The 57,671-nt window shown below is 38.1% G+C and carries 52 protein-coding genes and 1 pseudogene (1 of these 53 cut by a window edge); 23 read left to right on the forward strand and 30 right to left on the reverse strand.

Annotation, left to right across the window (positions count from 1 at the left end; translation table 11 throughout):
* Positions 1-494 carry the final stretch of a glucose-6-phosphate dehydrogenase gene (zwf, locus tag JOC83_RS14635; RefSeq protein ID WP_205188239.1) on the forward strand. Its footprint begins 1,006 nt before the window's first position, so the window shows 494 of its 1,500 coding nt (coding positions 1,007-1,500); its start codon lies beyond the left edge, outside the window; it ends in the stop codon at positions 492-494.
* 142 nt (positions 495-636) lie between these two features.
* On the opposite strand, the gene JOC83_RS14640 is transcribed toward zwf, so the two are convergent.
* Positions 637-1,011 carry a winged helix-turn-helix transcriptional regulator gene (locus JOC83_RS14640; RefSeq protein WP_205188128.1) on the reverse strand — a complete coding sequence of 125 codons (375 nt, stop codon included), beginning with the start codon at positions 1,009-1,011 and terminating at the stop codon, positions 637-639.
* A gap of 149 nt (positions 1,012-1,160) precedes the next feature.
* On the opposite strand from JOC83_RS14640, the gene JOC83_RS14645 reads away from it, so the two are divergent.
* Positions 1,161-1,835: an NAD(P)H-dependent oxidoreductase gene (locus JOC83_RS14645; protein ID WP_205188129.1), complete on the forward strand. Its 675-nt coding sequence runs from the start codon at positions 1,161-1,163 to the stop codon at positions 1,833-1,835.
* Between the two features lie 38 nt (positions 1,836-1,873).
* Here the strand turns inward: JOC83_RS14645 and gndA are convergent, their stop codons facing one another.
* Complete coding sequence (gene gndA, locus JOC83_RS14650; protein ID WP_205188130.1) at positions 1,874-3,286, reverse strand: NADP-dependent phosphogluconate dehydrogenase; 1,413 nt, start codon at positions 3,284-3,286, stop codon at positions 1,874-1,876.
* A 340-nt stretch (positions 3,287-3,626) separates the two neighbouring features.
* On the opposite strand from gndA, the gene JOC83_RS14655 reads away from it, so the two are divergent.
* On the forward strand, positions 3,627-3,953 hold the full coding sequence (locus tag JOC83_RS14655) for a YflT domain-containing protein (RefSeq protein ID WP_205188131.1): 327 nt from the start codon (positions 3,627-3,629) through the stop codon (positions 3,951-3,953).
* Between the two features lie 38 nt (positions 3,954-3,991).
* Here JOC83_RS14655 and JOC83_RS14660 read toward each other — a convergent pair whose 3' ends face one another.
* The gene (locus tag JOC83_RS14660) at positions 3,992-5,401 is read right to left on the reverse strand and encodes an alanine/glycine:cation symporter family protein (RefSeq protein WP_205188132.1); all 1,410 of its coding nucleotides are present in this window, start codon (positions 5,399-5,401) and stop codon (positions 3,992-3,994) included.
* A 236-nt stretch (positions 5,402-5,637) separates the two neighbouring features.
* Between JOC83_RS14660 and JOC83_RS14665 the strand changes: the two genes are divergently transcribed.
* The 4 genes from JOC83_RS14665 to pdxK all read left to right on the forward strand — a co-directional run bounded on the left by JOC83_RS14665 (position 5,638) and on the right by pdxK (position 10,453).
* The gene (locus JOC83_RS14665; protein WP_275580442.1) at positions 5,638-6,867 is read left to right on the forward strand and encodes a PucR family transcriptional regulator; all 1,230 of its coding nucleotides are present in this window, start codon (positions 5,638-5,640) and stop codon (positions 6,865-6,867) included.
* Positions 6,868-7,095: 228 nt separating this feature from the next.
* Positions 7,096-8,229 carry an alanine dehydrogenase gene (gene ald / locus JOC83_RS14670; protein WP_205188134.1) on the forward strand — a complete coding sequence of 378 codons (1,134 nt, stop codon included), beginning with the start codon at positions 7,096-7,098 and terminating at the stop codon, positions 8,227-8,229.
* Between the two features lie 155 nt (positions 8,230-8,384).
* Complete coding sequence (gene alr, locus JOC83_RS14675) at positions 8,385-9,521, forward strand: alanine racemase (protein WP_205188135.1); 1,137 nt, start codon at positions 8,385-8,387, stop codon at positions 9,519-9,521.
* A 107-nt stretch (positions 9,522-9,628) separates the two neighbouring features.
* A complete protein-coding gene (gene pdxK, locus JOC83_RS14680) occupies positions 9,629-10,453 on the forward strand; it encodes a pyridoxine/pyridoxal/pyridoxamine kinase (RefSeq protein ID WP_205188136.1) in 825 nt (274 codons plus the stop codon).
* A 32-nt stretch (positions 10,454-10,485) separates the two neighbouring features.
* On the opposite strand, the gene JOC83_RS14685 is transcribed toward pdxK, so the two are convergent.
* The 3 genes from JOC83_RS14685 to pgmB all read right to left on the reverse strand — a co-directional run bounded on the left by JOC83_RS14685 (position 10,486) and on the right by pgmB (position 12,636).
* Complete coding sequence (locus JOC83_RS14685; protein WP_205188137.1) at positions 10,486-11,352, reverse strand: Cof-type HAD-IIB family hydrolase; 867 nt, start codon at positions 11,350-11,352, stop codon at positions 10,486-10,488.
* A gap of 232 nt (positions 11,353-11,584) precedes the next feature.
* On the reverse strand, positions 11,585-11,974 hold the full coding sequence (locus JOC83_RS14690; protein WP_205188138.1) for a cupredoxin domain-containing protein: 390 nt from the start codon (positions 11,972-11,974) through the stop codon (positions 11,585-11,587).
* Complete coding sequence (gene pgmB / locus JOC83_RS14695) at positions 11,971-12,636, reverse strand: beta-phosphoglucomutase (RefSeq protein ID WP_205188139.1); 666 nt, start codon at positions 12,634-12,636, stop codon at positions 11,971-11,973. Before pgmB ends, JOC83_RS14690 begins: the two co-directional genes overlap by 4 nt.
* Positions 12,637-12,921: 285 nt before the next feature.
* Between pgmB and JOC83_RS14700 the strand changes: the two genes are divergently transcribed.
* Both JOC83_RS14700 and JOC83_RS14705 read left to right on the forward strand, forming a co-directional pair.
* Entirely contained in the window at positions 12,922-14,559 is a 1,638-nt protein-coding gene (locus JOC83_RS14700) for a PTS transporter subunit IIBC (protein ID WP_205188140.1), read from the forward strand.
* 4 nt (positions 14,560-14,563) lie between these two features.
* On the forward strand, positions 14,564-15,355 hold the full coding sequence (locus JOC83_RS14705; RefSeq protein ID WP_205188141.1) for an endonuclease/exonuclease/phosphatase family protein: 792 nt from the start codon (positions 14,564-14,566) through the stop codon (positions 15,353-15,355).
* Between the two features lie 30 nt (positions 15,356-15,385).
* On the opposite strand, the gene JOC83_RS14710 is transcribed toward JOC83_RS14705, so the two are convergent.
* From JOC83_RS14710 to pulA, 9 genes and pseudogenes are all read right to left on the reverse strand, one after another.
* Positions 15,386-16,477, reverse strand: coding sequence for a PRK06851 family protein (locus JOC83_RS14710; protein ID WP_205188142.1), 1,092 nt, complete (start codon positions 16,475-16,477; stop codon positions 15,386-15,388).
* A 143-nt stretch (positions 16,478-16,620) separates the two neighbouring features.
* On the reverse strand, positions 16,621-18,309 hold the full coding sequence (locus JOC83_RS14715; protein WP_205188143.1) for a DUF6583 family protein: 1,689 nt from the start codon (positions 18,307-18,309) through the stop codon (positions 16,621-16,623).
* A 164-nt stretch (positions 18,310-18,473) separates the two neighbouring features.
* Positions 18,474-19,106 (reverse strand): response regulator, encoded by a 633-nt coding sequence (locus tag JOC83_RS14720; RefSeq protein WP_205188144.1) that lies wholly within the window; start codon positions 19,104-19,106, stop codon positions 18,474-18,476.
* Positions 19,099-20,145: a sensor histidine kinase gene (locus tag JOC83_RS14725; RefSeq protein ID WP_205188145.1), complete on the reverse strand. Its 1,047-nt coding sequence runs from the start codon at positions 20,143-20,145 to the stop codon at positions 19,099-19,101. The genes JOC83_RS14720 and JOC83_RS14725 overlap by 8 nt, the downstream gene beginning before the upstream one ends.
* A complete protein-coding gene (liaF, locus tag JOC83_RS14730) occupies positions 20,142-20,867 on the reverse strand; it encodes a cell wall-active antibiotics response protein LiaF (RefSeq protein ID WP_205188146.1) in 726 nt (241 codons plus the stop codon). Before liaF ends, JOC83_RS14725 begins: the two co-directional genes overlap by 4 nt.
* Before the next feature lie 91 nt (positions 20,868-20,958).
* Positions 20,959-21,606 (reverse strand): PspA/IM30 family protein, encoded by a 648-nt coding sequence (locus JOC83_RS14735; protein ID WP_205188147.1) that lies wholly within the window; start codon positions 21,604-21,606, stop codon positions 20,959-20,961.
* A 15-nt stretch (positions 21,607-21,621) separates the two neighbouring features.
* Positions 21,622-21,969, reverse strand: coding sequence for a lmo0954 family membrane protein (locus tag JOC83_RS14740; protein ID WP_205188148.1), 348 nt, complete (start codon positions 21,967-21,969; stop codon positions 21,622-21,624).
* A gap of 179 nt (positions 21,970-22,148) precedes the next feature.
* Entirely contained in the window at positions 22,149-22,730 is a 582-nt protein-coding gene (locus tag JOC83_RS20055; protein ID WP_338038931.1) for an S-layer homology domain-containing protein, read from the reverse strand.
* Positions 22,722-25,562, reverse strand: a pseudogene (gene pulA / locus JOC83_RS14745) (type I pullulanase); the annotation flags it as partial. The pseudogene pulA and the gene JOC83_RS20055, both read right to left, overlap by 9 nt.
* A gap of 249 nt (positions 25,563-25,811) precedes the next feature.
* Between pulA and JOC83_RS14750 the strand changes: the two are divergent.
* On the forward strand, positions 25,812-27,119 hold the full coding sequence (locus tag JOC83_RS14750; RefSeq protein WP_205188150.1) for a purine-cytosine permease family protein: 1,308 nt from the start codon (positions 25,812-25,814) through the stop codon (positions 27,117-27,119).
* A gap of 74 nt (positions 27,120-27,193) precedes the next feature.
* On the opposite strand, the gene desB is transcribed toward JOC83_RS14750, so the two are convergent.
* The 3 genes from desB to JOC83_RS14765 all read right to left on the reverse strand — a co-directional run bounded on the left by desB (position 27,194) and on the right by JOC83_RS14765 (position 31,176).
* Complete coding sequence (gene desB, locus JOC83_RS14755) at positions 27,194-28,285, reverse strand: Delta(10) desaturase DesB (protein WP_205188151.1); 1,092 nt, start codon at positions 28,283-28,285, stop codon at positions 27,194-27,196.
* Between the two features lie 304 nt (positions 28,286-28,589).
* Positions 28,590-29,909: a DEAD/DEAH box helicase gene (locus tag JOC83_RS14760; RefSeq protein WP_378913354.1), complete on the reverse strand. Its 1,320-nt coding sequence runs from the start codon at positions 29,907-29,909 to the stop codon at positions 28,590-28,592.
* A gap of 70 nt (positions 29,910-29,979) precedes the next feature.
* A complete protein-coding gene (locus tag JOC83_RS14765; protein ID WP_205188153.1) occupies positions 29,980-31,176 on the reverse strand; it encodes a class I SAM-dependent rRNA methyltransferase in 1,197 nt (398 codons plus the stop codon).
* Positions 31,177-31,658: 482 nt separating this feature from the next.
* Between JOC83_RS14765 and JOC83_RS14770 the strand changes: the two genes are divergently transcribed.
* Positions 31,659-33,152, forward strand: coding sequence for a peptide MFS transporter (locus JOC83_RS14770; RefSeq protein ID WP_205188154.1), 1,494 nt, complete (start codon positions 31,659-31,661; stop codon positions 33,150-33,152).
* 81 nt (positions 33,153-33,233) lie between these two features.
* Here JOC83_RS14770 and JOC83_RS14775 read toward each other — a convergent pair whose 3' ends face one another.
* Together JOC83_RS14775 and JOC83_RS14780 are read right to left on the reverse strand one after the other, a co-directional pair.
* Positions 33,234-33,386, reverse strand: coding sequence for a hypothetical protein (locus JOC83_RS14775; protein WP_205188155.1), 153 nt, complete (start codon positions 33,384-33,386; stop codon positions 33,234-33,236).
* A 23-nt stretch (positions 33,387-33,409) separates the two neighbouring features.
* Positions 33,410-33,865: a DUF2269 family protein gene (locus tag JOC83_RS14780; RefSeq protein ID WP_205188156.1), complete on the reverse strand. Its 456-nt coding sequence runs from the start codon at positions 33,863-33,865 to the stop codon at positions 33,410-33,412.
* Positions 33,866-34,150: 285 nt separating this feature from the next.
* Between JOC83_RS14780 and JOC83_RS14785 the strand changes: the two genes are divergently transcribed.
* Positions 34,151-34,870, forward strand: coding sequence for a YebC/PmpR family DNA-binding transcriptional regulator (locus JOC83_RS14785; RefSeq protein WP_205188157.1), 720 nt, complete (start codon positions 34,151-34,153; stop codon positions 34,868-34,870).
* A gap of 103 nt (positions 34,871-34,973) precedes the next feature.
* Here JOC83_RS14785 and JOC83_RS14790 read toward each other — a convergent pair whose 3' ends face one another.
* On the reverse strand, positions 34,974-35,285 hold the full coding sequence (locus tag JOC83_RS14790; RefSeq protein ID WP_205188158.1) for a hypothetical protein: 312 nt from the start codon (positions 35,283-35,285) through the stop codon (positions 34,974-34,976).
* A gap of 547 nt (positions 35,286-35,832) precedes the next feature.
* Here JOC83_RS14790 and JOC83_RS14795 point away from each other — a divergent pair.
* The 7 genes from JOC83_RS14795 to gnd all read left to right on the forward strand — a co-directional run bounded on the left by JOC83_RS14795 (position 35,833) and on the right by gnd (position 44,122).
* Positions 35,833-36,756: an iron-hydroxamate ABC transporter substrate-binding protein gene (locus JOC83_RS14795; RefSeq protein WP_205188159.1), complete on the forward strand. Its 924-nt coding sequence runs from the start codon at positions 35,833-35,835 to the stop codon at positions 36,754-36,756.
* 71 nt (positions 36,757-36,827) lie between these two features.
* Complete coding sequence (locus JOC83_RS14800) at positions 36,828-37,838, forward strand: FecCD family ABC transporter permease (RefSeq protein ID WP_205188160.1); 1,011 nt, start codon at positions 36,828-36,830, stop codon at positions 37,836-37,838.
* Positions 37,835-38,854, forward strand: coding sequence for a FecCD family ABC transporter permease (locus JOC83_RS14805; RefSeq protein ID WP_205188161.1), 1,020 nt, complete (start codon positions 37,835-37,837; stop codon positions 38,852-38,854). Before JOC83_RS14800 ends, JOC83_RS14805 begins: the two co-directional genes overlap by 4 nt.
* A 126-nt stretch (positions 38,855-38,980) precedes the next feature.
* Positions 38,981-39,712: a GntR family transcriptional regulator gene (locus JOC83_RS14810; RefSeq protein ID WP_205188162.1), complete on the forward strand. Its 732-nt coding sequence runs from the start codon at positions 38,981-38,983 to the stop codon at positions 39,710-39,712.
* Complete coding sequence (gntK, locus tag JOC83_RS14815; protein ID WP_205188163.1) at positions 39,705-41,249, forward strand: gluconokinase; 1,545 nt, start codon at positions 39,705-39,707, stop codon at positions 41,247-41,249. Before JOC83_RS14810 ends, gntK begins: the two co-directional genes overlap by 8 nt.
* Before the next feature lie 18 nt (positions 41,250-41,267).
* The gene (locus tag JOC83_RS14820) at positions 41,268-42,614 is read left to right on the forward strand and encodes a GntP family permease (protein ID WP_205188164.1); all 1,347 of its coding nucleotides are present in this window, start codon (positions 41,268-41,270) and stop codon (positions 42,612-42,614) included.
* Between the two features lie 101 nt (positions 42,615-42,715).
* Positions 42,716-44,122 (forward strand): decarboxylating NADP(+)-dependent phosphogluconate dehydrogenase, encoded by a 1,407-nt coding sequence (gene gnd, locus JOC83_RS14825; protein ID WP_205188165.1) that lies wholly within the window; start codon positions 42,716-42,718, stop codon positions 44,120-44,122.
* A gap of 100 nt (positions 44,123-44,222) precedes the next feature.
* On the opposite strand, the gene JOC83_RS14830 is transcribed toward gnd, so the two are convergent.
* Positions 44,223-45,725 (reverse strand): malate:quinone oxidoreductase, encoded by a 1,503-nt coding sequence (locus JOC83_RS14830; protein ID WP_205188166.1) that lies wholly within the window; start codon positions 45,723-45,725, stop codon positions 44,223-44,225.
* 322 nt (positions 45,726-46,047) lie between these two features.
* Between JOC83_RS14830 and JOC83_RS14835 the strand changes: the two genes are divergently transcribed.
* On the forward strand, positions 46,048-46,566 hold the full coding sequence (locus JOC83_RS14835) for an undecaprenyl-diphosphatase (protein WP_205188167.1): 519 nt from the start codon (positions 46,048-46,050) through the stop codon (positions 46,564-46,566).
* 331 nt (positions 46,567-46,897) lie between these two features.
* On the opposite strand, the gene JOC83_RS14840 is transcribed toward JOC83_RS14835, so the two are convergent.
* On the reverse strand, positions 46,898-47,953 hold the full coding sequence (locus JOC83_RS14840) for a FecCD family ABC transporter permease (protein WP_205188168.1): 1,056 nt from the start codon (positions 47,951-47,953) through the stop codon (positions 46,898-46,900).
* Complete coding sequence (locus JOC83_RS14845) at positions 47,950-48,954, reverse strand: FecCD family ABC transporter permease (RefSeq protein WP_378913360.1); 1,005 nt, start codon at positions 48,952-48,954, stop codon at positions 47,950-47,952. Before JOC83_RS14845 ends, JOC83_RS14840 begins: the two co-directional genes overlap by 4 nt.
* Positions 48,955-49,141: 187 nt before the next feature.
* Between JOC83_RS14845 and JOC83_RS14850 the strand changes: the two genes are divergently transcribed.
* Positions 49,142-50,122 carry an ABC transporter substrate-binding protein gene (locus JOC83_RS14850; RefSeq protein ID WP_205188169.1) on the forward strand — a complete coding sequence of 327 codons (981 nt, stop codon included), beginning with the start codon at positions 49,142-49,144 and terminating at the stop codon, positions 50,120-50,122.
* A gap of 61 nt (positions 50,123-50,183) precedes the next feature.
* On the opposite strand, the gene yeiL is transcribed toward JOC83_RS14850, so the two are convergent.
* Complete coding sequence (yeiL, locus tag JOC83_RS14855) at positions 50,184-50,855, reverse strand: transcriptional regulator YeiL (protein WP_205188170.1); 672 nt, start codon at positions 50,853-50,855, stop codon at positions 50,184-50,186.
* Between the two features lie 81 nt (positions 50,856-50,936).
* Here yeiL and JOC83_RS14860 point away from each other — a divergent pair, with 81 nt between their 5' ends.
* Positions 50,937-52,109, forward strand: a complete 1,173-nt coding sequence (locus JOC83_RS14860; protein ID WP_205188171.1) for an MFS transporter — start codon at positions 50,937-50,939, stop codon at positions 52,107-52,109.
* A 135-nt stretch (positions 52,110-52,244) separates the two neighbouring features.
* Here the strand turns inward: JOC83_RS14860 and JOC83_RS14865 are convergent, their stop codons facing one another.
* The 3 genes from JOC83_RS14865 to JOC83_RS14875 all read right to left on the reverse strand — a co-directional run bounded on the left by JOC83_RS14865 (position 52,245) and on the right by JOC83_RS14875 (position 54,798).
* On the reverse strand, positions 52,245-52,436 hold the full coding sequence (locus JOC83_RS14865; RefSeq protein WP_205188172.1) for a hypothetical protein: 192 nt from the start codon (positions 52,434-52,436) through the stop codon (positions 52,245-52,247).
* 155 nt (positions 52,437-52,591) lie between these two features.
* Positions 52,592-53,473, reverse strand: coding sequence for an alpha/beta hydrolase (locus tag JOC83_RS14870; protein WP_205188173.1), 882 nt, complete (start codon positions 53,471-53,473; stop codon positions 52,592-52,594).
* Between the two features lie 341 nt (positions 53,474-53,814).
* Complete coding sequence (locus JOC83_RS14875; protein ID WP_239583551.1) at positions 53,815-54,798, reverse strand: tRNA dihydrouridine synthase; 984 nt, start codon at positions 54,796-54,798, stop codon at positions 53,815-53,817.
* A gap of 546 nt (positions 54,799-55,344) precedes the next feature.
* Between JOC83_RS14875 and JOC83_RS14880 the strand changes: the two genes are divergently transcribed.
* A complete protein-coding gene (locus JOC83_RS14880) occupies positions 55,345-55,881 on the forward strand; it encodes a hypothetical protein (protein WP_205188175.1) in 537 nt (178 codons plus the stop codon).
* Positions 55,882-56,295: 414 nt separating this feature from the next.
* Here JOC83_RS14880 and JOC83_RS14885 read toward each other — a convergent pair whose 3' ends face one another.
* Both JOC83_RS14885 and JOC83_RS14890 read right to left on the reverse strand, forming a co-directional pair.
* The gene (locus JOC83_RS14885) at positions 56,296-56,769 is read right to left on the reverse strand and encodes a peptide-methionine (S)-S-oxide reductase (protein ID WP_205188176.1); all 474 of its coding nucleotides are present in this window, start codon (positions 56,767-56,769) and stop codon (positions 56,296-56,298) included.
* A gap of 385 nt (positions 56,770-57,154) precedes the next feature.
* Positions 57,155-57,502 (reverse strand): DUF1761 domain-containing protein, encoded by a 348-nt coding sequence (locus JOC83_RS14890; RefSeq protein WP_205188177.1) that lies wholly within the window; start codon positions 57,500-57,502, stop codon positions 57,155-57,157.
* Positions 57,503-57,671 lie beyond the last annotated feature (169 nt).

The following is a 57,671-nucleotide window of genomic DNA, read 5'->3' on the forward strand; positions in this document are numbered from 1 at the left end:
TTTATATTCGTACAGGTAAGCGAATGAAGGAAAAATCAACTGAGATTGTCGTTCAATTTAAAGATTTACCAATGAATCTTTATTTTAATAAAGGTAAAAACATTCATCCAAACTTACTTGTTATTCATATTCAACCGGATGAAGGTATTACATTACACCTTAACGCTCGAAAAGCAGATAGCGCTGCTACTTCTACACCAATTAAATTAGATTACTGCAATAATTGTGGTGACAAAATGAATACACCTGAAGCATACGAGCGTTTAATTTACGATTGCATGCGCGGTGATGCAACAAACTTTACTCATTGGGATGAAGTATCTCTATCTTGGGAGTTTGTTGATACAATTTCTCAAGCGTGGGCAGACAAAAAAGCCGACAACTTCCCGAACTACGAATCTGGTTCTATGGGACCAAAAGAGTCGGATGCATTACTAGCGAAAGATGGATTCCACTGGTGGAATATTAGCAAGAACCATACGTTAGAAGATTAATAAAGAGGATGTCTCATAAAATGGACCGTCATACCAAGAGTTTTAGGTGACGGTCCATTTTGCATAAACAAAAAAGTAATCACGTTGCGCTTTTGAGACATAATAAACAAAAAAAGAAAGCATTGAAAGCTTTCTTTTTTTACTATTCTGCTTCAGTCTGTTCTCGATGCTGAATAATTTTATCGGTGTTTTCAACTCCCCACTTCAACATGAGTTGGATAATAGGTGTAAGAGTTTGGCCAAAATCTGTTAACCAATATTCTACTTTCGGTGGGACTTCTTTATATATTTCACGATGAATAATTCCGTCTCTTTCTAGTTCACGTAGCTGCAACGTCAGCATGCGCTGAGTAATACCAGGAACAAGTCGTTTGAGCTCATTAAAACGCAATGTTTGATCGATTAAATGATAAAGAATCACACTTTTCCACTTTCCACCAATAATATCAAGAGTTGCTTCAACAGGGCATGAATATCCATGAGTTTCCCAATTAGAAAGATCAATTTTAGCTGCCATCTCAACACTCTCCTTTAGTATAAAAAATGATACTATAACACAAAAATGTGCGTACTTTTATTTTTTATGGTTACTTTTATAATATAACGTGTAGAAACAAAAAAACAATCTTTCATTTTATAGAACACTACATCAAAGGAGAGATAAACATGAATAAAGAAGCAAAAAAGCAAGAAATCTTAGAGGCCTATCAATTTAGACATGCGACAAAGGAATTTGATCCAGAGAAGAAAATTTCTGACGAAGATTTTGAATTTATTTTAGAGACTGCACGACTATCTCCAAGCTCATTTGGGTTTGAGCCTTGGCGCTTTGTCGTTATCCAAAACCCAGAGCTTCGTGAACAATTACAGCCAGTTTCATGGGGAGCGCAAAAGCAGCTACCAACTGCCAGTCACTATGTTGTGATGCTTGCACGTACAGCAGAGGACATGGTATACAATTCTGATTACATTGAGCATATGATGAAAGATGTAAAACAGCTACCAGAAGAAGCATACGACGCCATTAGCGGTTTCTATAAAACATTTTTAGAATCAGACTTCAAGCTTCTTGGAAATGACCGTGCGATGTTTGACTGGGCTGCAAGGCAAGTATACATTGCGCTAGGGAATATGATGACAGCTGCCGCTCAAATTGGCATTGATTCTTGTCCAATTGAAGGGTTTAATCAAGAAAAAGTGCACGATATTTTAGAAAAAGCAGGCGTTCTAGAAGGTGGAAACTTTAAAGTAGCAGTCATGGCTGCATTCGGTTACCGCGTTCACAATCCACGTCCAAAAGTACGTCAAGATATGAATGATGTCGTAAAATGGATTAAGTAAATAAAAAAGAGGAGGGAATCATCCTCCTCTTTTCTTTATTATTTTAACCACTCTGTATGGAATACGCCCTCTTTATCAACACGTTGATAAGTGTGAGCACCAAAATAATCACGTTGCGCTTGTAACAGATTTGCTGGTAGCGTTTCTGTACGATAGCTATCATAATATGCTAATGCACTTGAGAAGCTAGGTACAGGAATTCCGCGTTTTACTGCAAGTGAAATCACTTCACGTAATGCTGATTGGTAGTTTTCAACAATATCTTTAAAGTATTCATCTAATAATAAGTTTGTTAAGTTTGCATCACGATCGTATGCTTCCTTAATTTTTTGTAAGAATTGAGCACGAATGATGCAACCACCACGGAAGATCATCGCGATGTCACCATAACGTAAGTTCCAATCATATTCGTCAGAAGCTGCTTTCATTTGAGCAAATCCTTGTGCATATGAACAAATTTTACTCATATATAGTGCTTTACGAATTGCTTCGATTGCTTCTTTTTTATCTCCATCAAATGAACCTACTTCAGGTCCACTTAGTACTTTACTTGCTTTGACACGTTCTTCCTTCATTGCTGAAATAAAGCGAGCAAATACAGACTCTGTAATGATTGGAAGTGGTACTCCTAAGTCTAATGCACTTTGACTTGTCCACTTACCTGTGCCTTTTTGTCCAGCTGTATCTAAAATGACATCAACAAGTGGTTTCCCTGTTTCTTCGTCTATTTTAGTGAAAATATCAGCCGTAATTTCAATTAAGTAGCTATCTAGCTCACCTTTGTTCCACTCTGAGAAGACTTCATGTAATTCTTGTGCATTTAATCCTAATACGTGCTTCATGATGAAATACGCTTCAGAGATTAATTGCATATCTCCATATTCAATTCCATTATGAACCATTTTCACATAGTGACCAGCGCCATTTGGCCCGATATATGTACAACAAGCATCTCCATCTACTTTTGCAGAAATAGCTTTTAAAATCGGTTCTACAAGCTCATAAGCTTCTTTTTGGCCTCCAGGCATAATAGAAGGTCCTTTTAACGCGCCTTCTTCCCCACCTGATACACCTGTTCCAATAAAGTTCAAACCTGCTTCAGCAAGCTCTTCACTTCTGCGGATTGTATCGTAGAAAAGAGTATTTCCACCGTCGATTAAAATATCACCTTTATCTAAATGAGGCTTTAATGACTCAATCGTTGCATCTGTAGGTGCACCGGCTTTTACCATTAATAAAATTTTACGTGGTGTTTCTAACGATTGAACAAACTCTTCAATGCTATATGTACCAACAAAGTTTTTACCTTCTGCTTCACTCTTTAAAAATTCTTCTGTTTTTTCAGGTGATCGATTGTAAACAGATACTGAGTACCCTCGGCTTTCAATGTTTAAAGCAAGGTTTTTCCCCATTACCGCTAAACCAATTACACCGATTTGTTGTTTTGACATATGCTTTCTTCCCTTCTTTGAGTTATGGGACTTCGCAAACTTGTTCAGTCGCCTACACTTTCTTTTTATACTTTCTTGAAAATAACATAATAAAGGCGGTTTTTTCAAGTTAGATGCAATCTCAAGCAAATCACAAGCTCTCTTTTGTATTATCTAGCAATGATCTCTTAATTATGTTTTTTAGATGGACTACCGCCTTTTCATCTTTTTTTTAAAAATGATGTTTTATCTTTTGGAATAGGGGCTATATAGTAACCAAGATACAAAGTTGTAGCTACAACCTCATAAGAAATTGAATGTACATGTAAAAGTAAATCAAATAATTAGGAGGTTTTAGAAAATGGTAAACGTAAAAGTAGTTGAAAATGGAGTACAAGCAAAAGAAGTAGTGGAGCAATTTGCACGTAGTGGTTTTACAATGAAAGAAATTTACCTATTAGCGCATGACAAAACACGTTCAGAGGATTTAGAAAAGGCAATTAACGTTAACAATATTGGGGTATCTGAACAAGGCTTATTCGATTCAATGTCAAACATTTTCCGTTCACGCGGTGATGAGCTGCGTTCAAAAATGACGTCATTAGGATTGTCACAGCCAGAAGCGGAACAATACGAAGAGCAGCTAGATCGTGGAAAAGTGATTGTTATTGCTTCAAAAGTTGCCTAATAAAAAAGGGTGTCGGTAGGAACCGACACCCTTTCTTATTAACTCGCTTTTTTCATTTCCGTCATTTTGTAGTGATTGTCAAAGTAATCATTTGTTTCACTTACAATCACTTTATAGAGTAAGATGAGTGCAACTAAGTTTGGAATCATCATTAATGCGTTTGCCATGTCTGCAAAAGCCCATACAACCGTTAAGTTTGCGACAGCACCTAGTCCACAAGCAAATACATAGACTGCACGATATAAGCTTGTTACCTTTGTACCAAATAAGTATTCAAAGCACTTCTCACCATATACATACCAGCCAACAATCGTCGAGAATCCAAAGAAAATAACTGAAAATGCGACAATGTATTCACCAACAAATCCTAAAGATGAAGCAAATGCTGCTGATGTTAATGCTCCCCCATCTAAACCTGGGTCATGAGTGACACCTGACAGCAATCCACCTGTTGGATCCCAGAACCCTGTAATTAATAGAACAAGACCTGTCATTGTACAAACAATAATCGTTACGATAAATGTACCTGTCATCGCTACTAACGCTTGCTTCACTGGATGATCAGCACGTGCGTTACCTGCGATTAAAGCTGCTGTACCTAAACCAGCTTCATTTGAGAAAATACCACGCGATACACCACTTCGAATCGCTTCTGTCACTGCTACTCCAATAAATCCACCTGTTGCAGCAATTGGACTAAACGCATATTCAAAGATTAATGAGAATGCTGGTATAACTTGATCGATATTTAGCGCAATAATGACAAGCGCTCCACCAATGTATAAAAACGCCATCATTGGTACGAAGAAACCAGCTACCGTACTAATACGTTGAATACCACCAAAAATAATTAATGTTGTTAAAACAGCTAGTACAATACCCGTTGTTAAGTTACCTATTCCAAAACTTTTGTCCATTACACTCGCAATTGTATTTGATTGAACACTATTTCCAATTCCTAACGCAGCAAAAGCCCCAAATAGTGCAAAGGCTAACGCTAAGAATTTCCACTTTGGTCCAAGTCCTTTTTCAACATAATACATTGGACCACCTGAGTACTCACCTTTATCATTTTTAACACGGAATTTCATTGCTAATAATGCTTCTGCATATTTTGTCGCCATTCCTAAGAGACCTACTATCCACATCCAGAAAATCGCTCCTGGACCCCCTACAGTGATGGCTGTTGCAACCCCTGCAATATTACCGTTTCCAATAGTAGCAGCAAGTGCTGTCATAAGTGCTTTAAAGTTACTTACGTCTCCTTCAGCTTTTGCGTCTTCTTCTTTTTCTCTTGTAAAACCTAACTTAAATGCATAGATTAATTTTCTAAACTGTAAACCTCGTAAAATAACGGTTAAAAATAGCCCTGTTCCAAATAATAAAATGAGGCTAGGTGTTCCCCATAACACCCCGTTAATCTTACCTAAGATGTCTAGTAAATCCATTTGTAGTTCCTCCCCTATTTGTTAACGCTTACACATAATGTAAGCGCTTCAATAGTCCCGTTGGTATAATATTAACATTTTTGTGAACAAGTTTTTTTGTTAAAATATAAAAAAAGAACGTTCCCTTTTTGTTTATTTTCACAAAATGATTTTTTTCAATAGTCAACAGAGTACCAAAAGATTTATGATAAATCAACATGTATTATTTTGATAAAGAGGAGCTAAAAATGAGCGCTATGAACATCGACCCATTTAAAGGAAATTTAGATACATTAGATGAGTATGCAGATCGTATTAGTGAGGTTTTACAATGTCCGATTACAATTGAAGATTCCAATCACCGACTCATTGCATACAGTACACACGACGAGCGTACCGACCAAGCCCGTATTGCTACCATTATCGGTCGTCGAGTTCCTGAAAAAGTAATCAACAACTTATGGAAAGAAGGAACGATTCCAGCTCTATTAGAGACGGATCAACCCGTTCGTGTAAAAAACATCGATGAAATTGGACTGGGAGATCGCGTAGCTATTTCAATTTGGAAAAACGATGAAGTGTTAGGGTTTATTTGGGCTATTGAAATTGATAAAACGTTAAATGAAGAAGAGCTATCTCTATTAAAACAAGCCGCAAACGCCGTAAAGAATAAACTTTTACAGCTTCAAGTAAGAAAATATAAGAAAGAAGAAAGATTCCAAGAGTTTTTCTGGCGACTTTTAACGGGACACATTAAGTCTCATGAAGAGATTGTAGAGAAGTTTCATGATATCCATATTACCCCTCCTTCTTCTTTCTCAATTGCCATTTTTCGCTTTCAAGAAGATATTACACCAGAAGCAGAGCGACAAATTTCATATATTTTAAAGACGATGCAACGATTAAAGCTCGTTTTATACACCATTGATTGTAATGATTTAATCCTGCTCATTTCTCTAGATAGCATCGAGAAACCAACAGAAGAACGGAAGCAGTTCGTTGAATCATTCACAAAGAAAATGAAGGAACGATTTGGGGTTGACCAGATTCAAGCAAGCTTTAGTAGTATTTATTCAACATACAAGCAAATTGAAAAAAGCTACGAAGAATCCTTAACCGTTTTAAAAATAAAAAAGACGTTCCCTGATGAAACAGCCCATATTCTCGGTTATCAAGAGCTTGGTATTTATCAATTACTCGATGTTATTTTAGAGAAGCGGAAACTAGATCAGTTTGAGAACTATTCCTTAAAAAAGCTAGTTGATTATGACGAACGCCACAATAGTAACTTAGTAGAAACGCTAGAGGTCTTCTTAAACAAAGATCATAATATTAACGACGCTGCAAAAGAACTTAATGTTCATACCAATACATTAAGTTATCGATTAAAGCGCATATCTGAAATTGGGGACATTGATTTGCGAGATCCTAATCAAAAAATGACTCTTTACATCGATATAAAATTAATGAAGCTAAAAGCAAATTAATACAGAGCGTGGGTAGAAATGACCCACGCTTTTCTCTTACATTCAAGTCTTTTGTCATTTTACCTGACAAATAAAGATTTTACACAAAAAAGTAAACGCTTTCTTTTGTGGTTTTTCACAAAAACAATTAAAACGATTCTCTTTTCTAAACAATGAAAAACAGAAAAAATTTTTTTATACTTTAGGTACAACAAAACGTTAAACGTTTTCAAAGGGAGGATTTTTACCATGATTATTGGTGTACCTAGAGAAATTAAAAATAATGAAAACCGCGTTGCAATTACTCCAGCTGGAGTTGCTTCATTTATCGGATCGGGCCATCGTGTATTAGTAGAAACAAATGCAGGAATGGGAAGCGGTTTTACAAACGAAGACTACAAATTAGCAGGTGCTGAAATCATTGAACTTGCATCTGATGTATGGGCACAAGCTGACATGGTAATGAAAGTAAAAGAGCCACTACCAAGTGAGTACGATTACTTTCGTCCAGGTCTTATCCTTTTCACATACTTACACTTAGCTGCAGAACCAGCTTTAGCGCAAGCGTTAACTGAAAAAGGTGTAACAGCAATCGCTTACGAAACAGTTGCAGTAAATCGTACATTGCCATTATTAACACCAATGAGCGAAGTAGCAGGTCGTATGGCTGCTCAAATCGGTGCTCAATTTTTACAAAAATCAAATGGTGGTAAAGGAATTCTTCTTGCAGGTGTTCCAGGCGTTAACCGTGGTAAAGTAACCATCATTGGTGGTGGGGTTGTTGGAACAAACGCAGCGAAAATGGCGATTGGGTTAGGCGCAGATGTTACAATCATCGACTTAAGTGCTGATCGTTTACGTCAATTAGACGATATTTTCGGTAACCAAATCAAAACATTAATGTCGAATCCAATGAACATCGCTGAAGCAGTTGCTGAAGCAGATCTTCTAATTGGCGCTGTACTAATTCCTGGTGCAAAGGCTCCTAAATTAGTAACAGATGAAATGGTTCAAGCAATGAAACCAGGCTCTGTTATTGTGGACGTAGCAATTGACCAAGGTGGTATCGTGGAAACAATTGATCACATTACAACTCATGATAACCCAACATATGAAAAACACGGTGTTGTTCACTATGCAGTTGCAAACATGCCTGGTGCAGTTCCAAGAACATCAACAATTGCCTTAACAAACGTAACAGTACCATACGCATTACAAATCGCTAACAAAGGTGCTCATGCGGCGATCGCACAAAACGAAGCACTTAAATTAGGTGTAAACGTAGCAAACGGCGCTGTAACCTATGAAGCAGTTGCACGCGATCTTGGTTATGAGTATGTAACAGTTGAAAAAGCACTTGAAAAAGAATTAGCATCAATCTAATTTATACCTTTGAAGAGGCTGATCCAAAACAGTGGCTAGCACCTCCATACAAATATATTGTGTCTTAGTTGGATATAAGTACAATATAGACATGGAGAAGCTGGGCACTTGTGGATCAGCCTCTTTTTCATACACACACTATAGGGGATGTTGACATGAAAACGACAAGTTATCGCGATACATGGGCAGAAATCGATGTAAACGCCATTCAGTATAATATGGAACAATTTCGAGCATATGTGACTCCTTCTACACAACTAATGGCTGTTGTAAAAGCGGATGGCTATGGACACGGTGCAATTGAAGCAGCAAAAGCGGCGATTGCCGGAGGCGCTACCTATTTAGGAGTCGCTCTTTTAGATGAAGCCATTGAATTAAGAGAAGCTGGCATTGATACACCTATTTTGATTCTTGGTTATACAGCTCCTCATGCGATTGAAAGAGCACTTGAAGCAAATGTAACGCTTACTGTTTTTGATCATGAAGTGGCCGATGCGATTATTGAGGCTTCACAAAAACAAGGAAAAGTGGCTAATGTCCATTTAAAAGTTGATTCAGGCATGTCTCGAGTTGGTGTGAGAACCCCTAACGCAGCCTATGAATTAGCCGCAAAAATTCACGTATCTTCTTCAGTAAAGCTTGAAGGAATTTTCACACACTTTGCACATGCGGATAGTACAGATTTTCATTATACTAAAAAACAATTTTCAGTTTTTTCGTCAATTGTCGACTTTTTAAAGGAGAAGGATATTATTATCCCAGTAAAACATTGTTGCAATACTGCAGGAACAATGAACTTTAAAGAGATGCATTTAGATATGGTTCGAGTTGGCATAGGATTATACGGATTATATCCAGATGAGAGTTTAAAAAACCATTCTATTGTGTTAAAACAGGCGATGAGCTTTAAAACATCCATTGCTTTTGTGAAAGAAGTAGAAGCAGGACAGCCCATTAGCTATGGATGTACGTATGTTCCAGAACACACAAGCATGATTGCTACTCTACCAGTAGGATATGCAGATGGATTATCACGATTGTTATCTAATAAAGGGTATATGATGACCAAAGAGAGCAAAGTGCCAATTGTTGGGCGAGTGTGCATGGATCAAACAATGATTGATGTAACCAATCTTGAACATGCAGAGGTTGGTGAGGAAGTCACCATTTTTGGGTACGATCATCATGCCTTTCAATCGGTTGATGAAGTGGCTTCATTAATGGGAACGATTAATTACGAAGTCGTTTGTTTAATTGGAAAGCGTGTGCCACGCGTTTATAAAAAACGGTAAAAGTGAGACAGTGTCATGTTGACCTTACAAATTGCGAAATTAGCGATATAATAGAGAAAATAAATTGAGCTTCTATATAAAGAATAGAAGGATGAGGGGGATTTTTGATGACAATGCACAAAGCTTTAACAATTGCAGGCTCTGATAGCAGTGGTGGCGCTGGTATTCAAGCTGACTTAAAAACGTTCCAAGAGTTAGGTGTATACGGAATGACCGCATTGACAACGATTGTAACGATGGACCCTGAAAATAACTGGTCGCATGGTGTATTTCCACAAGCTGTTGAAACAGTTGAGCAGCAATTAAAAACGATTGTGCAAGGAGTGGGCGTAACTGCTTTAAAAACAGGGATGCTTGGCTCAGTTGAAATCATTGAATTAGCTGCAAAAACCATCGATGACCATCACTTAACAAATATTGTTGTAGACCCTGTTATGATTTGTAAAGGTGAAGATGAAGTGTTACACCCTGAAACAATGGTGAGCTTACGTGATGTTCTTGTTCCAAAAGCAACGGTTGTCACACCTAACCTGTTTGAAGCTGGTCAACTAAGTGGATTAGGTCCTATTAAAACGATTGAGCAAATGAAAGAAGCGGCAGTCAAAATTTATGAGTCAGGGGCAAAATACGTCCTTATTAAAGGCGGAAACAAATTAGCTCATGAAAAAGCAATTGATTTACTATACGATGGACAAACATTCGAGATTTTAGAATCTGATCGCATTGAAACAACGTATACACACGGTGCAGGCTGCACATATTCGGCTGCTATTACAGCTGAACTAGCAAAAGGAAAAGACGTAAAAGAAGCCATTCAAACGGCTAAAGCCTTCATTACAGAAGCAATTCGCCATTCGTTCCCATTAAATCAATACGTGGGTCCGACAAATCATGGTGCTTACCGTCGTCAAAAAGAAGCAGTACACGCATAAAAAAGAAGCGTCTGAAAAAGGACGCTTCTTTTTTATGCCATTTGCTTTGAAAGAACGGCTAGAATTGCTTGAGCCACACCATCTTCATCATTCGTTCCAGTTACTTCATCACTATAAATTTTCACGCCATCCGGTGCATTCCCCATCGCAATGGCTTTTCCTGCTTTTTTAAACATAGATACATCGTTGTAATTATCACCAATGGCTACGGTATCTTTAAGGTCGATGTTACGCTCCTTTACAAACTCAGCAAGCGCCATTCCTTTTTGTGCACGTAAATCGTTGACTTCAATGTTTTCTTTACCAGAAGAGCTAACTGCAATTCCTTCAAAGGTTGCTAAATCAGACTTTGCTTTCTCTAATTTTTCTTCATCAAAAGAGAAAGCCAGAAGTTTATAAATCGAGATGTTCTGATCGTCATAAAGAACATCATACGTATCAACAAGGGTGACATTTCCTTTTTCGAAACGCTCTTTTGCTCCTTCTAGTAGCTTTTCATAATCATTTTTTAAGCTTGCGCTCATGTAAATATCCATGACAACGGCTAACGCTTTATCGTAATCATTCGAATACGTTCCTTTGTTCGTGTACACTTCAAAATATAAATCATAATGCTGAAAGATTTCTTGCACAGATTTAATATGAGTCGTATCAAGACTGATTGAAGAAAGCCTGTCCCCTTTAGGATTTCGAACTTCAGATCCATTCACACAAATAATATGTGTATCAATCCCTGCTTCTTGAAGGACATACTTTGCTTCTTCATAGGACCGCCCTGTTGCAATGACCACTTCAATTCCTGCTTGTTGTGCCGCTCTAATCGCATCCGCATTTTCTTTACTTACCACTTGTTCACTGTTGACCAATGTTCCATCCATGTCAATGGCAATACACTTCATGTTGCTTGACACCTTCCTTTTATGTGAGTCCTTGTTGTCCATTTTATCGTAACCAATGAAAGTTGACCTTATATGTGCTTTATGTAAAAAGCTTGTTTACTTTCTAACTATAAGAGATTGTTTATTATCTTTATCATCACTGATGCGAAACATACTCTTTTCACTTCATAAAAAAACAGTCGTCTTCAAAGGTATGAACATTCATTCCTCTCTTTGGAGACAACTGCTACATTTATTCAACAATGACCTTAAATGTCATCATGCCATGACCTGTTCCACATAGTACACTACATTGACCTTCATACTCACCTTTTTGTGCTACAACAAATTCTGTCGTTTCATTGTCCTCCGCCTTTACATTAAGCCCTGGAATCCAAAGGCCATGAGGAGCACCCTCTTCACTTTTAAGTGTGAGTTTGACTGTATCTCCTTCATTCACCGTCAGTTCCTCTGGTTCAAATTTGAAGTCCTCAGGCTGACTACCTGTTTTCCCAACCACAGTGACTTCTTTTACTTCACCAGTCGGTGTTGCTGATGATTGATTGTTCTCTTCTTTACTCGCATCATTGCTACAGCCAACAATAAAAATGGCTATTATCAGTCCCATCATCCACTTTTTCATCTACCTATTCTCCTCTCATTAAATCGCTTCCTTATTTCTTCTAAATGGAGCTCTTCTGTACTTTTCACATGCCAATCAGCTGCTTCCATCTCTTCATGAGTACCAACACCGATTGAAAACATGTTCGTTTGTAAAATTGCTCTTAATCCGGCTTCACCGTCTTCAATTGCTACACATTGCGCTGGATCTACACCTAAGTATTGAGCAGCTGCAAGGAAAATTTCTGGATCTGGCTTTCCTCGTCTCACTTTCTGAACATCTACAATATGCGCAAAGAAAGGTGCAAGACCTAGCTTATCCACTACTTGCTTTGCATTTGAACTTGAAGAAGCAATTGCTACTTTTATACCTTCTTGCTTTAACTGTTTTAATAAAGGTAAAATACCAGGAAGAACATCAGCGCTTGTTAGCTGTTGAATAGACGCTTGATAAAATTCATTTTTCTTATCACCAAGCTTCTGTTTGTCTTCATCTGTAAAAAAACGATTGCTTTTACTTACTAAAGCATCAATGGTTTTCCGGCGACTCATACCTTGAAGTTGCTGATTCCATTTTCGTGTAAACGAAACACCTATTTCATCTGCTATCCGTTTATTCGCTAAGTAATAAAAGTCAACCGTATCCGCAATCACTCCATCTAAATCAAAAATAATTGCTTGCATGCGTTTCCCCCACTTTCATCAAGTATAGTGTAGCATACTCATTCTTTAAAAAGCTTTGATGAAGATGCCGAGTATCCAGCTTTTCTCCTACGCTCTAAAAAGAAAAAATAAAAAAATAGTAAAATAGCAAACAATTCTATTGCATTATGTAAGCACTTTTATTACAATAGGTCTATGCAAACGGTTGCACTATGTTGCACAACATTTTGCACCTAAGTGACGCTTAATTAAACGATTCTTTTTAAAAATAATGAAAACCCATACATAGGGGAGGGAGCTAACATCATGAAAAAATTCTTTTCATTTGATTTTTGGCAAAAATTCGGAAAAGCCTTATTAGTAGTAGTAGCAGTTATGCCAGCAGCAGGGATTATGATCTCTCTTGGTAAATTAGTTGCCATGACAGGTGGAGACATCGCATTATTGCAAACGATTGCACGAGTGATGGAAGACATCGGTTGGGGTGTTATTACAAACCTTCATATTTTATTCGCAGTAGCCATTGGGGGCTCTTGGGCGAAAGAACGTGCGGGTGGTGCTTTCGCAGCACTTATCGCATTCATCTTAATTAACCGTATTACAGGTGCTATCTTCGGTGTAAACAGCGGCATGCTTTCTGATTCTGAAGCAACTGTTACATCACTATTTGGTCAAGAGTTAGTCGTAACTGATTACTTTACATCTGTATTAGGTGCACCAGCTTTAAATATGGGTGTATTTGTTGGGATTATCTCTGGTTTCTTAGGTGCTAACTTATTTAACAAGTATTACAACTATGATAAATTACCAGATGCTCTTTCATTCTTCAACGGTAAACGTTTCGTTCCGTTCGTTGTTATTGGTGGCTCGATTGTAACCGCTATTATTATGTCGTTAGTATGGCCGTTCATCCAAGGCTTACTAAATAGCTTTGGTGAGTGGATTGCAACATCTCGTAACACAGCGCCAATCATTGCGCCATTTATTTTCGGTGCATTAGAGCGTTTATTATTACCTTTTGGTTTACATCATATGTTAACGGTTCCGATGAACTATACAGAGCTTGGTGGAACATATCAAATCCTTACAGGTTCTGGTGCAGGCTCAACAGTAGCTGGACAAGATCCATTATGGTTAGCTTGGATTGCAGACTTAAACAGCTTCCTAGCAGCTGGTGACACGGCTAGCTACAACCAATTATTAAACGATGTAACACCTGCTCGTTTTAAAGTAGGTCAAATGATTTTATCTTGTGCTTCATTAATCGGTATCGCGTATGCTATGTACCGTAATGTAGACAAAGAAAAGCGTGCAAAATATAAATCAATGTTCTTCTCAGCTGGATTAGCTGTATTCTTAACAGGTGTAACAGAGCCAATTGAATTCATGTTCATGTTTGCTGCTCCAGTATTATATGTGGTCTATGCAGTAATGACTGGTTTAGCATTCGCAGTGGTTGATTTAGTCGATATTCGCGTTCACGCGTTCGGTGTGATTGAGTTGTTAACTCGTACACCAATGATCGTAAAAGCTGGATTATGGTTAGATTTCGTCAACTTTATTATCGCTTGTCTTGTGTTCTTTGGATTAAACTTTGCTGTTGCAAACTTTATGATTAAAAAGTTCAACTTCCCTACTCCAGGTCGTAACGGTAACTACATTGAAGACGAAGGTGGAGCTGAAGGTTCTAGCTCTGTCAAAGAAGGTTCACTTGCTCCAACTATTGTTGCTTTATTAGGTGGAAGCGAAAATATTCAAGACGTTGATGCGTGTATGACTCGCTTACGTGTAACAGTAAAAGATGCTTCAGCAGTTGCAAGTGAAGCAGATTGGAAGAAAAACGGTGCATTAGGTTTAATTGTAAAAGACCAAGGTGTACAAGCAATCTACGGTCCAAAAGCGGATGTTCTAAAGTCAGATATTCAGGACTTGTTAGGAGCGTAATGAAATGAAACTTTTAACACTCAATTGTCACTCATGGCAAGAAGAGAATCAGCTAGAGAAAATTCAATCTCTAGCTGAGACAATTAAAGAAAAAGCATATGATGTCATTGCTCTTCAAGAAGTTAGTCAGCTAATTGAAAAGCCTGTTGTCTATGACAATGTAAAAGAAGGCAACTATGCGCTTGTGTTGATAGAGGAACTAAAAAAGCTTGGAGTAGACGATTATTCTCTTATTTGGGATTTTGCTCACATCGGATATGATATTTATGAAGAAGGTCTTGCGGTGTTAACGAAGCATCCTCTCATTGAAAGTCATTCCTTCTTCATTTCACAGAGCAAAGATACGGATTTCTGGAAAACACGTCGAATTGTTGGAGCGACGGTTGCTCATAACGACCAGGAAATCTCTTTCTATTCTTGTCATCTTGGCTGGTGGAACGATGATGAAGAACCATTTAAAGAACAAATCGATGCGCTTTTGGCTCACGTTCCAAAAGATAAACCATTTTTCTTAATGGGTGACTTTAATAATAATGCTTTTATCCGAAACGAAGGCTATGATTACCTCATGAGTCAGAACGTCTATGACACATATGAGCTAGCTGAAGAAAAAGATAGAGGAATTACGGTTAAAGGTAAAATTGCTGGGTGGGATCAAAATCAGCAGGATTTACGTATTGACTTGATTTTATCAAGTGAGGAAGTGGCCGTGGCAACGTCGGCCGTCATCTTTAACGGTACAAACAAGCCTATTGTATCTGATCACTTTGGTGTAGAAGTTGAAATTAAGAGATAAAAAAGAACGGCCGTCGATGGCCGTTCTTTTTTATGTCGTCCACTTTGTGATTTCTCTTGCTACTTGCTCTTTAATCTCATCAACTTTAGTAAAGTCCATTGCCTCGATATAGTAATTTTCTAATTGATCATGATGTGCTTTTGCTTGTGCTAAACAAGCGATAGCTTCTTTCATTTTAGTGGAATATCTCGATGCGACATCTTTGAGCTCTGCTTCATACTTCTCATCTGTTCCAAAAGTAATAATGGTTCCGTACATATCAACAATTTCATCAGAATTATGTTCCGGGAAATATTCATGCGGAGCTGTACTATCAAAGATAGCGAAGCCAAGCTCTCTAACAATAACCATATCTAAGCTGTTAGGATCAAAGCCACAATGATACACTTCTACATCAAAGCCTCGTTGCTCCGCGGCCGCCGCGAGCTTTTTAAGCATGGTAGACTTTCCAGAGCCAGGACGACCTTTAATCAGATAGCGTTTCGCTAGTCCTTCTGTTAAATTTGGTACAAAGTCAACGGCCCCTTTTGGCGTGGCTGCACCTAGGAAGCGGTGGCGGACATCGGCCTTTTTGCGTAGCTCTTTTCCTTGAAATAAAGATGAAATCAATCTATCTGTAAGCTCATTTGCTTTTTGAAAGTCCATGTTTTGAATGTAAAAACGCTCCCATTCATCATGAATACGCAAAGCTTCTTCAAAATGACTATACGCCGCTTGAAATGATTGTTCAATCTTAGTTGTTACTTCCACAATCTTTTCTTTTTGACTCGTTAATAAATCCGTATTCCAAGCAACTCCCAAATGAACATATTCCTCGATTGCGCCAGGTGCTTTTGGTTCAATGACATGCGGAGAGGTTCCATCGACGATACCTACTTTTAATGAAGGGATAATGACGCCATCAATAGAGCCGTTATCTGATGCACAGTGAATGAATTCAATATCAAAACCTTTCTCATTCCACTCTTCACCAATCTGTTTCATTAACGTTGATTTCCCTGTACCCGGGCCACCTTTTAAAATAAATAAACGATCTAATCCTTGTAGATTCGATTCAAATAAGCTATAAAACCCTCTAGCCGTGTTACCCGCTGCATAGTAGTTTTTCACTTTACCAGCCATCATAATCCTCCCTTATTTGAAAGAAAGTGTGTCACATGGTCTAACATATGTAAACGCAACCAAATGGGTGATTACCTAAAATGATGACAAACGAAAAAAAGCTGTATCAAATAAAAGTCTTTTGACACAGCTTTTTCTCATTATTAATAGTATTTATTGCTCAATTCTTGCATAAGAGATTGAATACGGTACGCTGCATGCTCTTGTACAGCATACACATCTTCTTCCGTCATCTCTAACACATTGATTGCACTGTTTGCGTTCATAGATGGAATGGTTACTTTCTCTTTTAGTTCCGTCTTAGAGTCTATATTTAAGAAAAGAGTTGCAGATTCGAAACCATCTTCTACGTTCAACTCCACATCAAAGACATGATCCGCACGTTCTTTTTCGAGGTCAATGTCTTGCTTTTGCGTAAGCGTTCCACTCATAGATGGAATGTCCTCATCTGCTTGTAAAGAGAATTCGCGTTCAACCTCACCGGAATTCTTAAATGTTGAATCTACTGTCAGTCCAATATTTGTTGGTGTTTGTCCTTTTTCCTCTAGTAAAAGGTTTAGTTTACGCTTCTCTATCCGGTTTTCTTTTTGTTCTGTCATTGTATTTGTTGATTCAAAAGAGAGGAAAGAATCTGATTGTCCTTTTGAACCTACTTCAAACTTAAATAATTTGTCTGTTTTGTTATCATCAATCGGTACATTTTTTGTTTTAACTGCAAATTCGACTACTTCTTTACTTTCGATACGATCTTTTGGTTGAACAGCTAGTTGAAGAGTACGATCCACTACAACATTATCTTTTGTGACTAGTAGCGTAGAGGTAAAGCCTTTAGGGTATTTCGCTTTCTCCACATCTTGTTTCATCTCTTTTAAGCCTTTTTCAATTTCTTTCTGCGCCACTTTAGGGTTTGTATAATCCTTTTCTATTTGAGCTTGTGTATTCACCGATGAAGCTTTTGCCATACTTACCGCGCGCTTCGTTAAAATATCAATTAGCTTCTCATCTTCGCTCATATGACTCACTAGATTAGTTAGGATTTGCTTTGTTTCTTCTGGAGACATGGCTAACGTTACTTTTGTTAGCTTCATTTCTTCCCCTTCATGTTTATATGCAATTCCTTTTTCTTTTGTAAAATACTCTTCTTTCAACTGCTCCATTAGGAATGTGCTGTAATGTTCTTTTAAATGTTTTTGCTCTGCTTCGGTTAACTTCAAGTCTTTCCACTCAAAGTAATCAATTTCTAACGTTTCAGGTCCTACGTAGTACGGGTCAAACATGCGCATAAATTGTCCGTAATCCTTGGTATTTAAATAAAAATAATCATCATAAATCAACGGAATTTTCACGCCTGCTTGAGTATCGGAATAAAACATGTCAAACCCTACTTTTGTTCCTTGTGCATTTAACATGATACTACCAGCACTAGCTTTCGCTTTTGGATCTTGCTCTGTTTTAATTGTAATGGCCGTTTCTTTTAAGATGCGTTGCAACATCTCTAAATTCGGGTCTCCTTGCGCCATTGACATATCAACATTTCCACTGATTTTCATGTCTGTACTTGATGGCTTTTCAAGTGTTTTTTCTTGAAATTCCATTTGATTTCCATATTTCTTCTCTAGCTCTGTTGACAGCTGTTTATATGCATTATACTCGGAAAGTAAATAGATATCTTTTGCAGACTTGCTAAAGAAAACACCAAAGGTAACAGACGCACCGATTAGCACAAAAATAAGAGCTGCTGCTACAATCCATTTCACCGGAACACGTTTTGGGGTTTGTTCCGCTTCAATCGTAGCACCAGCTTCTGTTCTTGATTTGTATTGATCATTCACTATATATCGCTCCTCTTTCATTTTATGTACCTTGTTCATAATAGGGAAGCGACTTACTTATTTCTACTGTTTCGACAAAAGAAGACATTTATTGGTTATTTGGCACGAGGGGTTTAGACTTATCTGTTGAACGTTATATAGGTATAAGGATTCGATTATTTTCTTTATTTAACCAACTCATGCTTAAACGCATAAATAACCGCTTGCGTGCGATCTTGAACTTCTAACTTACTTAAAATGTTACTTACATGGGTCTTCACGGTTTTTAATGCGATAAACAGCTCATCTGCAATTTCTTGATTGGTTTTACCTTGTGCAATTAATAATAAAATTTCCATCTCGCGTGTCGTGAGCTGATCATGAAGAAATGACACTGGCTTTTGGCGCATTTTCATCATCATTTTTCCCGTCACTTCTGGCTCTAAAACAAATTGTCCTTCGTAAGTAGATCGAATTGCATTGGCAATTTCACTCGCTTTGGATGTTTTCAGCATGTAACTGACAGCTCCAGCTTCTAAGGCCGGATATACTTTTTCATCATCAAGAAAGCTCGTCACAATAATCACTTTTGCTTCTGGCCAGCTTTCAACAATTTTCGTTGTCGCTTCAATACCATCCATTCCGTCCATAACCAAGTCCATTAAGATAATGTCTGGCTTTAATGTTAAAGCTAATTCAATCGCATCTTGACCATTTGACGCTTCCCCTACTACCTCAATGTCTGACTGAGCTGATAAATACGAAGATACACCTATCCTAACCATCTCATGATCATCGACAAATAGTACTTTAATCAATTCCTTCACCCTCTTTGTTCATCACTGGTACTTTTACTTCTAATCTTGTTCCTTTCTCTTTTAAACTAACAATTTTCATGACTCCACCAATTTCAATTGCTCGTTCATACATGTTTTGCAACCCATACGATCCAGCTTTTTGTGTTTCTACATCAAATCCTTTCCCATCATCTACAACTCGTAAGATAATCAGGTCATCTCGTTGAATAAGCAGAACGTCTAAACTGGAAGCTTTAGCATGTCGAAGCGTATTCGAAACGGACTCTTGAAGAATGCGGAATAAATGATCTTCCACACCTTTATCTAATGAGATATGCTCGACTTTCCACGTAATGTCCATCGGCACCTTTTGCGATAATTCAATTAACAGCTCTTTCATGCCTTCTTGCAACGACTTTCCTTTTAATGCAACAGGACGCAAATGCAATAACAAAGCTCTCATCTCTAATTGCGATTGATTAATCATCTCTTCAACCATCTTTAGTTGCTTCGTTTCTGCCGCATTTGTCTCTTCCCTTGTTTCAGTAATAGCTGACATTAACATGGAAGCGGCAAAAAGCTGCTGACTCACAGAATCATGTAACTCCCGTGCTAGTCGATTTCGTTCCTGTGATACAATCTCTTGAATACGCTTTTCTTGATTCTCCACTTTTTCATTCGCCATTTTTTGAGATATTTTGGTCTGTTCGTTCATTTGCTTTCGAATTTTATCGATACGATCGGTAATGGCTGCTATCTCTTGTAGCATGGCTCCATCTTTAATCAAACTGCTCTTTCCTTGTTCAACTTCATAGAGCGTATCCGATACGACTCGTAACTGTTTACGCCAAACAATTCCGGTAATAATCCCCGCTAACAAACCTATTGTTAAGCTCACACTAAGCGCAAAGACACTAAATGGAACATCTAGTACTTCAAGCTCCCATAAGAGACGCCAGTCTGATAATGGAAAGACCGTAAAGAAAATCATCATTAAGGTAAAAAACTGCAACAACGATAAAGAAATTCCCCATAGAAGTTGACGTTGGACGGCACTCATATTCGCTTCACCTCTAAATCACCTGTCATCATCGATGTCACAATTTTTACTTTTTGTGTCGCCTTTTCATAGTGAGGCGTTTGAAACGAAATGTTTTGATTAAAGAATTTTAAGGGCTCTTGTTCAAAGATTTTCACATGGCCAGCAATCGCTGAATGGCTAATCGCTACTTCTACTTCATAAGGCACGAGAATCTGAACATTTCCAATAAAGTGGCGCGTCACAATGACTGCCTCTCCTTTTGGAAGAACCGTATAACTTAAATCAATGACAGTATCACCAACACCGGTCTGGATGTTAATATCATTCCACTCATAGACGTGTTCATCTGTTTTTTGACGTTCAAACAACGTATTTCGAAATAAAGGCTCCTTTTTAAGTAAGGGACCTTCCATTGAAAGAGGCTCTTTGAGAATGGGCTTTATGTGAACAGGCTCACGCTTAGCCTGAATAAACTTCAAAACAAGGTGGATAAGAATGGCTAAGAGAAAAAACTTAAACGTCATCATATTTAAAATATGAAAAATAAAACCAATGATTCCAATCCAAAACAACAGCTTTCCTGATTGCTTCGGAAGGCGTTTACGACCGATATAAATACAACCAGCTGCAACAAGAAGCGAAAAGATGAGGCCTCCATTAAAAAAAGAAAGCTCTAATAAAAGCAACATAATACCCATGATTAAAATCCAATTTAGATAATCTGTCTTTTTCGTATTCATTGATCTTGCCTCCCTTCTTCATTGGTTGCTGGATTAGATGCTGAAAAAGACGCAGAAGTCCACGTCTTTTTTAGCATACCATGTTTTGTATTTATGAAATAGAAGATCCATCTTTGTTTTTTACATCTTTTTCTAAATGAGCGATACGGCTATCAATTGTACTGCGATGGTAATCACGATTCACTTGATGTTCAAGACGATCAATGTAGGTTTCCATTTCTTGAAAGCGTGAATATGATTTCATTGTATATGCACTGTTATCCAATACTTGGTTCATGCGATGATGCGCACGTGCAATATTTTCACGTCCCATTAATTCCATACGCTTAATATGCATATCCTTTAACTTGTGCTTCATTTCTTCATATTTTCTCTCAAGCTCATCTAATTGATGAGAAGCGTTCGTAAGTGCTTCTTGCAGATGTCTTGCGCGCTCTTCGTATTGCAATTGCTCTTGTACCGCGAAATGGTGAAGGTCTTTTTCATCAGCTTTTTCTGCCACACCTGCTTGATACTTGCGCTTTTCTATCATCTCTTTTGCATGATGATACTCACGTGTAAACTCTTCTTTTAACAAATGTTGACGCTCAACGAGTTTGCGTACTTTTTCCGTTTCTTGTTCACATTGACGTAAATAATGATTAAGCGCACTTAATGGATTTTTTTGCTCTTTCTGATCTAGTAATTGATGCAAATCTGACGTAATTGAATCTTTCATACGTGTAAATAAGTTACTCATTTTATTCGCTCCTTTTTATCGCTTTTGATTTAGTTGAGACCATTCTTTTTCAAAGCTCATAAACGGGTCTTTTGTTTCTATCACAACATCTTCTGATTCATTCCATTTTTTATAGATAACATATAGAATATAAGCTGCAATAACCCCGATAACCGCTGGAATATTGGAGATGGAAGCTGTGACAACGAGTAAACCAATTCCACCCCATACGACTTTTTTGAATGTCGTATCTGCTTTGACGAACTCTTTAAAGACAAAGTATAGAATCGCTAAGCTAATCGCTAGTGCAATCATCGGACCTAAATTTGTTAGTAAAACAATCGCTGCTACAGCTCCTAAAATAAACAAACCAAACTTCTTCATGTTCATTTCCTCCTTTCGTTTCTCTATAACTTTATTCTATCTGTAAACGAAAAAGCTCATAACGAGCCTGAGCTTGATTTTCAACTAAGACCTGAGACGTAGCTGATACTACGCACAAAAAAAGCTGTCCCATTTGGCATCTTATCAATGCTAAACAGAACAGCTTTTCATATGGTTATTTACTTAATGTGCTGTAACGATTCAATTAACACTTTTGCCGATTGTGCTCTTGTTAGGTGCTGCCTTGGGGCAAATTCGCCATTTGCTTTACCCGTAATAACTCCTAATTCTTTTAATGTGCCAACGGCCTCTCTTGCATAAGGAGAAATGTTCTCATAATCCTTGAACGATTGATAATTACCCGTTGGAGCCTGTATGTTTAAGTGCTCATAAAGCCTTGTGATGATTAACGCCATTTGTTCACGTGAAATAGGCTGATGAGGTTGAAATGCGCCATGATTTCCTTTTACAAGACCTATTTCTGCCGCTTTTAAAATGTAAGGCGTATAGTATTCTCCTTTTTTTACATCTTTAAATGTTGCTTGATATGTGTGCTCTTCTAAATGTAGCGCACGTCCAATCATTGTAACAAATTGACCTCGTGTAACAGACTTACTTGGATGAAATTTAGTCTGTGTCACACCTGTTGTCATGCCTTTATCTACTAGCTCCTGAATGTACGTTTTTGCCCACTCATAGCCAACAGGTACATCGTTAAAAGGGAACTTCTCCTGAGTTGGATCTACTTTTCCTTCTAGCACAAATGTGCTAAGAGCTGGTACTTTTACACGATTACCCTTTATTTTTTGAATCACTTTTGTACCTGCCACTTTTCCATTTACAAGTAAAGACCAATCTCCCTTGCCAGGAAGCGTCATGTCTATTTCGTTTTGATTTGCATTATGAATCACCACAAGCTGCTTTGTTGGGTTCTTCTTTGCTGGATCTGTTAATGTATAAGCGACAGCATTGTTCGGTGCTTTCACAAATGCTAAGTTTTGTTTGATTTCTTCTGCTGTTGCCATACGGAAGGCAGGATATTGCTTACGTAACTCAATTAAGCCTTTCATGTATTCAACTTCTTGGTCAAATGCACCACGACGCGTCCAGTCTAATTGGTTCACTGCATCCGATGACTTGTAACTGTTATGGTCGCCACCTTTTGTCCGCATAAACTCTTGACCTGCATGAATGAATGACATACCTTGTGATGTTAAAATCATTGAAGAAGCTAATTTATGCATCTGCTTGCGCTCTTGCTCGCTTGCTTTTGGATTTGTTAAGAACAATTTATCCCAAAGTGTGTGGTTGTCATGCGCTTCTACGTACGTTACCACTTGCTCAGGATCTTTATACGTAGCTGTTGAAGCATCGTAATCAATGCCACCTGCTACACTTTTCTTCATGATGTCTTCTAGCCCTTGCTTTCCATTTACGAAGCCACTATCATCATCATAAAACACGCTGCCTTTTAAGCCATCACGAATCGCATCGTTAAAGTGAGCTACTCCTGGCATTTGACCTGCATTTTTTTGATTGGCTTTTTGATCAGCAGGAAGTGGGGTATTAAGGTCCCATCCTTCTCCAAGAACGATAATACTTGGATCAATTTTATTTAATGCGTCACGAACCTCATTCATTGTTTGCACATCATGAATTCCCATTAAGTCAAAGCGGAATCCATCTAGATTGTATTCCTTTGCCCAATATGTCACAGAATCCACAATGAATTTTCTCATCATGTTACGCTCTGAAGCAGTGTCATTTCCAACACCTGTTCCGTTTGCCAGCGTTCCATCTGCGTTATAGCGGAAGTAGTAGCCTGGCACAAGCTGGTTAAAGTTTGATTCGTTTACTGCGTACATATGGTTATACACGACATCCATAATGACACGTAAATCATTTTTATGAAGAGACTGCACCATCTGTTTCATTTCGTTAATACGTACTTTCGGTTCGTAAGGATTCGTTGAATACGAACCTTCTGGTGCATTGTAGTTCTTCGGATCATAGCCCCAGTTATATTGAGGTTGATCTAATTTCGTCTCATCAACCGTTCGATAATCGTAAATAGGGATGAACTGAACGTGTGTAGCACCTACATCCTTCATATGGTCTAAGCCTGTTTTGGCTCCACCTGGACCTCTTGTTCCTTCTTCTGTTACACCTAAAAACTTACCTTTGTTTTTAATTCCACTTTCCGGATGCATGGATAAATCACGAACGTGTAGCTCATAGATAATGGCATCCTCTGGCTTTTGTAAAGCAGGCTTTTTAGACGGCCATTTACTTGGATTTGTTGTGTTTAAATCAACAACTGCTCCTTTGTCACCATTGACTGTGACAGCACGCGCATATGGATCGACGGCTTCGTTCCATTTGTCTCCAATTTTGACCTTGTACGTGTAAATAAGACCGTCTTGATCACCGTTTCGTTCAGCCGTCCACGTACCTTTTTCTGCTTTTTTCATTGCCACTTCTGTTCCTGTGGAATCATCCCATTTTTTATAGGTCACAAGCTTCGCTTCACTCGCTGTTGGAGCCCACAAACGGAATGTGGTTTTTTCTTTCGTATACGTATTTCCTAAGTCGCTTCCTTGATAATAAAACAGCTCGTCAAACTCTTTTGAACGGACAGCTTCTCCTACTTCAACGGTTGCACTGCCAAAAAGCTCTTTGGAAATCGTGTAAGATTTCGTTAAATCTAATGCATCTTCTGTCACAATGCGTACTTTATTCGTTGTCTCGTCTTTTTCATTAAATGAAACCACTTCTTTGATGGTAGCTCCCTCTAATGTAATTCCTGCATTGTTTTCTTCTTTTACTGAAAATGGAACATTCGTCTCAAACGTAATTTCATTCATTTTATCAATCGCTGCACGAACGATTTTTGGGTTGCGGTCGATGTTACTTGGATCATAAAAGACACGTTCCATTCCTTGTGCAATCCAAATTTCAGCGGAACCATCTTTATTAAATTTTGTCACGTATCGATCGTTAAATTCTTTATTTGCCCAGTCATTGCCTTCTACACTTTGACGGACAATAAATCCAACTTTCTTAATGCCTTCTGGATTTGATAATTCGACGGTTGCTACTTTTCCAAACTCATCTTCTCCTGTAAATGTAACAGCTTGTCCATCCTTTCCTTCTGGCCACGCCCACACGTTCCACCCGTCATAACGTTGATCATAACGAGAATAGTGAATCGTTAGCTTCACCTTTTCATAAGAAGGAAATTCACGATATTCGCCATCAGGCGGCTCTGTATAAGTCGCTTCGTCTCCACCTTTTATCCATACTTCCCCTTCACCGTTTTGGATGTCAATCCAACGGTCTTCTCCATCTTTTTCCCATGTATCTGTACGGACAATAAATCCAACGCGCTTTACATCTCCTGGCACTTCAATTTCAGCATACTTGCCAAACGCATCTTCTCCCGTAAACTCATAGGCTTTTCCATCTCCACCTTCAGGCCATACCCATAAGTTCCAATCCTTTTTATTGTCAGGTGTTTCTTGATAATGAATCGTTACTTTTGTTGTATTTGCAAACGTTTGCATTGGAAAGCTCGAAAAAATTGATGCAATCATTGCAAAAATCGTTACTATAGCAAACCACCGCTTTGCTCTCACTTTACTCCATCCCCTTTTTAATCTAGTAAAGAATAAATCTATTATACAAAATATGGAAAAGCTTGCACAACATAATTGTTTGAATATTTTACAATTAAAGTCAAAAGTCCTACATCGGAACGAACAAAAAAAGGACGAAAAATTCTCTATTTATTTCATGACAGCAAGCTATAATTGAACTATGAATGTATAAGAAGGAGAACTTCAATGAATACAACGATTGAAAAGAAACAATTTAAAATTGAGCGTTATGGGCTAGAGGCTGTTCCAAAAGAGCTACGCCAGACAAAATGGTATGAGTATGCTAGTTTACAAGCAGCGTTCGCGGTAAATGCGGGTAACTTTCTTGTTCCTGCTTTCGCCGTTTTACAAGGTGGCCTTTCCATCACTGCAGCCATTATCTCAACAACAATCGGAGCTGCACTTGCTTTTTTACTTGTTTCTTTTTTATCTATTCCAGGTGCACAGCACGGTATCCCCGCTCAATATGCAATGCGATCCATATTAGGAGTTCAAGGGGCTCAGTGGATTTCTTCTCCTATTCGCTCTCTTACATCCTTATATTGGTTTAGTGTACAAGTAATTGGAGGAGCTTACGTTATACAAGAGGTTGTATTAAGCTCGTTTCGTATTCACATTCCTTTCCCAGCAATTACGTTGGTTCTAAGTAGTCTAATGATTGTTCTATCGCTTATAGGATTTGATGCGGTAAAGAGCGTGACAAAGAAGCTTTTTCCTGTTCTCTTTATTGGGCAAACCGTGATGCTTGTGCTATTTATACGTTCCGAACCAATCGTCTCCACTTCTCAAACGACAGACACCTCTTCATCATTTTTTACTATGATTTTTTTTGCTAGTTTAGCATTTATGCAATACGTATCAGGTGTAAGTGCCTCTTCGGATATGACTCGATACGCTAAATCAATCAAACATGGTTTTTATGGTGTTCTCATTGGAAACGTATGGGGCTTTTTTGTGACCGCCATCTTAGGTGCGTTTAGCGCTGGCCTTTTTCAACATGTAAATCCTTATGTAGCCGCGATGTCTTTAACAAATTCTAAATGGGTCATTTTCTTTATTTTACTGTGCACTCTTCTATCTATGATTTCTATTAATTTAAGTAATGCCTACACAGGTGGACTTAGCTTATTGAATAGCTTTCCGGCGCTAGGCAGGGTAAAGGCTTCCCTCCTATTTGGAGCGTTTGCTCTTATGTTAAGCATGCTTCCACAACTTGTGAATGAAGCAAAGACTTATATTGCGTTATTAGGAGCGTTTATTGTCCCTCTTTCAAGCGTGATTGTTGCTGACTTTTTGTTGATTAAAAAAATGCGGTTTCGTGCAGCTTTTTCAAAAGAACAACATCGCTTTCATATACCAGCTCTTGTTCACCTACTCGCTGGTGTGATTGTTTATTTCCTTATTCCTGAAGCATTTTCTCCAGGCTTTATTACGTTTCTTTTTGTATTCATCAGTTACGGTGTCTTCCATCCATTTTTAACAAAAGCGAACTAATCAACAAAACCCCCCTGCGCTTCATTTCAACAGAAGCGTCAGGAGGGTTTATTTGTACAAGTAAGGACGTTGCACTACATCGTTTTTTTCTTTTTCGATAACGAAACTTTTTCTTTTAATTCTCCTACACGGTGCTTAATATGATCTGCGTCTAAACCATTCCCTAAAGAGCCGTACATTTTATTTTGATAGGGATCGACTAATTCACTTCCTTGGTAATACACACGTGGTGTTTTCCAAAGAGCAATCATCGCTTTTACGAACGTCATCTCATGATAGCGATCAGGCCACATACGCTTAATATGCTGCTTCACTAACGGATAATATTTAGGGTTCATTCCAGGGAACAAATGATGTTCTGTATGATAGGAAAAATTAAAGTGTAACACATCTACCCACTTCGGAACCGTAACCGTTAAGCAGTTTGCTAATGGATCATTAACAGGTACTAACGGATTTAGACGGTGATTGGTTGCGATATATGACATGACAATAAAGTTTGCAATTAACAATGGTAATAAAAAGGCGAAAAACCATTTGGCTGGACCCATAATCACTAACAACGTCACCCATGTTGCCCACGGAAGAACAAGTTGAAGCCAAACCTCTGGACGCTTATTCGGCTTAAATTCACTAATATAAAGCTTGAACATTTTTAGTGAATGGAGTGAAAATGAAATCGCTAAAAAGCAAAAGCCTGCAAATGCACGAAATGAATGTGGAATTTGATACACCCAACGCAAGAAACGACTTCTGGCAATTTTATCAACTGTTGGCCAAGCATCTGGATCTTTGTCTTCATCTTGCGTATGAATATGGTGATTCATGTTGTGCCACTTTCTCCAAAGTCTTGGTCCTACACTTAATGGGAAAAAGGAAACTGCTCCTAAAAAGTCACGAAGCCACGCTTTTCTTACAACCGTACCATGTAAAATTTCATGACCTAAAAATCCCATCGCAGCAAAGCTAGAGCCTAAAATCACCGATACACCAAGGCTAATCCATGGATTTAAGTCTAGTAAGCCAATTGTTAAAAAGCCCGCAATCACAATAAGAAGATAAGCGAGACCACCAAAAAGACGAGTAGGGACAGGTTTAAAAGCCTTTTTAGGAAGATGCGGAGACACTCTCGCTGCATACCACCCAAATGTTTTTAATTCTTTCATCGTGTTTGGCTCCTTTCATTTTTCAACTATCCTTATTTTGTCAGTAACTACTACATTCATTCATGTTGCTAAAAATGAAGAAACCACCTACTTCGTCACTTCAGATTCTCCTTATGCGTTGTTTAAACCAAATAGCAACATCATGATTTGTCTTAAAAATCTGTTTTTTACAATTACACTCATCCTATCAGTATATTTTCATACTTGTCAACAAATTTTATTACTTGGTACTAACTATAGGTTATATTTCCTAGTGTAAACTATTTATATTATCACTCACACACCCATAAAAAAAAGGCTTCCATTAAGGATGCCTTTTAGTACGAGATTGTGTCGTTTTTTTTGTATTCGAGCGTTTACGATTGGATTGTGATGCAAAACGACCTTGCTTCTTTGCAGCAGTATGAGAAGTTTGAGCACCACCTGTGCGTTTTTTCTTATTATCATGTCTCTTTTCCTTGCCGCCTTGCTCTTCTTGTCCAGAAGTAGATGAAGCAGGTTCTAGCTCAATCTTCTTTCGTTTAATGGTTTGATTAATTCCTTTTTCAATCATTTGTAAGTAATTTCGATCTTTTGCAGCGACAAACGTAACGGCTACTCCATCTCCACCTGCACGTCCTGTACGGCCAATACGGTGAATATAACTTTCAACATCCTCTGGAATGTCGTAGTTAAACACATGAGTGACACCTTCTACATCTAATCCACGAGCCGCTACATCGGTTGCAACTAAAAATTGAATATCTGCTTTACGGAACCGCTCCATGACTTTTTCACGCTTATTTTGTGATAAATCACCATGTAGTTCATCAGAGTTATAGCCATGTTGCTTTAATGCCTCTTGTAGCTTGCTCACCCTTCTTTTTGTTCGGCAAAAGATAACCGCTAAAAACGGGCGATATGCATCTAACACATGAAACAGCGTGGCTTGCTTCGCACGATCTGTTGTTTCAATGACAGACTGCTTAATATCTGTTAGTGTGATTTGAGCACTTTTTACTTTCACTCTCTCAGGTTTATTCATATAGACCTTCGCTAGGCGCTGCACTTCATCTGGCATGGTTGCAGAAAAGAGCATGGTTTGCCTGTTCACGCTTGTTGCTTTAATGATGTCTTCTACTTCATGTAAAAAGCCGATGTGAAGCATTTGATCAGCTTCATCTAATACAAGTTGAGTGACGGTTGAAAGGTCGAGTGTTCTTCGTCTCATATGATCGAGAATTCTTCCAGGTGTCCCAATCACAAGATGAACACCTCCACTTAACTTATTAATTTGTCGCTCCACGTCCTGTCCACCATACACAGCGAGCACATTCACTTCTGGCTTGTGACGAAGCACCTTTTTAACTTCATTCGTAATTTGTAACGCAAGCTCCCTTGTTGGTGCTACGATTAATCCTTGAACGCCTTTTGTTTCTGGTTCAATAGCTTGAATAAGCGGTAATGCAAAAGCAAATGTTTTCCCTGTGCCTGTTTGTGCCTGGGCAATTACATCTTTTCCTTCAAGTAATAACGGTATAGCCGCTTCTTGTACAGCAGTTGGCTGAGCAATTCCATTTTCTCGTAACGCTGAACTTAACTCTTTTTCAATTCCTAAACTTAAAAAATCTTGCAAGTACGACACCTCTTTTTTTTTAGTAAATCTATTTATACGTATTTTAATGACAAACTCTAATCTAGCCATTTTCTACGGATTAGCCAATTTTCTTAATAAACACTACTTTTAAATAGTCGCCTTCTTTGAACTCTTTAATGGTCTTGAAATCCTCTGGTAATGAGAATTCTTCCATTAGTTGATAGTCCATATTCATTTCCTTAAAGGCATCTTTAATAAACCCCTTAAACTTCTTCATCCCGAATGAACTGCAATTTGTTGAAGCAACAATTGTCCCGTTGTCTTCTGTAATGGCAATGGCTTCTTTTAGTAAGTTTTTATAATCCTTCGATGCACTAAATGTGTGCTTTTTTGATCTTGCAAAGCTTGGTGGATCAAGGATAACGGTATCAAATTTTAGTTCTTTTTTTACCGCATACTTAAAATACTTAAATACATCTTCAACGATAATATCTTGCGCTTCAAAATCAATGTCATTAATACTAAACTGCTCAATCGTTCGATTTAGGCTTCGATTGGCTAAATCAACACTCGTTGTCTTTGTTGCGCCACCTAAAGCAGCAAAGATCGAAAAAGCACCTGTATATGAAAATGTATTTAATACACTTTTTCCGTTTGAGTATTTTTCCATAATCGTTTTACGCACATGTCGTTGATCTAAAAAGACACCCACCATGGCCCCTTCATTCAAATAAATCGCAAAGCGAACACCATTTTCTTTTACGATGATTGGAAACTCTCCTCTTTTTCCCACCACGAACTCATCATCTTCAATGTATTTACCATCTCGATCAAAACGTTTCTTTTCATAAATTGCCTTAAACTCTACAACTTCTTTTAAGGCTTCAATAATAAGAGGTTGAAACGTATAGATTCCTTTGCTGTACCAATTAATCAAATAGTACCCATCAAAATAATCAATCGTAAAACCACCAATTCCGTCTCCTTCACCGTTGAATACACGAAAAGCTGTCGTCTCTTTATCTTCATAAAAAGAACGTCTTTCCTGTATAGCCGCTGTCAATTTACGCTTAAAAAACGCTTGATTCAAGGATTCATGTTCATTTTGACTAATAATCCAACCGTACCCTTTGTTCTGTCTCCCATAGTATCCTTTTCCGATAAAATTCTTTTTCTCATCTACTAGCTTTATGATCGTTCCTTCTACTTTTAAATCTCGGCTATTTGTAATCGCTTCTTGATGGATAAGTGGATATCCACCTTTATACTTGCTGCTAAATTTACTGTTCACTTGTAATACGACTTCTGAACTCATGCATTTCATCCTATCTACTTTTTTTCATCTATATTATATATAGTACCGAACAAACTGTTATCTAAACTTCCTTCATTTCCCCTTAAATGGTTCACATAAGCGAATGACATCTGAGACGGTAGCCGCTTATGTCTAGAAAGGTGGACCTGACAATCTTTACAGAACGTAATTCTCTCCAGATGAATGGATATAGATGTGTCTTCTAACTATAACAGAAATAGCATGTAACTGCTTTAACCGCTTTTTATACAAAATGTATAAACATCTATCACTTTTTTACCCATCTCAATGAAAATGCATGAAGGAAATTCAAGATTATAACCTCACTTCTACCTATTAATTTTACTATTTTAGTAAATCTTCCAAATCGTTAGATGTATATAGAAAATCTATAATTATACTTCTATGTAAATATATTTAAAATTTTTTTGACAATTCTAGTAACCAAAAGTATTATATTAGAAGAATAAGGAGGGTAACTGATGTCAGATTTAAATAAACAGAAAATTGTGTCAAGTGTTCCTCAAAAAGGATTTTTTGGCCATCCTAAAGGACTCTTTACACTTTTCTTCACAGAGTTTTGGGAGCGCTTCTCCTATTATGGAATGAGAGCAATCCTTGTTTTCTATATGTATTACGAAGTATCAGAAGGTGGATTAGGACTTGATGAAAACACTGCTCTTGCTATCATGTCCATTTACGGTTCACTTGTCTATATGTCTGGAATTATCGGTGGTTGGTTAGCGGATCGTATTTTTGGAACATCAAGAGCGATTTTTTACGGTGGAATTTTAATCATGCTTGGTCATATTGCTTTGGCGATACCAGGCAATATAGCTCTATTTTTCGTCTCGATGTTTCTGATCGTTATTGGTACAGGGCTACTAAAACCTAACGTTTCAAGCGTAGTAGGAGATATTTATAGCCCACAAGATAACCGTCGTGATGCAGGATTTAGTATCTTCTATATGGGGATTAACCTTGGAGGATTCCTTTCTCCATTAGTAGTCGGAACAGTTGGAACAAAAGTAAGCTTCCATTTAGGCTTTAGTATCGCTGCTGTTGGTATGCTATTAGGGTTACTTGTCTTTGTTTTTACGAAAAAGAAAAACCTTGGACTTGCAGGCACTTATGTACCTAACCCATTAGCACCTAATGAAAAGAAAAAAGTGTTTACACAAATAGGTGCTGGAGTAGCCGTGCTCGCTATTTTATTAGCGGTTACGATTCCAACAGGCATTTTAACATTAAACGTATTTGTTGGTCTTGTTGGTATTTTAGGTATTTTAATTCCAACGCTTTATTTTACAGTCATGTATCGCAGTCCTAAAACAACAGATGTAGAGCGTTCACGCTTAATTGCATACATTCCGCTCTTTATCGCTTCTGTTATGTTCTGGGCAATTCAAGAGCAAGGTTCTACCATCTTAGCTAGCTATGCAGATAAGCGTACACAGTTAGAATTTGCAGGACTATCCATTTCACCTGCTTGGTTTCAATCATTGAATCCATTATTTATCATCATGCTCGCACCTGTATTCGCATGGTTTTGGGTAAAGCTTGGCGACCGTCAGCCATCTGTTCCTAAGAAGTTTTCATTCGCTCTTTTATTTGCTGGTTTATCATTCTTAGTCATTTTATTACCTGCATACTTTGGAGGCAGCGATTCACTTGTTAATCCATTGTGGCTTGTTCTGAGCTATTTCATTGTTGTACTTGGAGAGCTATGTTTATCTCCAGTCGGTCTATCAGCTACAACAAAGTTAGCTCCTGCAGCTTTTTCAGCACAAACAATGAGCCTATGGTTCTTATCAAGTGCAGCAGCTCAGGCAATCAATGCTCAACTTGTTAAATTCTATAGTGTAGAAAATGAAATGCTATACTTTGGTACAATTGGAGGAGCTGCAATTGTTCTTAGTATCATCCTCTTTGCATTATCACCAAAGATTCAAGTGTTCATGAAAGGTGTAAGATAATTACATCTTCCTTTAAAATAAAAGACCCTGATTCTCACATCCTATGAGTCTATAGGAGTGGTGAATCAGGGGCTTTGTTGACTAAATGTTCTTTGCTATGTAAGGATTGCCGCTAATTTGCTTTCGCATTTCTTCGGTCACGATACTATTTTTTGATGTCACAGAAACGTTCTCTTTTTCTTCTCTTTTTTCTATTCCCCTACCATCAAAATAAATTGGTTTTTCACTTTTCATCGATAACACCCTTTCTTTTTTAGTTAGAATGGTTTTGTTGACATTAAGACAATTAAAAGAATAGCTGCTGCATGTGCAACCATATTTAACTTCGCGATTTTTCGATCTAGCTGATGATAGTCATCTGATAATGAATTGCCTTTGCTATCCATGACAATTTGAACTTGCTTTTCCACTGTTTTTGGAATGATGGCTGCAACAATGGGTTGAATTAAAAAGTAGATAACAAGAGAGGCAATAAACCAACCTTGTGTCCATAAGTGAGGATTAACAATCCCCATTAAAATCGCACTTGCTAATAATACAAGTGACCCTATTTTAGCGAACTTTTCAATTTTTTTATTAATCTCAAAGCATAGCTTTGCATTCGAAACAGACTTGGACCCATACTTTGCTACTACAGGCATTCCAAAGCTCGCTCCTAATCCCACAACAGCTGCAATTACATGAATCAAAACGAAAGCACCATACAATGTCACTAATTAAAACCTCCTATAAATGGAAATTAAATAAGTACAATTACCTATATTAGGATTATATTTGTTTTATGACTACATTTCATTATAAATTAATAAAAAATGGTAAAAAATAAAATATTTTACATTTATTCAAGTTAGTTTAATTGCGTTTCAGCCTCCTTGACATGCTTCTCCTGTTTTCTAAATCTATTTATATTGTCTATATACTCGTAAACAACCGTTCAATTGCGTTATAATAAAAGACAGATATTAATTAGATTCACAAGTGAAAGAGAGTGGAACGTTATGGGGCGTAAGTGGAATAATATTAAAGAAAAGAAAGCAGCAAAAGATGCAAATACGAGTCGTGTTTATTCAAAATTTGCGCTTGAAATTTATGTAGCCGCTAAACAAGGTGAGCCAGATCCAGAAGCAAACCAAGCATTAAAATTTGTACTTGAACGTGCAAAAACATATAATGTGCCGAGAAATATTATTGATCGTGCGATTGATAAAGCAAAAGGCGGCGGTGACGAAAATTATGATGAGCTTCGCTATGAAGGGTTTGGGCCGAATGGTTCAATGATTATTGTGGATGCTCTTACAAATAACGTAAACCGTACCGCTTCGAATGTACGTGCTGCATTTGGTAAGAACGGTGGTAATATGGGCGTTAGTGGTTCAGTTGCCTATATGTTTGACGCAACAGCTGTTATCGGTGTGGAAGGAAAAACTGCAGACGACGTATTAGAGCTGTTAATGGAAGCAGACATTGATGTACGCGATGTGTTAGAAGAGGATGACTCAGTCATTGTCTATGCAGAACCTGATCAATTTTATGCTGTCCAAGAGGCATTTAAAGGAATCGGTGTTACTGATTTCACAGTAGCCGAATTAACCATGCTTGCTCAAAATGATGTAGAGCTTCCAGAAGAGGCACAAGCACAATTTGAAAAGCTAATTGATGCGTTAGAAGACTTAGAAGATGTTCAACGTGTTTATCACAATGTTGATTTAGGTGAATAACAAAAAAGCCGTAGGAATAAGTGAAGATGACTCTACTCCTACAGCATCCCCCTTGTTTTAATATCAAGGGGGATTTTATTTATATTGATAAACGTGATTAATACTAAGATTGATTTGCTACAGAACGACGATCAGATTGTAGCGCATTTACAAATAATAAAAGAGCCGTAATGATATGCATCATCATCCCTACTATTGGAATCCAGCCAATACAAGAAGTAATAATTCCTACAATACTTCCCGCTGAAGCTCCTCCATCTTTCTTTGTAAGCACTAATGTGACAATGTGCAATCCTAACATAATAAGTAAAGGTGTCCATGAAAAGCCCAAAATAATGGCCCCTCCTAAAAAAGGAATACCTAGTACAGCTTCAAGAGATCCTGTAATCCATTTCATGATTTTAGATGTCGACATTAATATCCTCCTTACTTTCATTGATTAACCATCTTATTGAGGTCTCATTATCCCCTTATTGTACATAGTTGAAAGTTGAATTTTCATCTATTACATACGTTTTATTTTTAAAGAAGTTACATTTTATTTTTGCCTTCTGCTGATTTCCTTCATCATCATCACAAAAGGAAGAGATTAGGACATAAGTTGATAAAGCTAAGTAACAATAGTTGATATGGAGCATCCCTTGCCTGTTAATTCGTTGATATGACTAGCTAGACAAGGGATGTTTGGGGCTAAGTCGAGGAGAGACGCTGTTTGACCCTTTTAAATCACCTGCGTTTCTTTATTTTTACTTTTCACATAAATGCTTCATTGCGCGAAAAAACCATTTCATATTGCCTAGTATTTGGTTAGATTATTACTTTTCTAACTAAGATAGTTGTTGACAATAAAAATAGGTAGTATTATAGTAGTTTTTGAAACTGATAATCATTATCACTTCAACCAACCTACCTTTAAGACTACATACAATACAACGAACATTTTATTTAAAGGAGAAGAATAAATGAAAAAAGTACTAGTTCCATTCTTACTGCTACTTGTTCTACTTATTAGTGCTTGTAGCAATGGATCATCAGAAAAAGAAAGTACATCTCAAAAAGATGAAAGCAAACCAGAAACGATTACCTACGAGTCTGAGAATGGACCTGTTGAAGTACCAGCAGATCCACAGCGTGTTGTTGTTCTCTCTTCGTTTGCAGGTAACGTCATGGCATTAGATGTCAACCTTGTTGGCGTTGATTCATGGTCTAAAATGAATCCTAAGTTTAAAGAAGAGTTAAAAGATGTTGCAGAAGTAACCGATGAAAGTTTAGAACAGATCATTGAGCTAAATCCTGATTTAATCATTGGTTTATCAACTATTAAAAATGTAGAAAAACTGAATGAAATCGCGCCTACTGTGACATATACATATGGAAAAGTAGACTATCTAACTCAGCATTTAGAAATTGGGAAGCTTTTAAATAAAGAGAAAGAAGCTCAAGCTTGGATCGATGACTTCAAAAAGCGTGCTCAAGTAGCTGGAGAAGACATTAAAGCAAAAATTGGTGAAGATAAAACCGTTTCTGTTATAGAAAGCTTTGATAAGCAACTTTACGTATTCGGTGACAACTGGGGACGTGGGACTGAAATTCTCTATCAAGAAATGAAACTACCAATGCCTGAAAAAGTAAAAGACGTGGCGTTAAAAGATGGTTATTATGCATTATCAGCAGAAGTTCTTTCTGAGTTTGCTGGAGATTACTTAATTATTAGTAAAAACCCAGATGCAGATAACTCTTTCCAAGAGACTGAAACATACAAACAGATCCCAGCTGTGAAAAACAATCAAGTATTTGAAGCAAATGCAAAAGAATTCTATTTTAATGATCCAATTTCATTAGATCTACAATTAGATTTCTTTACAAAAAGTTTTCTTGGTAACTAATACAACGAAAAGGGATTCTTATTTTAAGAATTCCTTTTCCTTTATTCTAAAATAGAAAAGATGAGAAACTGATGACAAAAGAAACGAAACGTTCTATTGCATTTATCTACAAATTAATTGCAGGGTTAGTTGTATTTGTCGGCATGTTTGTAGTAGCCATGGTATTTGGTGCAGCTGAAACGACCGTTTGGGATGTTTGGTTAGCGCTTACGTCTCAAGACGGTAGTGACAAAGTTATGATGCTTCAAGAGATTCGTTTACCTCGTGAAATTGCTGCTATCTTTGTAGGAGCTGCCCTTGCTGTTTCGGGTGCAATCATGCAAGGAATCACACGTAATCCTCTTGCTGACCCTGGTTTACTCGGTCTGACCGCTGGGGCAAATGCAGCTCTTGCCGTGACCATTGCCTTCATTCCTTCTGCAAACTATTTCAGTATTATGATTGCTTGTTTTATCGGAGCGGCCGTTGGTTCATTACTTGTGCTTGGAACCGGCGTCGTAAAAAAGGGAGGATTCTCTCCTTTTCGAATTGTGCTAGCTGGAGCGGCTATCTCTGCCTTTCTCCATGCAATTGCCGAAGGGATTGGAATCTATTTTAAAGTGTCAAAAGATGTATCAATGTGGACAGCTGGGGGAATTGTCGGTACCTCATGGGGACAGCTTCAAATCGTCATTCCGTTTATTTTAATTGGTATCATTGTTGCGATTATCCTTTCTAAGCAACTGACCATTCTTAGCTTAAGTGAAGAAGTTGCTGTTGGATTAGGACAAAACATTCCTTTTATTAAATCCATTCTGTTTCTTGTGATTGTGCTATTAGCTGGCGCTTCTGTGGCACTCGTTGGCAACATAGCGTTCATTGGACTCATGATTCCTCATATTGTTCGTAGCATTGTTGGAACGGACTATCGTTTTATTATTCCGATGTCCGTTATGATAGGCGCGATTTTTATGCTCTTTGCCGACACGCTTGGACGTACGATTAACGCACCCTATGAAACCCCTATCGCAGCCATTGTAGCTGTGCTAGGCTTACCTTTCTTTCTATTTATCGTGAACAAAGGAGGGAAAGGATTCTCATGATTCATTCACCTTTTGTTAAAAAGCAAAGAATCACCTTATTTATTCTAGCGCTATTTATTATAACGACAATAATTATCAGCATGGGGATGGGCTACTCCTCTGTCTCGTATGATCGCCTCTTCCCTACTCTACTTGGTCAAGGTACGTTTAAAGAGGAATTTATCTTATTTTCGGTGCGCTTACCACGTATCTTCATTACGCTTTTAGCAGGAATGGCTTTAGCGTTATCAGGAGCCATTCTTCAAGGAATTACACGCAACGATTTAGCTGACCCTGGCATCATCGGAATTAATTCTGGTGCTGGAGTTGCCGTTTCAGTATTCTTTTTATTTTTCCCAATTGATGCGAGCTCGTTTGCTTACTTGCTTCCGCTTGTGGCATTTATCGGTGCTCTTTTGACGGCTTTCTTCATCTACTTGTTTTCCTATAATCGACATGTAGGTCTTCAGCCAGTAAGGTTAGTTTTAGTAGGGGTCGGGTTTTCAATGGCATTGTCTGGTGCAATGATTGTTCTCATTTCATCAGCAGAGCGGGCAAAAGTCGATTTTATTGCAAAATGGTTAGCAGGTACGATTTGGGGAACAGATTGGCCGTTTATTTGGGCGATTCTTCCTTGGCTACTCATTCTCATTCCGTTTACCCTCTATAAAGCTCATCGATTGAATCTACTTAGTCTGAGTGAGCCTGTAGCGATTGGGGTCGGTGTATCCATCGAGAAGGAGAGAGTGGTCCTACTTTTAACGGCTGTAGCTTTAGCGGCTTCTGCTGTTTCGGTTACGGGTGGCATTGCCTTTATTGGCTTAATGGGACCACATATTGCAAAAGCATTGGTGGGACCTCGAAATCAATTGTTTCTTCCTGTTGCGATTCTACTTGGTGGATGGCTATTACTCATAGCCGATACCATTGGACGTACTATTGTTCAGCCAGATGGGATTCCAGCAGGGATTATGGTTGCATTAATTGGCGCACCATACTTTATATATTTACTGTTTAAGCATAACGAAAGGTATTGAAGCCGTTATTTCAATGCCTTTTTATTTTGCATCTATTTACAATAAAATGAAAGCATTTGCAAAATGATAAAATTATATTATAATACTTGTATACAAGTACACATGATTAAAAGAAGAGGTGACTGTATGACTAAATCAAACGAATTTTTATACCCAACAAAATGGCTCTCAAAAGCTTCAGCTGGTGATCGTGTTGCCTATGAGCTTAGAATGCGCATCATTTCTGGCCTCATTGAAAGCGGTACCATATTGTCTGAAAATAAGCTTGCGGCAGACTTTTCTGTGAGTCGTTCACCTGTGCGTGAAGCGTTAAAAATATTGGCAACTGAAAATATGATTCGATTAGAACGAATGGGTGCGGTTGTGATTGGTTTAACAGAAAAAGAAATTGAAGAAATTTACGATGTCCGTTTACTGATTGAAACATTCGTCTTTGAACGACTTGTTAAGATGGATACAACCGCTCTAGTAAAAGAGCTTAGCAAAATACTTGAAATGATGAAGATTGCAATTAAATATCAAGATCCTGATGAATTTTCCTTTCAAGATGTACGATTTCACGAAACCATTATTCGTACCATTGACCATTCGCACATCTTCATGATTTGGAATCATTTAAAGCCTACGATGGAGAGTCTCATTCTTTTATCCATGAGACTGCGCTTTGACGAAAAATACGATGATCTTGCCAGAATTTTAACAAATCATGAGCTTTACATTGAAGCGATTCGAACAAAAGATCGAGCGCGAATGATTGAATCGCTGCATCAAAACTTTGATGATGTTCAAGGAAAAGTAGAAGACCTATGGATGTCGCAACAAATTTTATCAAAAGGAGTCGAACAAGACCATGACTAGCTATATGTTAGGAATTGATATTGGGACAACCAGCACAAAAGCGGTGCTGTTTGATGAAAAGGGTAAGGTCATTCAACAGGAAAACATCGGTTACCCTCTTTATACACCCGATATTTCCACTGCTGAACAGAACCCAGAAGAAATATTTCAAGCGGTTCTACAAGCGATGACCAACGTTATGAAGCAGCATGATGAAAAGAGCCTTTCCTTTGTCTCATTTAGCAGTGCCATGCACAGTGTCATCGTGATGGATAAGGATGATCAGCCAATCACGCCTTGTATCACATGGGCAGATAATCGAAGCGAAGCATGGGCACACAAAATTAAGCATGAATACAATGGGCATAGCGTGTATCAACGAACAGGTACACCCATTCATCCAATGTCACCATTAAGTAAAATCGCTTGGATTGTGAACGATCGACCTGAAATCGCTTCTAAAGCCGCCAAGTATATTGGCATTAAAGAATACATTTTCAAGAAATTCTTCGATCAATATGTAGTGGATCACTCTTTAGCTTCGGCGATGGGGATGATGAATCTAAAAAGTCTAGATTGGGATGAGGAAGCGTTAAAAATTGCTGGTATTCAACGAGACCAAGTATCCAAACTTGTTTCAACAACGCAAACGTTTACGTCTTGTAATGAACAGCTAGCCAAACAAATTGGGATAGACCCTGACACTCCTTTTGTCATTGGCGCAAGTGATGGTGTTCTGTCTAACCTTGGTGTGAACGCCATTCGAAAAGGTGAAATTGCGGTCACGATTGGAACAAGTGGCGCTATCCGTACAATCATTGATCAGCCACAAACAGATGAAAAGGGACGCATCTTTTGCTATGCCTTAACAGAAAAGCATTGGGTTATTGGCGGACCTGTCAACAACGGCGGCATGATTCTTCGTTGGATTCGAGATGAATTTGCTTCTTCGGAAATCGAAACGGCTAAAAGACTTGGGATCGATCCATATGAAGTATTAACAAAAATTGCAGAGCGTGTAAGACCAGGTGCAGATGGCTTGTTATTCCATCCCTATCTTGCAGGCGAACGTGCACCATTATGGAACCCAGATGTACGGGGATCATTTTTTGGTTTGACGATGTCTCACAAAAAAGAGCACATGATTCGAGCCGCGTTAGAAGGTGTCATTTATAACTTATACACCGTCTTTTTAGCTCTAACTGAATGCATGAACAGCCCAGTAACTCGCATTCAAGCAACGGGTGGATTCGCAAGATCAGAGGTATGGCGTCAAATGATGGCCGATATCTTTGAATCTGATGTCGTGGTACCTGAAAGCTATGAAAGCTCATGTTTAGGTGCTTGTATCCTAGGCTTATATGCAACGGGGAAAATTGATTCCTTTGAAGTCGCTTCCGATATGATAGGAAGTACTTACAAGCACTCACCAAAAGAAGAAGCAGCGAGAGAGTATCGACAATTATTACCGATTTTTATTCATTTATCTAGAGTGCTAGAAAACGATTATACAAGAATTGCAGATTATCAACGAAGCTTAATTAATACAGCAAGATAATGACTTGGAGGGATTAAGATGCCATTACTTATTGTCGCAATTGGAATTGTAGCCTTACTTATTCTTATAATGGGATTCAAATTAAATACGTTTGTTTCATTAATTATTGTATCGTTTGGTGTAGCTTTAGTACTCGGAATGCCACTTGAAAGCATCGTGAAGACCATTGAAGCAGGATTAGGTGGAACACTTGGTCATCTTGCGCTAATCTTTGGACTTGGCGCGATGTTAGGAAAGTTAATTGCGGATGCAGGAGGTGCCCAGCGCATCGCCATGACGCTTGTAAATAAATTTGGAGAGAAAAACATTCAATGGGCAGTTGTAGCGGCATCATTCATTATTGGTATCGCCTTATTCTTTGAAGTAGGACTTGTGTTATTAATTCCTATTGTCTTTGCTATCTCAAAAGAATTAAAGGTATCTATTTTACATCTTGGTATTCCAATGGTAGCTGCGTTATCTGTCACACACGGCTTTTTACCACCTCATCCTGGACCAACCGTTATTGCTGGTGAGTATGGTGCAGATCTTGGTGAAGTGTTACTTTACGGATTTATCATCTCAGTTCCAACCGTCATTATCGCGGGACCTTTATTTACAAAGTTAGCAAAAAAGCTTGTTCCACAATCGTTTACAAAAACAGGTAACATTGCTTCCCTAGGTGAGCAAAAAGCATTTAAGCTTGAAGATACACCAAGGTTTGGGATTAGTGTCTTTACAGCGATGCTTCCAGTCATTTTAATGTCGATTGCAACCATTATTACACTCCTTCAAAAAACAATCGGGTTAAACGACAATGCTTTCCTTGCAAGCATTCGCTTTATCGGAGATGCATCAACGGCGATGCTGCTTTCTCTTTTAGTTGCGATTTACACAATGGGAATTGCCCGAAAAATTCCGATTAAAACAGTGATGGATTCTTGCACAACGGCTATCACACAAATCGGCATGATGCTGTTAATCATCGGAGGTGGCGGCGCCTTTAAACAAGTATTAATCGATGGCGGTGTCGGTGACTACGTAGCAGACTTATTCGATGGTACTTCTTTATCACCTATTTTACTTGCTTGGATCATTGCAGCGATTTTACGTATTTCATTAGGATCTGCGACCGTAGCAGCTCTAACAACGGCTGGATTAGTGATTCCAATGCTAGGTCAATCTGATGTAAACTTAGCTTTAGTCGTACTCGCAACTGGAGCAGGTAGCTTAATTGCTTCACATGTAAATGATGCCGGCTTCTGGATGTTTAAAGAGTATTTTGGCTTAACGATGAAAGAAACGTTCGCAACATGGACATTACTAGAAACAATTATCTCTGTTGTTGGATTAGGGTTTGTCCTATTGCTTAGCTTATTTGTATAATAGGTAAGTCTAACATGGTAGCTTATCTTCATTATCGCTCTTTTTTAGAGCGATAATGAATGATAACTGCCTCTTTATCTGAAAAAGAAGGAGTCAGTAATATGGTTAATACAATTGGTGTCATTGGTTTAGGTGTAATGGGAAGTAATCTTGCACTAAATATGGAGAGTAAGGGAGAGCAAGTAGCCGTTTATAACTATACACGCGATTTAACAGATCAACTGCTTGAAAAGCACCCTGGAAAAGAAGGCATTCACCCTTATTATGAGCTACAGGAATTTGTTCAGTCCTTACAAGCGCCTCGCAAGGTTTTTCTCATGGTAACAGCGGGCAAGCCAATTGATTTAGTAATTGATGCGTTAATCCCTTTACTAGAAGCAGGGGATATCATTATGGACGGTGGAAACTCTCATTATGAGGACACAGAACGTCGATATGATACCTTAAAGGACAAGGGAATTCATTATATCGGTATGGGCATCTCAGGCGGTGAAGTCGGTGCGTTAAAAGGTCCTTCTATTATGCCTGGTGGAGATCAAGAAGCGTATGAAAAAGTAGCATCAATCTTCACAAAAATTGCAGCTCAAGTGGACAACGACCCTTGTTGTGTCTACATTGGACCAAAGGGTGCAGGACACTTTGTTAAAATGGTTCATAACGGCATTGAGTATGCAGACATGCAGCTTATTGCAGAAGCATATACGTTTTTACGTGAGAGACTGCACTTATCAGTGGATGAAATCGCAGATATCTTTGAAACATGGAATCAAGGTGAGCTACAGAGTTACTTAATGGAAATCACAGCGGATATTTTAAGAAAGAAAGACGAGATTACAGGTCTACCTCTTATCGATGTTATCCTTGATCAAGCAGGACAAAAAGGAACAGGTAAATGGACAAGTATGCAAGCAATTGATAATGGCATTACCTCTTCTATTATTACGGAGTCTTTATTTGCACGCTACATATCGGCATTAAAAGATGAGCGTGTTGCTGCTGAAAATGTATTAGTAGGTCCAGAGCATGATCGTCAATCTTTAGATAAAGACGAATGGATTGAGTACGTAAGACAAGCACTCTATATGGGGAAAGTATGTGCTTATGCACAAGGCTTTAACCAATATAAAACATCATCAGAGCTTTATGACTGGAATCTTCCATTAAAAGATATTGCTCTTATTTTCCGCGGTGGCTGTATCATTCGCGCAGAATTTTTAAATGTTATCAGCAAAGCATACGAAGAGCAACCGGATTTAGCTAACCTCCTACTTGCTCCATACTTTGCAGATAAATTAAAAGCGTATCAATTAGGACTACGTAAAGTGGTTTGTGAAGGAATCAATGCAGGAATCTCCTCTCCTTGCTTAAGCACATCGGTTACTTACTACGATGGCTATCGAACAGGAAATTCAAATGCAAACATTCTTCAAGCACAACGTGACTATTTTGGTGCTCACACGTATGAGCGTCGTGACCGCGAAGGAACGTTCCATACAAATTGGCAGTAATGCAATTGATTAAAGCAACGTAAATACAAAAGCCCTTCTTGTTCGTTTAACGGAACAAGAAGGGCTTTTTTTCTTTCATGAAGCTCCTTCAAGTACTGAATTAACTACAAACAGGCTCTTTTTCACTTAAACCAAGTGTATCAGCCGTTGAAGCATGAAGCTCTTGGAAAAGCGCTGGATTTTCAACGAGTGATATGCCATAGGAAGGAATCATTTCTTTGATTTTAGCTTCCCATTCACTCATATACTGAGGGAAACACTTTTCTAATACTTCAAGCATGACGTGAACCGCAGTAGAAGCACCTGGAGAGGCTCCGAGTAACGCCGCAATTGAACCATCAGCGGCACTAACCACCTCTGTTCCAAATTGAAGGGTTCCTTTACCGCCTGTCTCGGTATCTTTAATAACCTGCACACGCTGACCTGCTACGACAATGTCCCAATCTTCACTTTTTGCGTTCGGAATAAACTCACGCAGTTCTTCCATGCGCTTTTCATTCGAGAGAAGAACCTGTTGAATTAAATACTTCGTTAGAGACATCTCTTTGAGTCCTGCAGCTAGCATCGTTAGAACGTTATTTGGCTTGACCGAGTTCAGTAAATCAAAATTTGAACCTGTTTTTAAGAATTTCGGTGAAAAGCCTGCAAACGGTCCAAACAACAATGACTTTTTATTGTCAATGTATCGCGTATCAAGATGCGGAACAGACATTGGAGGAGCTCCGACCTTTGCTTTACCATAAACCTTTGCATGATGACGCGCGATCACTTCTGGGTTATTACACACCATAAATAAGCCACTTACAGGAAATCCTCCAATTTGTCTAGACTCTGGAATCCCTGTTTTTTGTAATAAAGGCAGGCTTCCTCCCCCTCCACCAATAAAGACAAACTTTGCTTGGTGGTATTCTATTTGACCACTATTCAGATTATGAACTTTCACTTCCCATAACCCCTCGTTCGTACGCTTGATATCCTTCACACTATGTTGGTAGTGCATTTCAACATTTTGACTCTTAAGATAATTAAATAACATCCTTGTTAACGCACCAAAATTAACATCCGTTCCTGCATCAATTTTCGTCGCCGCCATTGGCTCATCTGATGTACGCCCTTCCATAATAAGCGGAATCCATTCCTTTAATTTTTGAGGATCTGTCGAAAATTCCATTCCTGCGAACAAAGGATTATTTGATAGCGCTTCCATCCTTTTTTTCAAAAATGTCACATTTTCTTCCCCTTCAACCAAACTAATATGAGGAATCGGCATAATAAAATCTTGTGGATGACGAATCAAATTGCTTTTGACAAGATACGACCAAAATTGTCTAGAAAGCTGAAACTGCTCATTTACTTTAACCGCCTTGCTAATATCGATTGAACCATCTGGTTTTTCATTGGTATAGTTTAGTTCACATAATGCAGCATGCCCCGTTCCTGCATTATTCCATTCATTAGAGCTTTCTTCCCCTGCGCTTTTAAGCTTCTCGAATACTTTTATTTCCCATGCTGGTGCTAACTCTTTTAGCAATGATCCTAAAGTTGCGCTCATTACTCCCGCACCAATCAAAATTACATCTGTTTTTATTCCGTTGTTGCTCATTTCTCCCATCCTCACACCCTGTAATTTTCAGAAAATCTACTATTATCTAATAATTATAAACGATTTCGCACGAATAAAAAAGAGAGAAGTCTATCAGTAAGGTGTTCATACAAGTAACCCAAGCCTCTGATTAGCTATTTTAAGGAGGTAGAACTTTCGTTTTTTATTACGTATGACCCGGTTCGTAAAGAGATTTATTCAAAAAGAGCCTTTCAATATGGAGTTTATATGTAATTAAAGAGCTATCTTGTTGAATTATTTACATATATCTTTCTAAGGTGGGAAATTTATTGTTATCTACTTAAGTAAGGAGAGCATCTGTATGAAATCCAGTTTTTTCAAGTCAATCAATCGTTTTTCTGGTCGCTGTACTCCTATTGATTTTTTGATGATATTTTTCTCACAGAAAGTTCGTTATGTCTTTCTATTTTTTATCATGATGATGTGGTTTAGAAATCGTGCTTACAGAAAAATAGTGTATTGTGCGGGCATTTCTTCAGGAATCACTTTGGTTATTAACTTTATCGTTAAATTGTTTTACTACAAACCACGTCCGTTTATAAACCATCGTGTGGGGATTCTTATTCCTTCAAAAATGGATTCTTCCTTTCCAAGTAAACACACACTACTGGTATTCGCTGTATCTACTTCTATTATCCTTCACCAACGTGCGGTTGGATCCATTATGTGGGTATTATCTCTGTTAACTAGTTTCTCTCGCATCTGGGTTGGACATCATTATCCAGCTGACGTTATCAGTAGTGCCCTAATTGGGAGTATGACAAGTATCATAGTTGATCGAGCGGCTCGCTTCTATCATTTCTTTTCACGTGATACATGATGCCGACATAGAGGTAGGCACCATAATCAGATTGGAATCTATTTTAGGTCTCAACTTTGTTCATTACATTCTTAATGAGTTGCAACCTATTCACGTTTCAATTTCTTCCTATTGCACTTACTCCTAAACTTAACAAGGACGCCCAATTAGCCCTTCTATTGTTTCTTCTTTCAGACTTTAAAAGAAGGGCTATTGAGGCACAGCTATTTCCACCAATCCATACCGTTCTTTCACAGTTAGGAATAACTAAGCCTCATTCTTTCATAAGGTTCATATCACCACATGAAAGAGTGAGCTTTTCCATTTGTAAGATGCCTGTCATCTAGAGTCATTATTTATTTTTCGCTCTCATTAAAAGATAAATAAAATAAGGTGCACCTAAGGCAGCGGTGAATACACCCGCAGGCACAACAGATGGCAAGAACAAGGTACGTCCCACTAAGTCTGCTAACATAACGAGAATGGCGCCTAAGAAGGCAGAAACAGGCAGTAATACCCCAAATGACGATCCAACAAGCTTTCTAGCCATATGAGGAGCCATCAGTCCAACAAACCCAATACCACCTGCAAATGCCACCGCTGTCCCTACTAGCCCTGTACTAATCATTAAAAGGACAAAATGCTGACGCTGAACAGAGCTTCCAACCCCTGTTGCCACTTCCTCTCCTAATGATTGAACGTTCACAATACGCGATGAAAGAAAAGCGAGCACTAATAAGACAAGAGTTACGGGAACAAGGATATTCACATCTTCCCAGGTGATGCTATTTACACTTCCTGTAATCCAAATATTTGCTTGGCTTGCCATATAAATGGGACCTAAAACCATAAACATCGTTGTTCCTGCCTGCATCAATGCTGAAATCCCAATTCCAATTAGGATGAGTCGAACCGGTGTGACACCATCCTTCCATGATAAGAAGTAGACGGCCGCTGCAACGAGCGAAGCTCCAACAAATGCGGCCACAGGTAACCATTTTATACTAACGATTAACGAATAATTCTCATCACTAAAAAGCCATAGAAAAGCAACGACTGCCATTCCAGCGCCAGCTGTTACCCCTATTGTATCTGGAGCGGCTAAGTCATTTCGAAGCATCCCTTGAAGAATTCCACCGGCTACCGCTAACCCCATTCCTACTACCATGGAGGCAATAATCCTTGGTAATCTAAACTGATAAACGACAAGCTGTTCTAACTCAGTCCCTCCACCAAATAGTAAGCTAACGACGGTAAATGGATGAACCTGAAAATCTCCTAAGCCTGCGCTTATAATGAAAATAGCGAGCGTGAGAAAAACAAGGATCATTAATTTCATAAGGGAATTTGTGTCTAAAAGCAGGGATATCTTATCCTTACCTAACCGTATGCTACGATATCCTCTCATCCTTTGTTAAACCCCTTCCTTGCAATATAAATAAAATAAGGTGTTCCGATGAATGCAGTCATGACTCCTACAGGAACTTCTTGCGGCATCACAATATACCTAGCTCCTATGTCTGCGGCTAATAACAGAACGCCTCCTAGAAGACCTGCAAAAGGAACTAACCATCGATGATCCGTTCCTATTAACCGTCGAGCAATATGAGGAATAACGATTCCAATAAAGCCAATCGGTCCTGCTACTGCAACCGATCCTCCTGCGAGTAAAATGACGATAACCCCTACTGCTACCTTTAAAAAGCCAACCTTTAAGCCTAGACCCTTGGCTACATCATCTCCCATCGCAATGACATTCATCATTGGCGTCATGATGAGCGCAAGCACCCAGCCTACGACTAAGTAAGGGAACACAGAAGCTAAGATTTCAAGCTTTCTTCCTTGAATCGACCCTGATAACCAAAATAACACCTCTTCAAGAGCCGCTTCATTGGTGACTAAGATTCCTTGTGTAAAAGAGGAAAACAACGCTGTAATAGCTGCTCCCGCAAGCGTTATTTTCATAGGTGTTAAGCCTTCCCTCCCTACACCTCCAACAAAGTACACCACTAATGCAGCAACAGCCGCACCTAAAAAAGATACCCAAGTAAAGATGCTAAGGTTTGACACATTAAAGAACGTTAAAACAAACACGACTGCAAAGCCTGCTCCGGCATTAATTCCTAAAATTCCAGGTGATGCTAACGGATTTTTGGTAAGAGTTTGCATATACACACCTGCTATGGCAAGAGAAGCGCCCACGCAAGCAGCAATTAATGCTCTAGGCAAACGAACCGTTTGAATAATTAAATGCTCATTACTTCCATCAAAGGAGGTAAAGGCTTCAAAAGATAATCGAATAGAGGTATCTGTGTACCCAAAAATAATACTCATCCCCATTAATAGAATGAGAAGAAGTGTAGCAATGACTACTTTTACGATTCTGTTCAAATCTACCATTCCATTCATAACTATGACCCATCCTAATTATTAGATAGTAATAGTTTAGAAGATATTAAAAATACAGTCAATGATAGTGATAATTATTTTCAATAAATGATTGACAGTTATTTCTTCTTGACCTAATATAGTGAATAGAGTTTTCAATTGATAATGATTATCAAAATCATAATTAAGAAGTTTAGGGGGAAAAGAAATGAAAAAAAGCATTTGGTCTACACTATCTATTCTTGCAATGCTATCACTTCTTTTGTTAGCTGCTTGTGGGAATACAAATGAAGAGGCGTCAAAAGAGAAAAAAGAAGAGCCAAAAGCTGAAGATACAAGTTATTCAGTTGAGCACGCAATGGGGACAACTGAAATACCAGATACGCCAGAACGTGTAGTTATTTTAACAAACGAAGGAACAGAAGCATTACTAGCACTAGGAGTTAAGCCTGTAGGAGCTGTTATGTCTTGGGATCAAGATCCTTGGTACGAGCACATCAGCGCTGACATGGAAGGCGTTGAGGTTGTTGGTGATGAAAGTGAAGTTAACATCGAAAAGATTGCTGAATTACAACCTGATTTAATTATCGGAAATAAAATTCGTCAAGAAGCAGTCTATGACCAATTAAAAGCAATCGCTCCAACTGTTTTCTCTGAAGACTTAGCGGGTGACTGGAAAATTAACTTTGAATTATATGCAAACGCACTAAACCTAACTGAAAAAGGCCAAGAAGTAATGGCTGAGTACGATCAAAAGGTAGAAGACGTTAAAACAGCTCTTGGAGATAAAGTGAACCAAGAAATTTCTGTTGTTCGCTTCAGCTCTCGTCCAACTCGTATTTACTACACAGATTCATTCTCAGGTGTTATCTTTGATCAATTAGGCTTTAAACGTGCGGCTCACCAAGAAAAATTATTTACTCCAGATAACAAAATGGGTAACTTCGCAGTTGAAGTTGATAAAGAATTAATTCCTGAAATGGATGCAGATTCACTATTCTACTTTACATATGCTGATTCAACTGCAGTTGAAGAAGAATGGACAAACGATCCACTATGGAAAAACCTAACAGCTGTTAAAGAAGGCAATGCTCATAAAGTAAGTGATATCACTTGGAACACAGCAGGTGGCGTACTAGCAGCGAACATCATGTTAGATGATATCGAGAAAATTTTCACAGAGAAATAAGAGACAGATAAAAGACACGGGAGCGTTTTCCGTGTCTTTTTCATTTAAGGAAAATGATTGATTATTTATTCTTCATGGCCTCCGCAAGCTCATCCAAAGCATGCTGCTGTTTAATGAGGTAATTCCTCCCTTCCTTTCGCAAATAGCCTTTATCACAAAACTGTGTCAGAACATGCAATAAATGCCGATAAGATACCCCTAAATAATCACAAACACTCACATGCTTTTCTCTATAAACCCCTTTATCAGCCGTTTGTAAAATAAAATCAGCAAGCCTGTTTTCAAGCGGAAAGGCCAGACTTTGCGAATACTTGGCGGCCATCGCGGTTGCTTTTACACTCAAAATTTTTGTTAATTCCCGCAGGAACTTCGCATCTTCTAGCAGCTGTGTACGGTATCGGGAAACAGGAAGTGCAAAACAAACGGTCTTCGTTGAGGCTTGAACTCCCTTTGTATAGTAAACATCATGTAACAATTCCATTTCTCCAATGTAATCATGAGCGTTCGCAAAATTAATTAACGATACTTTTCCATTTTGATGGGTGACGTAAATTTTTGCTTTTCCTTCTATCACATAAAATAAAAAATCCGTTCGCATTCCTTCACGTATCATCCACTCATCGCGGTCATATTCGTGTACTTCGATAAACTCTTCTACTGGAAAAGAAAAGAGATGTGCGATTGAATGGTTTTCTAAATACCAACGCTTTTTCTCACTTTTATAAATGTTCATCTTTCACCTCAAAAATAGGAGATATCTCATATTAATCATCTCTACTCTCATGATATCATGCGAGTGATAAGGAGGATAACCATGAACGCACAAAGATGGATGAGCACACGTTTTTTTAGTTTTTTTATGACATGGGGTATTTTTCTCCCGTACTGGTCAGGTTGGATGATTCAAACAAAAGAGATGACAGTCGCGCAAGTGAGCTTGATTATGAGTCTTGGTCTACTCGCACGAGGTTTATCTACGTTATTTGCCTTTCCTTATTTATCAGAAAAGGTAAGTCAAAAAACATTACTACAGATTGCTGGAATCGGGACACTGATTTCGGTTCTTTGTTATCTTCCGGCATCGTCATTTTCTAGTTTACTACTCGTCACAATTATGGTGAACGTCTTTTACCCAACATTGATGCCTGCTTTAGATAGCGTGGCTAGTGTGTTGGTACAAAATAAACAGTTAAAGGACTATGGAAGAAGTCGTCAATGGGGATCCATTGGATTTGTCTCGGTTGGAATACTGTTAACCATTTTTACAGGCATGTTTGGAGATTACGTTATTTTTTGGGCGTTGTTTCTTGGGATAGCGGGGTTTGTTTATCTTAGCTTTCTGAATGCGCCTGATGTATTATTGAAAAAGCCAGAAATCAATCAAATAAAAAAAGGAAGCATGCTGCAGTTATTTCGTGTAAAACACTTTTCATTTGTTCTTATCATTGTCATTTTACTTCAAGCAGCACATGCAACGTACTATAACTATGGCTATATTTTTCTACAAGAAATTCATGCACCCATCTACTTAATTGGCGTTATCATTAACATCGCGGTCATCGCCGAAATCTTCTTCTTTTCAATGGCCAATAAACGCTTCAGTACGTTTTCAACAGGTACTTTACTAGCACTATCAGCACTAGGGTCTTCTTTACGCTGGATACTCGTATTCACGTTTCCAAACGTGATTGTGTTCTGCCTTGCTCAAACGCTACACGCTTTCTCGTTTGCAATGGGACATTATGCCTTTATGAAATACTTAATCAACAACATCCCACACGCGCAAATCCCAAAAGCACAAGGCATCTACTCCGCGCTCGCCTTAAGCTGGAGCACGGCTGTTTTCACCATTTTCGGAGGCTTTCTCTACGAAATTGAACCAAGATACGCCTTCCTGGGCATGTTAGTTTGTAGTTTACCCGCGATGGTGATTGCACTTGTGTATCGAAAGCTAGAGGTTGAAAAGGAAGTTCTCGTTTCTGCCTAAACGTGATAGTAAGTGTATTTGTTTTTTAGCATAGTAAAAAGAGAAGGCTTGTCTAAGTTAGATTAGATAAGCCTCACCTGCTTACACATAATATCCATCAGGATTATCCTAGAAAAAGCTAGACTAATAAATAAGTCAGCTTTCTTTTGCTATTCTTTTTAGCTCCTTACTCCATTTATAAATTGGTTCTTTAAGAAGCAGTCCAAACAACAGTGTTATAATCACAATAAAAAAGAAAGCAGCACGATTCCTATTAAACCATGCATCAAGCGATGGTAAGATCATTAAGGACATCATCATTGCTTCTGCAACCCAGTTAGCTGCCACACTTAAGAGATCATTTCAGTAGATTTGAAAAATCCTCTTAAACATAATACATCATCTAATATTCTTTTTAATAAGCGTATTATTAGGTTCATTTTATAATTTATATGTTTCGAATTCTTCATAAAGCTATCACCTTTGTTGACAGGCACGCAAAACTAGTTAATCGCAAATTTTTGATTAATCCAATCCACAACCAATTGCGCCACCTCGTGTTCATTTCCTTCGTAGTTATGATTGGCCTCTTCTACAACGGCATATTCAAATGTAGGACAACGAGTTGCTTTTGCTTGCATCAACGCTAAATCTTCACTTGGAGTGTGAATGTTGACTTCGTTAACGTCCCCCATGAATGCAAAAATAGGTCTGCTTATGGTAGCTAACGCACCGAAGTTGTCGGGGTTTCGCAAAACAGGAAGGTTATCTGCTTCACATTCGTCTAAGCAACGCTCCAAGTACGCTTGTGAGCTCATTTCAAGCCATCCATCATGAAGGTGTGAAAGAATCTTCATCGGTTCATGGTTTTTCACGTTCAATTGTGCTTCGTATATCATGTCGTCTCGATTACCATCATAGCGTTTGGATAGTCCTACAAGATCGGGTGGGGATGCGAGTATTAATCCAGCAATAGCTGAGACGTCCTCATGGGCTAGGTAGTGAATCGCTTTATTTGCGCCTAAACTGTGACCCATGACGATAATTGAGTCATACCCTAGTTCACGTACTTTTCTTACCCATAAGTCAATGTCATACATGCACTCACTGAATGTTTCATACCTAGCACCAATTCGGCGATGATTTCCATCCTTGGTTAATATGTCATTTAGGTGGTTGTACCCTCGAGTGTGTCCATAAAAAAAACCATATCCATGCTTCACTAAGTGCTCACCTAAAACGTGAGCAAAGTAATTCTCAATAATGTTGCCACTTGTACCGTGAATAAACAATACACACGTTTTTCGACGAACTTCTTTCCAATGAACTCCTTGTAGACGTAAACCGTCTTTTGTCCAATCATGCACAAATGATACGCTTGCCATGCGCACTTTCCTTTCTCATTTCCCAACCACTAACGGTTAGTTAGAAAATTTATTTGAATGTTAGTTTATAAAAGATTTTTTTCTTTCTTTTTCTATTTCTTTCTCTTCTTTCAACTTCAATACCTTCTGCATATCTATAAAAGGTAAAGAGGGCGTGAAGAATGAGTGATGATTGGCACTGATGGGGATAGATTTTCACCTCGATCACACATTAAGCAGTCGGCACAAAAGTCGATTAATAAAAAAAAGAATTCTAATCATCGTATTTTTAATGATTGGAACTCTTTTTTCTATTTTTATCTAACTATTTAGCATTCTACCCTATCACTGTTCTTGCCCAATCAATATTCCTTTTCAAAGCGATCAAGCAATGCACGCACTTCATCTGTGGATTTCGTGTTCATCAGCTGATTTCGTAATTCTCCAGCCCCACGGAATCCTTTGACATAGATTTTGAAAAAGCGATGAAGCTTTGTGATAGGACGTGGCACAACTTCGGCATATTGATCTTGAAGATCCAACTGCAATCTTAAAAGGTCAAGGTATTCTTTACTGCTATGCTCTTTTGGCTCTTTTTCAAATGCAAACGGATTTTTAAAGATGCCTCGGCCAATCATCACGCCATCAATGCCGTATTGTTCCGCCAGTTCAAGACCCTTTTGACGATCAGGAATGTCTCCATTAATGGTTAAAAGCGTATCCGGTGCGATACGGTCGCGTAATTCCTTAATAGCCGGAATGAGCTCCCAATGCGCAGGGACATCGCTCATTTCATCTCTTGTACGTAAGTGAATCGACAAATTGGCAATATCCTGTTTTAATACATGCGTTAACCACGCCTCCCACTCATCGATCTCATGAAAGCCGATTCGGGTTTTCACACTAACAGGAAGGCCGCCCGCTTTTGCTGCTTGAATCAGCTCGGCCGCTACGTCTGGACGTAGAATAAGGCCGCTACCTTTCCCTCTCGTTGCAACATTCGGCACAGGGCAGCCCATGTTAATATCAATTCCTTTAAACCCTAACTCTGCCATGCCAATACTCATTCGACGGAAATAGTCAGGGTTGTCTCCCCAAATATGCGCCACCATCGGCTGCTCGTCCTCGGTAAAAAGCAAACGGCCACGCACACTATCGATGCCATCTGGATGACAATAGCTGTCTGAGTTCGTAAACTCTGTAAAGAAAACATCTGGTCGACCAGCTTCACTAACTACGTGACGAAACACAACATCCGTCACATCTTCCATTGGTGCCAGTACAAAAAATGGTCGTGGTAACTCACGCCAAAAATTATCTATCATGTCAAACTCAAATCCTCTCATGTTGAATACAACTTCAAACAATTGGTCAAAAAGTACAAAGCCAACTGTTCTACTTCTTTTATCTTATATCATGCTTCATTACTTCTTTTCAAACATAAAAACATGTTACCATTTATTACGCTCATAAATGGTAACGAGCACGACTTAATTTATGTATATTTTGTAAAGTTTTTCATGAATCTACTCCTGTTTTCTTTTTGTAGTTTTCTTTTGTAATTTCCTTCAGCTATCAAGTGTGATAGTAAAAGCTCTAGAAAGGGTGGTAAATAGATTAGTAAGAATGATGTATATCGGTAAGAAAGAAAGTGCTTGTTTAGTCCCTTCATTTATCTATTCGTTTCATGCACTTATAAATTTAAATATATTTACAACCACTTTTGCATTTGGTAAAATTTTTTGGATGAAGTAAAAATATAACTCATTAAATCAAATTCCTATAGTGAAATTCTACACGAACAAACAACCTTTAAATTTTTTTACACAAAAAGTTTCCCTAGGGCAAAAAAACTTCCTTAAGGAAAATAAGAATTAAAGAGGAGGAGCTACATGAAAATTAATAATGTAAAACTATTTTCATCACTTATTGTTTTAACACGGATTCTTTTTGGAATAGGTTGGCTATTAGCAGGTATAACAAAAATCACAGAAAAACTATGGTTTAAAGAACCGGGTATATTTTTGAGAGAATACCTTACCCATTCATTACAACAACCCAATGTCCCGCTTCTTTATAAGATGTTTATAGAGAATATAGCTTTAGAGCATGTACTGGTTTTGAACTATGCTATACCAATTGTTCAAATTTTACTTGGACTATTTCTTATAGTAGGTTTATTCTCTATACCTGCTATTTTTGTTTGTCTTTTCATGCACATTAACTTTATCTTATCTGGAAATATAAATGTAATAAGCCTTATCCTTTATACAAATGCATTCTTATTAATTATTTTCAGAACAAATATATATCATTTCAGTTTAGATAAACATTTTAATTTGATTTCTCTCTTCACCATTCAGATAACCAAAAAAGAAACAATCGTTTCACTACAACCTAAGCAAAAAAAGTTACTTAATAACTCTTAAATCATAGTTACTTAAATAAATCTATGACCATGGTCGTAATCCAATAAAGCAATCCAACTATATTTACTAACACAAAGCCGTATAATAAAATTCTCAAAATCATTACTTCCTTTATTAATCAATGTTTTCTGTACCTATTAGCAATAATAGTTTAAAGTCATCTCAGAATACTATAAAAGCCGTCGCTACTAATAGTGACGGCTTTTATAATATATTTTGTACTATTTATTATGTTAGGGTTTCGCCCGATACACCTGCTCGAACAAAATCAAGCACATGAACTGATTTCAGGTTCACTTAGATTTTCTTGCACCTTTTCATCTAGTAATTTGATGATATTCCTTTTCGCATAAGCTCCTAAGCACTTTGTATGTGCTGCAATTCCTGGCTCTACAAACATGTTGTCCACATGCGTTAAATCTTATATTTATTTAAAGTCTCTTTAGGAATATGACAATAATCATCTGGGCATCTCTCTAGCCTGTCCTGATGTTCCTCCGCACTTCTCACGTAGTTGGTAAGAGGAAGAACTTCCACAACAATACGGCTCGCATCACTTCTCTTATCAATAAAGGCTCTCGCCTCTTCTAAATGCTTATGATCTTCACTGTACACGCCCGTTCTGTATTTCTCTCCTATATCATTTCCTTGTTTATTCAAGCTGTACGGATCAATGATCTCGAAGTAATAGTCCATTAGCTTTTCCATCGTGACAACAGCTGGATCAAACTCTGTTTTTACACATTCCGCATAGCCATCATAGTCACCCTCAAGTGTGTTGCTGGCTCCATTCGCTCTTCCCGCTTCTGTAGACGTAACACCAGGTAACGTTTTAATAAATGCCTGCACTCCCCAAAGACACCCTCCAGCAAAATAGACAACTGCCATTTATCTCACCTCTTTGTATTGAAGGATGGACGAAAAAATGACCGGATCCCCCATTCAATTTAGAAATCATTCTATCTCATTATACCAAACGACAAATTAACAATTGAACGTAACGTATCGATTATAACCAAAGATAGGAGACTAGAAGTGGCTTTAGTCATGGGTGATGTGGGGTCTTTGGAGCTTTTTGTTTGTATTGCGTGTGGTGTATGTAAATGAGGTTTAATTCAACTTCTATTCATCTGCTTACTACTTTCTTTATGTTTATTCTGCCAAATTAGATACCTGTTTGGTTTTTTTTGGTCCTGTTTCTTCCTATCACAATTGGTGTGAAATTACAGTTTTTCACAGTTAATAAACTGTAATTTCAACCATGTTCTTTCTATTATGCAAAAAACCCATGAACTGCACCAAGGATGGTAAAGATGACAAAATGATCGCCAATTGCTATATAGCAGGCCCTTTTCTCTATCAATCCGAACATCGTATTTTTTACATACACGATGCTGATGAGAAACCCAATAGCCATTCCAGTGAGTGCCCCGCCTAAAATACTTTCTACTCCTGTTGCTTGTACAATGGTCCCTACTAGAAAAGAACTGACAAACGCAACGAGGACAGAGACGACATATGCAATCGGATGATTCTTTTTATTTCTTAGTAGGATGGAATAATAGATTCCCCCGTATAGCATGTAAAGTATTGCTCCTACGATAAACGCTGTTAAAAACATCTTGTTGCCTCCCATATTCATTTTTTTCTCTACGCTTATTTTACACTACAAAAGTCATGTTTTTTCATTTAAATAAAGAAAAGCACTACAATAACGTAGCGCTTTTCTATTCGCTTACTTTCATTTTCCTTGATAGTAAAGATTGAGTATTATTCTATTTAGATATTTA

It is taken from the genome of Priestia iocasae (assembly GCF_016909075.1).
GTDB lineage: Bacteria > Bacillota > Bacilli > Bacillales > Bacillaceae_H > Priestia > Priestia iocasae.

Coding starts and splice junctions, on each gene's coding strand:
- JOC83_RS14640 (WP_205188128.1), bottom strand. CDS start 1,011: ATGGCAGCTAAAATTGATCTTTCTAATTGGGAAACTCATGGATATTCA.
- JOC83_RS14645 (WP_205188129.1), top strand. CDS start 1,161: ATGAATAAAGAAGCAAAAAAGCAAGAAATCTTAGAGGCCTATCAATTT.
- gndA (WP_205188130.1), bottom strand. CDS start 3,286: ATGTCAAAACAACAAATCGGTGTAATTGGTTTAGCGGTAATGGGGAAA.
- JOC83_RS14655 (WP_205188131.1), top strand. CDS start 3,627: ATGGTAAACGTAAAAGTAGTTGAAAATGGAGTACAAGCAAAAGAAGTA.
- JOC83_RS14660 (WP_205188132.1), bottom strand. CDS start 5,401: ATGGATTTACTAGACATCTTAGGTAAGATTAACGGGGTGTTATGGGGA.
- JOC83_RS14665 (WP_275580442.1), top strand. CDS start 5,638: ATGAACATCGACCCATTTAAAGGAAATTTAGATACATTAGATGAGTAT.
- ald (WP_205188134.1), top strand. CDS start 7,096: ATGATTATTGGTGTACCTAGAGAAATTAAAAATAATGAAAACCGCGTT.
- alr (WP_205188135.1), top strand. CDS start 8,385: ATGAAAACGACAAGTTATCGCGATACATGGGCAGAAATCGATGTAAAC.
- pdxK (WP_205188136.1), top strand. CDS start 9,629: ATGACAATGCACAAAGCTTTAACAATTGCAGGCTCTGATAGCAGTGGT.
- JOC83_RS14685 (WP_205188137.1), bottom strand. CDS start 11,352: ATGAAGTGTATTGCCATTGACATGGATGGAACATTGGTCAACAGTGAA.
- JOC83_RS14690 (WP_205188138.1), bottom strand. CDS start 11,974: ATGAAAAAGTGGATGATGGGACTGATAATAGCCATTTTTATTGTTGGC.
- pgmB (WP_205188139.1), bottom strand. CDS start 12,636: ATGCAAGCAATTATTTTTGATTTAGATGGAGTGATTGCGGATACGGTT.
- JOC83_RS14700 (WP_205188140.1), top strand. CDS start 12,922: ATGAAAAAATTCTTTTCATTTGATTTTTGGCAAAAATTCGGAAAAGCC.
- JOC83_RS14705 (WP_205188141.1), top strand. CDS start 14,564: ATGAAACTTTTAACACTCAATTGTCACTCATGGCAAGAAGAGAATCAG.
- JOC83_RS14710 (WP_205188142.1), bottom strand. CDS start 16,477: ATGGCTGGTAAAGTGAAAAACTACTATGCAGCGGGTAACACGGCTAGA.
- JOC83_RS14725 (WP_205188145.1), bottom strand. CDS start 20,145: ATGAGTGCCGTCCAACGTCAACTTCTATGGGGAATTTCTTTATCGTTG.
- liaF (WP_205188146.1), bottom strand. CDS start 20,867: ATGAATACGAAAAAGACAGATTATCTAAATTGGATTTTAATCATGGGT.
- JOC83_RS14735 (WP_205188147.1), bottom strand. CDS start 21,606: ATGAGTAACTTATTTACACGTATGAAAGATTCAATTACGTCAGATTTG.
- JOC83_RS14740 (WP_205188148.1), bottom strand. CDS start 21,969: ATGAAGAAGTTTGGTTTGTTTATTTTAGGAGCTGTAGCAGCGATTGTT.
- JOC83_RS14750 (WP_205188150.1), top strand. CDS start 25,812: ATGAATACAACGATTGAAAAGAAACAATTTAAAATTGAGCGTTATGGG.
- desB (WP_205188151.1), bottom strand. CDS start 28,285: ATGAAAGAATTAAAAACATTTGGGTGGTATGCAGCGAGAGTGTCTCCG.
- JOC83_RS14765 (WP_205188153.1), bottom strand. CDS start 31,176: ATGAGTTCAGAAGTCGTATTACAAGTGAACAGTAAATTTAGCAGCAAG.
- JOC83_RS14770 (WP_205188154.1), top strand. CDS start 31,659: ATGTCAGATTTAAATAAACAGAAAATTGTGTCAAGTGTTCCTCAAAAA.
- JOC83_RS14775 (WP_205188155.1), bottom strand. CDS start 33,386: ATGAAAAGTGAAAAACCAATTTATTTTGATGGTAGGGGAATAGAAAAA.
- JOC83_RS14785 (WP_205188157.1), top strand. CDS start 34,151: ATGGGGCGTAAGTGGAATAATATTAAAGAAAAGAAAGCAGCAAAAGAT.
- JOC83_RS14790 (WP_205188158.1), bottom strand. CDS start 35,285: ATGTCGACATCTAAAATCATGAAATGGATTACAGGATCTCTTGAAGCT.
- JOC83_RS14795 (WP_205188159.1), top strand. CDS start 35,833: ATGAAAAAAGTACTAGTTCCATTCTTACTGCTACTTGTTCTACTTATT.
- JOC83_RS14800 (WP_205188160.1), top strand. CDS start 36,828: ATGACAAAAGAAACGAAACGTTCTATTGCATTTATCTACAAATTAATT.
- JOC83_RS14805 (WP_205188161.1), top strand. CDS start 37,835: ATGATTCATTCACCTTTTGTTAAAAAGCAAAGAATCACCTTATTTATT.
- JOC83_RS14810 (WP_205188162.1), top strand. CDS start 38,981: ATGACTAAATCAAACGAATTTTTATACCCAACAAAATGGCTCTCAAAA.
- gntK (WP_205188163.1), top strand. CDS start 39,705: ATGACTAGCTATATGTTAGGAATTGATATTGGGACAACCAGCACAAAA.
- JOC83_RS14820 (WP_205188164.1), top strand. CDS start 41,268: ATGCCATTACTTATTGTCGCAATTGGAATTGTAGCCTTACTTATTCTT.
- gnd (WP_205188165.1), top strand. CDS start 42,716: ATGGTTAATACAATTGGTGTCATTGGTTTAGGTGTAATGGGAAGTAAT.
- JOC83_RS14830 (WP_205188166.1), bottom strand. CDS start 45,725: ATGAGCAACAACGGAATAAAAACAGATGTAATTTTGATTGGTGCGGGA.
- JOC83_RS14835 (WP_205188167.1), top strand. CDS start 46,048: ATGAAATCCAGTTTTTTCAAGTCAATCAATCGTTTTTCTGGTCGCTGT.
- JOC83_RS14840 (WP_205188168.1), bottom strand. CDS start 47,953: ATGAGAGGATATCGTAGCATACGGTTAGGTAAGGATAAGATATCCCTG.
- JOC83_RS14845 (WP_378913360.1), bottom strand. CDS start 48,954: ATGAATGGAATGGTAGATTTGAACAGAATCGTAAAAGTAGTCATTGCT.
- JOC83_RS14850 (WP_205188169.1), top strand. CDS start 49,142: ATGAAAAAAAGCATTTGGTCTACACTATCTATTCTTGCAATGCTATCA.
- yeiL (WP_205188170.1), bottom strand. CDS start 50,855: ATGAACATTTATAAAAGTGAGAAAAAGCGTTGGTATTTAGAAAACCAT.
- JOC83_RS14860 (WP_205188171.1), top strand. CDS start 50,937: ATGAACGCACAAAGATGGATGAGCACACGTTTTTTTAGTTTTTTTATG.
- JOC83_RS14870 (WP_205188173.1), bottom strand. CDS start 53,473: ATGGCAAGCGTATCATTTGTGCATGATTGGACAAAAGACGGTTTACGT.
- JOC83_RS14875 (WP_239583551.1), bottom strand. CDS start 54,798: ATGAGAGGATTTGAGTTTGACATGATAGATAATTTTTGGCGTGAGTTA.
- JOC83_RS14880 (WP_205188175.1), top strand. CDS start 55,345: ATGAAAATTAATAATGTAAAACTATTTTCATCACTTATTGTTTTAACA.
- JOC83_RS14885 (WP_205188176.1), bottom strand. CDS start 56,769: ATGGCAGTTGTCTATTTTGCTGGAGGGTGTCTTTGGGGAGTGCAGGCA.
- JOC83_RS14890 (WP_205188177.1), bottom strand. CDS start 57,502: ATGTTTTTAACAGCGTTTATCGTAGGAGCAATACTTTACATGCTATAC.